At 68.4% G+C, this 54,651-nt stretch carries 53 protein-coding genes, 1 tRNA gene and 1 pseudogene (2 of these 55 cut by a window edge); 29 read left to right on the forward strand and 26 right to left on the reverse strand.

All coding sequences use genetic code 11. The features are described 5' to 3' along the window. The 5 genes from zwf to E0H75_RS11065 all read right to left on the reverse strand — a co-directional run. Nucleotides 1-384, reverse strand: the 5' end (the start) of a protein-coding gene (zwf, locus tag E0H75_RS11045) for a glucose-6-phosphate dehydrogenase (RefSeq protein ID WP_131513415.1). It extends 1,026 nt beyond the left edge of the window; the window shows 384 of its 1,410 coding nt (coding positions 1-384); its start codon is at nt 382-384; its stop codon lies beyond the left edge, outside the window. Between the two features lie 133 nt (nt 385-517). Continuing rightward, nucleotides 518-1,273, reverse strand: a complete 756-nt coding sequence (locus E0H75_RS11050; protein ID WP_131513416.1) for a GntR family transcriptional regulator — start codon at nt 1,271-1,273, stop codon at nt 518-520. A gap of 136 nt (nt 1,274-1,409) precedes the next feature. Then, the gene (locus E0H75_RS11055) at nt 1,410-1,589 is read right to left on the reverse strand and encodes a hypothetical protein (RefSeq protein ID WP_131513417.1); all 180 of its coding nucleotides are present in this window, start codon (nt 1,587-1,589) and stop codon (nt 1,410-1,412) included. Between the two features lie 106 nt (nt 1,590-1,695). After that, nucleotides 1,696-2,856: an NAD-dependent formate dehydrogenase gene (locus E0H75_RS11060; RefSeq protein WP_131513418.1), complete on the reverse strand. Its 1,161-nt coding sequence runs from the start codon at nt 2,854-2,856 to the stop codon at nt 1,696-1,698. Nucleotides 2,857-2,901: 45 nt separating this feature from the next. Next, nucleotides 2,902-3,873 (reverse strand): LysR family transcriptional regulator, encoded by a 972-nt coding sequence (locus E0H75_RS11065; RefSeq protein WP_131513419.1) that lies wholly within the window; start codon nt 3,871-3,873, stop codon nt 2,902-2,904. A gap of 199 nt (nt 3,874-4,072) precedes the next feature. Here E0H75_RS11065 and E0H75_RS11070 point away from each other — a divergent pair, with 199 nt between their 5' ends. Continuing rightward, the gene (locus E0H75_RS11070) at nt 4,073-4,840 is read left to right on the forward strand and encodes an alpha/beta fold hydrolase (protein ID WP_131513420.1); all 768 of its coding nucleotides are present in this window, start codon (nt 4,073-4,075) and stop codon (nt 4,838-4,840) included. Here the strand turns inward: E0H75_RS11070 and E0H75_RS11075 are convergent. Beyond that, complete coding sequence (locus tag E0H75_RS11075) at nt 4,822-5,901, reverse strand: acyltransferase family protein (protein ID WP_165553626.1); 1,080 nt, start codon at nt 5,899-5,901, stop codon at nt 4,822-4,824. The two genes, E0H75_RS11070 and E0H75_RS11075, sit on opposite strands and share 19 nt — an antisense overlap. Nucleotides 5,902-6,022: 121 nt before the next feature. Further along, nucleotides 6,023-7,156 carry a DNA polymerase III subunit beta gene (dnaN, locus tag E0H75_RS11080; protein WP_131513422.1) on the reverse strand — a complete coding sequence of 378 codons (1,134 nt, stop codon included), beginning with the start codon at nt 7,154-7,156 and terminating at the stop codon, nt 6,023-6,025. A 118-nt stretch (nt 7,157-7,274) separates the two neighbouring features. Between dnaN and E0H75_RS11085 the strand changes: the two genes are divergently transcribed. Further along, the gene (locus E0H75_RS11085) at nt 7,275-7,916 is read left to right on the forward strand and encodes a TetR/AcrR family transcriptional regulator C-terminal domain-containing protein (protein WP_131513423.1); all 642 of its coding nucleotides are present in this window, start codon (nt 7,275-7,277) and stop codon (nt 7,914-7,916) included. Here the strand turns inward: E0H75_RS11085 and E0H75_RS11090 are convergent. After that, the gene (locus tag E0H75_RS11090) at nt 7,903-8,469 is read right to left on the reverse strand and encodes an AAA family ATPase (protein WP_131513424.1); all 567 of its coding nucleotides are present in this window, start codon (nt 8,467-8,469) and stop codon (nt 7,903-7,905) included. The genes E0H75_RS11085 and E0H75_RS11090 overlap by 14 nt on opposite strands. Before the next feature lie 121 nt (nt 8,470-8,590). Here E0H75_RS11090 and E0H75_RS11095 point away from each other — a divergent pair, with 121 nt between their 5' ends. Continuing rightward, nucleotides 8,591-9,223, forward strand: coding sequence for a class I SAM-dependent methyltransferase family protein (locus E0H75_RS11095; protein WP_131513425.1), 633 nt, complete (start codon nt 8,591-8,593; stop codon nt 9,221-9,223). After that, nucleotides 9,220-10,098: a GNAT family N-acetyltransferase gene (locus tag E0H75_RS11100; protein ID WP_131513426.1), complete on the forward strand. Its 879-nt coding sequence runs from the start codon at nt 9,220-9,222 to the stop codon at nt 10,096-10,098. Before E0H75_RS11095 ends, E0H75_RS11100 begins: the two co-directional genes overlap by 4 nt. A gap of 57 nt (nt 10,099-10,155) precedes the next feature. Here E0H75_RS11100 and E0H75_RS11105 read toward each other — a convergent pair whose 3' ends face one another. After that, nucleotides 10,156-10,761 (reverse strand): GNAT family N-acetyltransferase, encoded by a 606-nt coding sequence (locus E0H75_RS11105; protein WP_165553628.1) that lies wholly within the window; start codon nt 10,759-10,761, stop codon nt 10,156-10,158. 111 nt (nt 10,762-10,872) lie between these two features. Here E0H75_RS11105 and E0H75_RS11110 point away from each other — a divergent pair, with 111 nt between their 5' ends. Both E0H75_RS11110 and E0H75_RS11115 read left to right on the forward strand, forming a co-directional pair. Beyond that, entirely contained in the window at nt 10,873-13,533 is a 2,661-nt protein-coding gene (locus tag E0H75_RS11110; RefSeq protein WP_165553630.1) for a helix-turn-helix transcriptional regulator, read from the forward strand. A gap of 89 nt (nt 13,534-13,622) precedes the next feature. Continuing rightward, on the forward strand, nt 13,623-14,225 hold the full coding sequence (locus tag E0H75_RS11115) for a dihydrofolate reductase family protein (protein WP_131513429.1): 603 nt from the start codon (nt 13,623-13,625) through the stop codon (nt 14,223-14,225). A gap of 60 nt (nt 14,226-14,285) precedes the next feature. Here the strand turns inward: E0H75_RS11115 and E0H75_RS11120 are convergent, their stop codons facing one another. Further along, nucleotides 14,286-14,540, reverse strand: a complete 255-nt coding sequence (locus E0H75_RS11120) for a hypothetical protein (protein ID WP_131513430.1) — start codon at nt 14,538-14,540, stop codon at nt 14,286-14,288. A gap of 162 nt (nt 14,541-14,702) precedes the next feature. Between E0H75_RS11120 and E0H75_RS11125 the strand changes: the two genes are divergently transcribed. After that, nucleotides 14,703-17,180 (forward strand): ATP-binding protein, encoded by a 2,478-nt coding sequence (locus E0H75_RS11125; protein ID WP_131513431.1) that lies wholly within the window; start codon nt 14,703-14,705, stop codon nt 17,178-17,180. Between the two features lie 144 nt (nt 17,181-17,324). On the opposite strand, the gene E0H75_RS11130 is transcribed toward E0H75_RS11125, so the two are convergent. Genes E0H75_RS11130 through E0H75_RS11140 form a run of 3 tightly spaced genes read right to left on the reverse strand, consistent with a single transcriptional unit; the run spans nt 17,325 to nt 19,979 of the window. Further along, complete coding sequence (locus E0H75_RS11130; protein WP_131513432.1) at nt 17,325-18,566, reverse strand: flavin-containing monooxygenase; 1,242 nt, start codon at nt 18,564-18,566, stop codon at nt 17,325-17,327. 60 nt (nt 18,567-18,626) lie between these two features. Further along, nucleotides 18,627-19,289 (reverse strand): winged helix-turn-helix transcriptional regulator, encoded by a 663-nt coding sequence (locus E0H75_RS11135; protein WP_131513433.1) that lies wholly within the window; start codon nt 19,287-19,289, stop codon nt 18,627-18,629. A gap of 57 nt (nt 19,290-19,346) precedes the next feature. Continuing rightward, nucleotides 19,347-19,979 carry a hypothetical protein gene (locus tag E0H75_RS11140; protein WP_131513434.1) on the reverse strand — a complete coding sequence of 211 codons (633 nt, stop codon included), beginning with the start codon at nt 19,977-19,979 and terminating at the stop codon, nt 19,347-19,349. Nucleotides 19,980-20,303: 324 nt separating this feature from the next. Here E0H75_RS11140 and E0H75_RS11145 point away from each other — a divergent pair, with 324 nt between their 5' ends. Then, nucleotides 20,304-22,061 (forward strand): ABC transporter transmembrane domain-containing protein, encoded by a 1,758-nt coding sequence (locus E0H75_RS11145; RefSeq protein ID WP_131513435.1) that lies wholly within the window; start codon nt 20,304-20,306, stop codon nt 22,059-22,061. Continuing rightward, the gene (locus tag E0H75_RS11150; RefSeq protein ID WP_131513436.1) at nt 22,054-23,820 is read left to right on the forward strand and encodes an ABC transporter ATP-binding protein; all 1,767 of its coding nucleotides are present in this window, start codon (nt 22,054-22,056) and stop codon (nt 23,818-23,820) included. Before E0H75_RS11145 ends, E0H75_RS11150 begins: the two co-directional genes overlap by 8 nt. On the opposite strand, the gene E0H75_RS11155 is transcribed toward E0H75_RS11150, so the two are convergent. Then, nucleotides 23,817-24,752: a phosphotransferase gene (locus tag E0H75_RS11155; protein WP_131513437.1), complete on the reverse strand. Its 936-nt coding sequence runs from the start codon at nt 24,750-24,752 to the stop codon at nt 23,817-23,819. The two genes, E0H75_RS11150 and E0H75_RS11155, sit on opposite strands and share 4 nt — an antisense overlap. Before the next feature lie 356 nt (nt 24,753-25,108). Between E0H75_RS11155 and E0H75_RS11160 the strand changes: the two genes are divergently transcribed. Next, nucleotides 25,109-26,167 (forward strand): putative sugar O-methyltransferase, encoded by a 1,059-nt coding sequence (locus E0H75_RS11160; protein ID WP_131513438.1) that lies wholly within the window; start codon nt 25,109-25,111, stop codon nt 26,165-26,167. A 352-nt stretch (nt 26,168-26,519) separates the two neighbouring features. Here the strand turns inward: E0H75_RS11160 and E0H75_RS11165 are convergent. Then, nucleotides 26,520-26,596: transfer RNA gene (locus E0H75_RS11165), tRNA-Arg, on the reverse strand. Nucleotides 26,597-26,755: 159 nt separating this feature from the next. Here E0H75_RS11165 and E0H75_RS11170 point away from each other — a divergent pair. The 3 genes from E0H75_RS11170 (at nt 26,756) to E0H75_RS11180 (ending at nt 33,713) form a co-directional block, all read left to right on the forward strand. Continuing rightward, on the forward strand, nt 26,756-28,369 hold the full coding sequence (locus E0H75_RS11170; protein ID WP_131513439.1) for a PrsW family intramembrane metalloprotease: 1,614 nt from the start codon (nt 26,756-26,758) through the stop codon (nt 28,367-28,369). A 173-nt stretch (nt 28,370-28,542) separates the two neighbouring features. Continuing rightward, nucleotides 28,543-32,037: an AAA family ATPase gene (locus E0H75_RS11175; protein ID WP_238162955.1), complete on the forward strand. Its 3,495-nt coding sequence runs from the start codon at nt 28,543-28,545 to the stop codon at nt 32,035-32,037. Further along, nucleotides 32,034-33,713 carry a P-loop NTPase family protein gene (locus tag E0H75_RS11180; protein WP_238162956.1) on the forward strand — a complete coding sequence of 560 codons (1,680 nt, stop codon included), beginning with the start codon at nt 32,034-32,036 and terminating at the stop codon, nt 33,711-33,713. Before E0H75_RS11175 ends, E0H75_RS11180 begins: the two co-directional genes overlap by 4 nt. A gap of 46 nt (nt 33,714-33,759) precedes the next feature. On the opposite strand, the gene E0H75_RS11185 is transcribed toward E0H75_RS11180, so the two are convergent. Both E0H75_RS11185 and E0H75_RS11190 read right to left on the reverse strand, forming a co-directional pair. Further along, nucleotides 33,760-34,377: an SRPBCC family protein gene (locus tag E0H75_RS11185; RefSeq protein WP_165553633.1), complete on the reverse strand. Its 618-nt coding sequence runs from the start codon at nt 34,375-34,377 to the stop codon at nt 33,760-33,762. Nucleotides 34,378-34,455: 78 nt separating this feature from the next. Beyond that, on the reverse strand, nt 34,456-34,983 hold the full coding sequence (locus E0H75_RS11190; RefSeq protein ID WP_131513441.1) for a single-stranded DNA-binding protein: 528 nt from the start codon (nt 34,981-34,983) through the stop codon (nt 34,456-34,458). Between the two features lie 145 nt (nt 34,984-35,128). Here E0H75_RS11190 and ettA point away from each other — a divergent pair, with 145 nt between their 5' ends. After that, complete coding sequence (ettA, locus tag E0H75_RS11195) at nt 35,129-36,811, forward strand: energy-dependent translational throttle protein EttA (protein ID WP_131513442.1); 1,683 nt, start codon at nt 35,129-35,131, stop codon at nt 36,809-36,811. Nucleotides 36,812-36,958: 147 nt separating this feature from the next. Here the strand turns inward: ettA and E0H75_RS11200 are convergent. Beyond that, nucleotides 36,959-37,897: pseudogene (locus tag E0H75_RS11200) on the reverse strand (alpha/beta hydrolase); the annotation flags it as partial. Nucleotides 37,898-38,040: 143 nt separating this feature from the next. On the opposite strand from E0H75_RS11200, the gene E0H75_RS11205 reads away from it, so the two are divergent. Genes E0H75_RS11205 through E0H75_RS11215 form a run of 3 tightly spaced genes read left to right on the forward strand, consistent with a single transcriptional unit; the run spans nt 38,041 to nt 39,475 of the window. Next, the gene (locus E0H75_RS11205; protein ID WP_131363990.1) at nt 38,041-38,379 is read left to right on the forward strand and encodes an ArsR/SmtB family transcription factor; all 339 of its coding nucleotides are present in this window, start codon (nt 38,041-38,043) and stop codon (nt 38,377-38,379) included. Continuing rightward, nucleotides 38,376-38,852 carry an SRPBCC domain-containing protein gene (locus tag E0H75_RS11210; RefSeq protein WP_131513444.1) on the forward strand — a complete coding sequence of 159 codons (477 nt, stop codon included), beginning with the start codon at nt 38,376-38,378 and terminating at the stop codon, nt 38,850-38,852. Before E0H75_RS11205 ends, E0H75_RS11210 begins: the two co-directional genes overlap by 4 nt. Continuing rightward, nucleotides 38,849-39,475 (forward strand): dihydrofolate reductase family protein, encoded by a 627-nt coding sequence (locus E0H75_RS11215; protein ID WP_131513445.1) that lies wholly within the window; start codon nt 38,849-38,851, stop codon nt 39,473-39,475. The genes E0H75_RS11210 and E0H75_RS11215 overlap by 4 nt, the downstream gene beginning before the upstream one ends. On the opposite strand, the gene E0H75_RS11220 is transcribed toward E0H75_RS11215, so the two are convergent. Both E0H75_RS11220 and E0H75_RS11225 read right to left on the reverse strand, forming a co-directional pair. Further along, nucleotides 39,472-40,338 carry an aminoglycoside phosphotransferase family protein gene (locus E0H75_RS11220; protein ID WP_131513446.1) on the reverse strand — a complete coding sequence of 289 codons (867 nt, stop codon included), beginning with the start codon at nt 40,336-40,338 and terminating at the stop codon, nt 39,472-39,474. The genes E0H75_RS11215 and E0H75_RS11220 overlap by 4 nt on opposite strands. Before the next feature lie 43 nt (nt 40,339-40,381). Beyond that, entirely contained in the window at nt 40,382-40,846 is a 465-nt protein-coding gene (locus tag E0H75_RS11225; RefSeq protein ID WP_202872958.1) for a MarR family winged helix-turn-helix transcriptional regulator, read from the reverse strand. Nucleotides 40,847-40,937: 91 nt separating this feature from the next. Here E0H75_RS11225 and E0H75_RS11230 point away from each other — a divergent pair, with 91 nt between their 5' ends. Then, nucleotides 40,938-42,305, forward strand: coding sequence for an FAD-dependent oxidoreductase (locus E0H75_RS11230; RefSeq protein WP_131513447.1), 1,368 nt, complete (start codon nt 40,938-40,940; stop codon nt 42,303-42,305). Between the two features lie 33 nt (nt 42,306-42,338). On the opposite strand, the gene E0H75_RS11235 is transcribed toward E0H75_RS11230, so the two are convergent. Continuing rightward, nucleotides 42,339-42,803 carry a MarR family winged helix-turn-helix transcriptional regulator gene (locus E0H75_RS11235; protein WP_131513448.1) on the reverse strand — a complete coding sequence of 155 codons (465 nt, stop codon included), beginning with the start codon at nt 42,801-42,803 and terminating at the stop codon, nt 42,339-42,341. A gap of 129 nt (nt 42,804-42,932) precedes the next feature. On the opposite strand from E0H75_RS11235, the gene E0H75_RS11240 reads away from it, so the two are divergent. Next, entirely contained in the window at nt 42,933-43,508 is a 576-nt protein-coding gene (locus E0H75_RS11240; protein ID WP_131513449.1) for a YceI family protein, read from the forward strand. Nucleotides 43,509-43,564: 56 nt separating this feature from the next. Here the strand turns inward: E0H75_RS11240 and E0H75_RS11245 are convergent, their stop codons facing one another. Beyond that, nucleotides 43,565-44,164 (reverse strand): TetR/AcrR family transcriptional regulator, encoded by a 600-nt coding sequence (locus tag E0H75_RS11245; protein WP_202872959.1) that lies wholly within the window; start codon nt 44,162-44,164, stop codon nt 43,565-43,567. Between the two features lie 73 nt (nt 44,165-44,237). Between E0H75_RS11245 and E0H75_RS11250 the strand changes: the two genes are divergently transcribed. Genes E0H75_RS11250 through E0H75_RS11260 form a run of 3 tightly spaced genes read left to right on the forward strand, consistent with a single transcriptional unit; the run spans nt 44,238 to nt 47,371 of the window. Continuing rightward, nucleotides 44,238-45,383 carry an acyl-CoA dehydrogenase family protein gene (locus E0H75_RS11250; protein ID WP_131513451.1) on the forward strand — a complete coding sequence of 382 codons (1,146 nt, stop codon included), beginning with the start codon at nt 44,238-44,240 and terminating at the stop codon, nt 45,381-45,383. A 12-nt stretch (nt 45,384-45,395) separates the two neighbouring features. After that, entirely contained in the window at nt 45,396-46,616 is a 1,221-nt protein-coding gene (locus E0H75_RS11255; RefSeq protein WP_131513452.1) for an acetyl-CoA C-acetyltransferase, read from the forward strand. Further along, nucleotides 46,616-47,371, forward strand: a complete 756-nt coding sequence (locus E0H75_RS11260) for an SDR family oxidoreductase (protein ID WP_131513453.1) — start codon at nt 46,616-46,618, stop codon at nt 47,369-47,371. The genes E0H75_RS11255 and E0H75_RS11260 overlap by 1 nt, the downstream gene beginning before the upstream one ends. On the opposite strand, the gene E0H75_RS11265 is transcribed toward E0H75_RS11260, so the two are convergent. Beyond that, nucleotides 47,368-47,937, reverse strand: a complete 570-nt coding sequence (locus E0H75_RS11265) for a TIGR03086 family metal-binding protein (RefSeq protein ID WP_238162957.1) — start codon at nt 47,935-47,937, stop codon at nt 47,368-47,370. The genes E0H75_RS11260 and E0H75_RS11265 overlap by 4 nt on opposite strands. Before the next feature lie 53 nt (nt 47,938-47,990). Between E0H75_RS11265 and E0H75_RS11270 the strand changes: the two genes are divergently transcribed. Beyond that, complete coding sequence (locus E0H75_RS11270; protein WP_131513454.1) at nt 47,991-48,962, forward strand: helix-turn-helix transcriptional regulator; 972 nt, start codon at nt 47,991-47,993, stop codon at nt 48,960-48,962. Here E0H75_RS11270 and E0H75_RS11275 read toward each other — a convergent pair. Next, nucleotides 48,953-49,483, reverse strand: a complete 531-nt coding sequence (locus tag E0H75_RS11275) for a hypothetical protein (protein ID WP_131513455.1) — start codon at nt 49,481-49,483, stop codon at nt 48,953-48,955. The two genes, E0H75_RS11270 and E0H75_RS11275, sit on opposite strands and share 10 nt — an antisense overlap. Before the next feature lie 251 nt (nt 49,484-49,734). Here E0H75_RS11275 and E0H75_RS11280 point away from each other — a divergent pair, with 251 nt between their 5' ends. Then, the gene (locus E0H75_RS11280) at nt 49,735-50,649 is read left to right on the forward strand and encodes a GNAT family N-acetyltransferase (RefSeq protein ID WP_238162958.1); all 915 of its coding nucleotides are present in this window, start codon (nt 49,735-49,737) and stop codon (nt 50,647-50,649) included. A 103-nt stretch (nt 50,650-50,752) separates the two neighbouring features. Beyond that, nucleotides 50,753-51,637, forward strand: coding sequence for a GNAT family N-acetyltransferase (locus tag E0H75_RS11285; protein WP_131513456.1), 885 nt, complete (start codon nt 50,753-50,755; stop codon nt 51,635-51,637). Between the two features lie 146 nt (nt 51,638-51,783). On the opposite strand, the gene E0H75_RS11290 is transcribed toward E0H75_RS11285, so the two are convergent. Both E0H75_RS11290 and E0H75_RS11295 read right to left on the reverse strand, forming a co-directional pair. Next, nucleotides 51,784-52,239 carry a MaoC family dehydratase gene (locus E0H75_RS11290; protein ID WP_131513457.1) on the reverse strand — a complete coding sequence of 152 codons (456 nt, stop codon included), beginning with the start codon at nt 52,237-52,239 and terminating at the stop codon, nt 51,784-51,786. A 25-nt stretch (nt 52,240-52,264) separates the two neighbouring features. Then, a complete protein-coding gene (locus E0H75_RS11295) occupies nt 52,265-53,020 on the reverse strand; it encodes an SDR family oxidoreductase (protein ID WP_131513458.1) in 756 nt (251 codons plus the stop codon). Between the two features lie 90 nt (nt 53,021-53,110). Between E0H75_RS11295 and E0H75_RS11300 the strand changes: the two genes are divergently transcribed. The 4 genes in view from E0H75_RS11300 to E0H75_RS11315 are tightly spaced (at most 27 nt apart) and all read left to right on the forward strand, a layout consistent with a single transcriptional unit that may run on beyond the window. Next, on the forward strand, nt 53,111-53,536 hold the full coding sequence (locus E0H75_RS11300) for an acyl-CoA thioesterase (RefSeq protein ID WP_238162959.1): 426 nt from the start codon (nt 53,111-53,113) through the stop codon (nt 53,534-53,536). Next, the gene (locus E0H75_RS11305) at nt 53,533-53,952 is read left to right on the forward strand and encodes an acyl-CoA thioesterase (protein ID WP_131513459.1); all 420 of its coding nucleotides are present in this window, start codon (nt 53,533-53,535) and stop codon (nt 53,950-53,952) included. The genes E0H75_RS11300 and E0H75_RS11305 overlap by 4 nt, the downstream gene beginning before the upstream one ends. A gap of 15 nt (nt 53,953-53,967) precedes the next feature. After that, a complete protein-coding gene (locus E0H75_RS11310; protein ID WP_131513460.1) occupies nt 53,968-54,387 on the forward strand; it encodes a globin in 420 nt (139 codons plus the stop codon). Between the two features lie 27 nt (nt 54,388-54,414). Next, on the forward strand, nt 54,415-54,651 hold the 5' portion of the coding sequence (locus tag E0H75_RS11315; protein ID WP_131513461.1) for an OsmC family peroxiredoxin. Its footprint extends 192 nt past the window's final position; only the first 237 of its 429 coding nucleotides appear in the window; its start codon is at nt 54,415-54,417; its stop codon lies beyond the right edge, outside the window.

Genomic DNA, 54,651 nt, shown 5'->3' on the forward strand with positions numbered 1-54,651 from the left:
CACCACCCGGCCGAACAGGAACGGCGGGATCTCGAGATAGAAGACCGGTGTCTGGGCATCCTTGATCGCCTGGCCGACGCGCTCGTAGACGGACGCCTCGGTGAAGTCGCCACCGACGTACGACAGCCGGTCCGCGAAGCGGTCGAAGACGGCCTTGTCGATGGTGACGCCGGTGCCCTCGATCGACGTCCTGGCCCGCTCGACCAGCTGCTCGAGGGTCCAGTCGTCGGCAGCCACTCCGACGATCGGGCAGTCGAGCAGACCGCGCGCCTCCAACTGGTACAGCGAGCGGAACGTCATCACCTTGGCCAGATCACCGGTGATCCCGAAGATCACCAGCACGTCCGCGGCCGGTGCCTGCGAACCCGTCGGCGTCACTGTCATGCCGGCCTCCCTCGATGCCGGGGATCGGCCTGACTTGGCAGCCGATCCTCGTCCGCGATCGCAGCCAATCCTCATCCGCCGCCGGGCCGAGGGCCATCACCCCCGGCGGGTGATTCAGCGTCCGGCCGTGGCGTCAGTTCGCCGCACGGCGGCGCCGGCGGGGAGCGGCCTCAGCAGGCGTTTCGCCGGGCTCGGCGCCCGCCTGGAGGTCGTGGTAGGCCTTGCGGGTGTGTTCGGTGTGCTCGCGCATGATCTGCGCGGACTTGTCCTCGTCGCCCTCGCTGATCGCCTTCACCAGCCGGGCGTGCTCGCGCCAGGAGGCGCCACCGCGGACCGGGGCGACGGGGGTGTAGTACCAGCGGACCCGGCGGTCGACCTGGCCGGCGAAGTCCACCAGGAACCTGTTGCCGGACATCTGGGTGATCAGGCTGTGCAGCTCGCCGTTGGTCCGGACCGCGCCGTCGATGTCGCCGGCCTCCTGGAGCGCCGTACCGACCTTGCACAGGTCCTTGAGCCGGGCCACGTCGTCCTTCGACGCGTGCCGGGCCGCGAGTCGCGCGGACTCCGACTCCAGGGCGGCACGGGCCGCGAGCAGCTGGTCCACCTCGTCCTCGGCGGGCACGTGCACCATCGCGCCGAAGCCCGGCCGGAGGTCCACCCAGCCCTCGTTGTTGAGCCGCTGGAGGGCCTCGCGGACCGGCTGCCGGGAAACGCCCAGCATGCCGGCCAGTTCGACCTCGACCAGGTGCCGGCCGCGCTCGAGGGTGCCGTCGATGATCATCTCGGTCAGGGCCTCGTAGACGGACTCACGCAGTGGCGTCGGCCGCTTGACGTGTCGCACACCGGCCGGTTCCGCCCCCGCCCCTGGGCCTGCGCTGATGGTGGTCATGAAGTCCTTCCCGGAACTTGCGCTGACAAAGGCATGGCACTTGGTAGACAGTCTACCAAGTGCCACGCTTGGGGCCGGGCCTTCGGCGCCGGCGTGGTCATGGGGCCTTGGCTCCTGACCTGATATGGCGACCGAGTTACGCCGCGGACTCGTCGGCGTGCGGGCGATCGTCGTGAGCGGTCCGAGCCTGGTCGCCGGTGAGCTTCGCGAGCTCGGCGTCCAGGTCGGCCGGGGTGTTCAGCTCCTGCTGCAGCTCCGGGGCATCCGGGAACTGCGGGCGAGCCGCCAGAGCGCCGAACCTACGGGTGAAGATCATTGTTGCCCTTTCCTTGAATTCTGGCTTCTGTATACATTCAACCAGCCGTCCTCACGGGTTATGCCCTCGTCTCACGTGATCCCGGTTACGTACGACGTGACGCCGCTCACACGCGGGTCGAGTACGAATGCGCTCCGGCACCGGCCAGTCGCCCACCGTCGACAATCAGGTACTCGTCGCGGATCGGCGTACCGGCGAACCACGACTCCAGGATCTCCCGGGTGCCGGCGGCGTAGCGGGTCTGGGCGGACAGGGTCGAGCCGGAGATGTGCGGGGTCATGCCGTGGTGCGGCATGGTCCGCCACGGGTGGTCGGCCGGCGCGGGCTGCGGGTACCAGACGTCGCCGGCGTACCCGGCCAGCTGACCGCTCTCCAGTGCCTTCACGATGGCGTCCCGGTCGGCGATCTTCGCGCGGGCGGTGTTGATCAGGTAGGTGCCGCGCTTCATGGTGCTGAGCAGCTTCTCGCCGAACAGGCCCTCGGTCTCCGGGTGCAGCGGCGCGTTGATCGTGACCACGTCACAGTGCGGGACCATGTCGGCCGCGCTCGGGTGGAAGGTCAGGTTGAGCTCGCGCTCGACCGACTCCGGCAGCCGGTGCCGGTCGGTGTAGTGCAGGTTCACGTCGAACGGCTTCAGCCGGCGCAGTACGGCGGTCCCGATCCGGCCGGCCGCGACAGTGCCGACGTGCATACCTTCGAGGTCGTACGAGCGGGCCACGCAGTCGGCGACGTTCCAGCCGCCGTCGAGGACCACCTGGTGCGAAGGCAGGTAATTGCGGACGAGGCCGAGGATCATCATCACCACGTGCTCGGCGACGCTGATGCTGTTGCTGTAGGTGACCTCGGCAACGGTCATGCCGTGCTTGATCGCCGCGTCCAGGTCGACGTGGTCCGAGCCGATGCCGGCGGTGATCGCGAGCTTGAGGTTCGGCGCCTCCGCGATCCGCTCGGGCGTCAGGTACGCCGGCCAGAACGGTTGCGAGATCACCACATCGGCGTCGGCCAGCTCGCGGTCGAGCACCGAGTCGGGGCCCTCCTTGTCGGAGGTGACGACCAGCGTGTGGCCCTGGCTCTCCAGGAACTCGCGCAGCCCGAGCTCACCGGACACGCTGCCGAGCAGCTCGCCCGGTGTGAAGTCGACGGCCTTCGGCGTGGGCGCGGTCTGGCCGCCCGGGTAGCCGTTGATGGTGGGGATGTCGTCACGCGCGTACGACGTCGGGTGGCCGTCGGCAGGATCGTCGTACAGGACGCAGATGATCTTGGCCATGATGTGGAATCTCCTTGTTCGGAAGGGACTTCCACAGTCGCCGCGTCACGGTCCGACGGTCAAAGACTTGCTCGCTATGTCGAGATAGCCGGAACCCATCAAATGCACGTTGAGCAGATCGTCGAGAGCGGTGTGTACGCCGGCTTGTCGCGCGACGTCGAGGAGCGCGCGGGCCAGCACGGGCTCGGGACTGCGGGCCGCGATCACCAGTCCGACCCGCGGCCCGTGCGCCGGGCTCTTCAGCGGTACGACGCGCATGCCTTCAGGCACACCGAACATGTGCAGCCAGGCGTGGGAGATCACGGTCGACCAGTGGTTGCCGTGCAGATGGCTGTAGAGACCGGAGACCGTATCGCTCTCGATCGCGGGAGAAGCGGTGACGCCGTCGTCGGTGAAGTAGCCGTTCATGATCCGGCGGTTGCGCATGTCGGGGGACAACAGGCACAGCGGCAGCGCGGCCACCTGTGCCCAGGTTGCCACCGGCAACTCACCCAGCTCGGTGTGCTGCGGGGTGAGGAGCAAGTAGCGCTCCTCGTACAACGGGGTCTTGCGGACCTGGCCGAGGGTGTCGTCGTCGAGGTACGTCATCGCGACGTCGAGATCGAACTCGGCCAGCTTCTGGGTGATGTCGCGCGACGACAACGACTCGAGCGTCACCCGGGCGCTGGTGTGCCGTTCGCAGAACGGGGTGGTGAGCAGCGAGACGACCGGCATCGCGGTCGGGATCGCGCCGAGCCGGAGTGTGCCGGTCAGGCCGCCGCGCATCACCGACAACTCGTGCCGCAGCGCGTCCTGCTCGGCCAGGATCCGCTGCGCCCACAGCAGCACCCGCTCGCCCTCGGGGGTGAGCCCCTCGAAGCGGCGGCCGCGCCGGACGATCGGTACGTCGAGCTCCTGCTCGAGCTTGCGGATCGCGGCGGACAGCGACGGCTGGGAGACGTAGCACGCGCCGGCGGCCCGGGCGAAGTGCTTCTCCCGGGCGAGGGCGACGAGATACTCCAGCTGGCGGAGCAGCATCAGGAACCCATCGTGCGGTGGACCGCATACCAGCCGTCTGTATACATAATCCAACTGTAGTGAGGTGGGTCGGCCGCGGATAGTACTCGGGCCTGTCGCTAGTGTCCTGTGATGTGGATCACATCCAATCGGGTGTCTCTCCACGCTGTCTTCGTTCGACGGATTGACAGGGGATCCCAAACTGAGAAGGGGTGTGGTGATGGAGAAGGTCACCTCGAAGGACGGCACCGAGATCGCGTACGACACCTACGGCAGCGGGCCGGTGCTGGTGCTCGTGGCCGGCGGGTTCACCGACCGCGCTCGCTACGTGCCGGACGCCGAGGCGCTGGCCTCGACGTTCACTGTGGTGAACTACGACCGGCGTGGACGTGGCGACTCCGGCGATGCACCGACGTACGCCGTCGAACGCGAGTGGGAGGACCTCGATGCGGTGCGGTCGGCGACCGGCGCGCGGTTCGCCTGCGCGTACTCGTCGGGTTCGATGGTGCTGTTCCAGGCCGGACTGCCGTTCGAGAAGCAGGCGGTGATGGAGCCGCCGTTCCGGGTCGAGGGTGCACCGCCGGCGCCGGAGCGGTACATCGAGCGGCTGCAGGAGTACGTCGCGGCCGGGAACCCCGGCGGTGCGGCCGAGTTGTTCATGGTCGAGGCGGTCGGTCAGCCGAAAGAGGTCGTCGATCAGATCCGGGCGACGCCGATGTGGGCCGGACTCGAGGCGGTCGCACACACGCTCGTGTACGACGGCCTGCAGATGGGGGACAGCGCCGTACCGACAGCGCTGTTGTCGACAATCGAACTGCCGACACTTGCGCTGTACAGCAACGACAGTCCGGCGTGGCTGCAGGACTCGGTCAAGCAGACCGCCGCAGCGCTGCCGAACGGGACGGCGGAGGGCCATGACGGGACCTTCCACACGCTTCCGCCGGAGACGCTGGCGGGGGTGCTGACGAACTACTTCGTGACCGCGTGAACCGGCTGGCGGCGGCCGCCGGGTAGGACGCGCTCGAGCAACCGCTTGAGGCGAGGCGCCAGCGGCTGCTCGACCCCGTAGTGCAGGGCGGCTGCTACGCCGACCATCGCGAGCATCGTGGCGGCGACCAGGAGCACGTGGTTCACCTGGTCGCCGAGCCGCTCGAAGATGATGAACCCGATGTGCGCGTGCACCAGGTAGAGCGGGTAGGTGAGTGCGCCGAGGACCGCGAACCACGGCCGCCTGAGCCGGTGGGTCCACTTGAGTGCGACGGTCAGCATGACGGCGAAGATCACCACGATGATCGCGATCACAGCCGGCCGGTGGATCTCCGTGTGGTAGCGGATGCCGACCCGGTCGCCGAATCCGATGCCACGGTAGATCGCGTTGCCGAGCGAGACGGCAACGATCAGCAGCGTCTGCGGCGTCGGCCCGTAGCGGTGGATCAGGCACAGCGCCATACCCGCGATGAAGTAGTGGGAGAACTGCGTGTTCAGCACCAGATCGGTTGCGTGCGGCAACAGACCGGTCTGGAAGACGAAGGTCGCGGTCAGCCAGGCCCAGAGGAAGATCGTGACCCGGCGGCGGGTGATGCCGATCCAGGTCAGGATCAGGATCATCGCGTAGAAGCGCACCTCGGCCCACAGCGTCCAGTAGACGACGTCGACGTTCTCGATGTTCGGCAGCGAGTTGAACATCGTCAGGTTGGCCAGGTACTGCGGCAGCGACACCGGGAACCGGCCCTGGCTGAGCGAGATCGACACGATCGTGGTCAGCGTGACCGCCATCCAGTACGCCGGGTAGAGCCGGACTGCCCGGGAGACGACGAAGGACCGCGGCGTCCGGTCCCAGGCGCTCAGCAGCACCACGAATCCGCTGATCGTGAAGAACAGGTCGACACCGAGATAGCCGTACCGCGCCACGATGTCGGCATGCGGGAACTGCATCGTCGACAGGCCGCCGGCGTACGCCGAGAACAGGTAGTGGTACGTCATCACCGAGACGGCCGCGAGGATCCGCAGCAGATCGATCTCATGCAGCCGGGCCTTCGGCGAGTCCACAGTCGTCCTTCCAAGCGGTGGCGCGGGGGCACCACCACTAGACCGCATCGACCGCCGCCGATCGTCAGCCCATGGCCTGATCCGGCGTCCTACTGACGGATGATTGCCGTCGGCATCCGCCTCAGGTTGGCAGTCGCATCGGCATCAGGATGTACGCCGAGTCTCCGGTCGGAGTTTGGTCAGGAGCGCGGAGACCGGTCAGGTTCGCAGGCTTCATCGGCTGGGTGAACGCGAAGTGCGCGATCGGCATCCCCAGGGAGGCGAGCGCATCGAGGAGATAGCCCGCGTTGAACCCGGTGGACACCGGATCACCGGTGACCGTCGCCTCCACCGACTCCGATGCCTGCGCCTCCTCGCCACTCCCGGCGTCGAGAGTCGCCGTGCCGTCCGCGAAGTTGATCCGCACCGGTGTCGTCCGCTCCGCCACCAGCGCGACCCGTTTCACCGCCTCGACCAGTGAGGCTGTGTCCACTTGGACGGTGCTGGTGATCGCGGACTCGGCCGGGATCAGGCTGCGCACCTTCGGGAAGTCGCCGTCGATCAGCCGGCTCGTCGCCCGCCGGCCGCCACCCTCGAACCCGATCAACCCGTCCCCTGTGCGGGTCGAACCGAGCGCGAGAGTGAGATCGTGGCCGGACATCGCCTTGGCCACGTCGTGGAGCATCCGCGCCGGCACCAGCGCGTTCGCCTCCACGGTCGGGTCGGCCGGCTCCCACTCGATGACGCGCAGCGCCAGCCGGTACCGGTCGGTGGCCAGCAACGAGATGGTCGATCCGCGGAGCTCCACCCGGATGCCGGTGAACACCGGCAGGGTGTCGTCCCGGCCGGATGCGCTCACCACCTGCGCGACAGCCCGGGCGAAGGCATCTCCCTTCACGACGCCGCTCGCCCCGGGCAACTCGGGCAGCGCCGGATACTCGTTGAGAGGCAGGGTCTGCAGCGCGAAGCGCGAACTCCCGCTGACCACCTGCACCCGAGACGCGTCGCCGCTCAGATCCACCGAGTCCCTCGGCATGCTGCGGCAGATGTCGGACAGCAGCCGACCCGACACCAGGACCCGCCCACCGTCCGCCACCTCCGCCGGCACGCTCACCTGCGCGGAGCTCTCGTAGTCGAACCCGGACAGCGTCACCTGACCGTCCGCCGCGTCGACTACCATCCCGGCCAGGATCGGCACACTCGGCCGGCTCGGTAGCCCCTTCGCCACCCATCCGACCGCCTCGGCCAGCACCTCACGACCAACCCGAACCTTCACACCCATTCCTCCCCACGTCGAAGTACGACTCAATCACCTGGCACCGACAGTTCCTGCGGCGCCCGGCTTACTCTGTACGCTTACGATGTAAGTTCATCGGCCTGGCGAGAGGATCGCAATGGCGGTACGGCGTGAGCCACTGAACCGGGAGCGGGTCCTGCGGGCCGCGATCACGCTCGCCGACAAGGAGGGCCTGGACGCGCTGACCATGCGGCGGCTCGGCCAGGAGGTCGGCGTGGAGGCGATGTCGCTCTACAACCACGTGAAGAACAAGGACGACATCCTCGACGGCATCGTCGACCTGGTGCTGACCGACATCGACGTACTTCCCGCTGGGACGGACTGGAAGAAGGCGATGCGGCGGCGGTCCATCTCGGCGCACGAGGTGCTGGTCGCCCATCCGTGGGCGGCGATGCAGATCATGTCCCGCTACAGCATCGGCCTGGGCATGACGCGCTACCTGGACGCGACCCTGGGACGGCTCCGCGAGGGCGGCTTCACGATCGAGGGTGCGCTGGATGCGTGGCACACGTTGGACAGTCACCTCTACGGGTTCACGTTGCAGCAGCTCAACCTGCCGTTCGCCGCCGACGAGGCGTCGCGGGTGTCGGCCGACGTACTCCCGGGACTGTCCGCGGAGGAGTTCCCGCATGTCGTCGAGGTGATCGGTCACGTGATGCGGTCCGGGCGGATGGAGGACTTCGAGTACGGGCTGGATCTGATCCTGGACGGTCTGGAGGCCGGCCTCAACGGAAGCTGATCGCTTCGAGCCGGTTGGCCTGGTCGCGATCGAGGACGACGGCGGAGGCCGCGCCGGGGATGACTTCGGTGGGGTCGGCGACCGCCCGGTCGAGGAGCTGCGGCCAGCGACGGCAGTGCGTGGCCATGCTGCCCTTGCGTACGACGCGTCCGCGCGCCTGCTGCCCGTCGCGGGCGATGTCATCGGGTACGTCGAGCAGGAGCAGGTGCACTGTCCTCCCGGTCTGGCGTGCCCTCCAGCCGATGAGGCGTCGTACCCACGGACGGGTGGCGCAGTCGTGGACGACCAGGGGGCCGGTGCTCATCGCGTTGAGCACGATCGCGTAGTACGTGAGGTGGAGAAGCGGCCGCCACCAGGGATAGGGGAGTACGCCGAGGACCGGCATCCAGCGATCGCGGAGGCGGCCCGAGTCGTACACGCGGTCGGAGTTTTCGGGGAAGAGGCGGTCGAGGAGTGTGCTCTTGCCGGCTCCCGGAATGCCGGCGAGTACGACCACCGAGTCGCTCGGGTACGTCAGCTCCTCGGCCGCCATCGTGTCGGCGGTACCTGTCATGCTGTCGTCCCTTCGCCTGGCGGACTTTCGTCCGTCAACGCAGCTGAGACGGGCAGCGTTCCGCGATCGGCCCCTGATTGCACTGAGAACTTGATAGGAAGTTCCTGAGAGGAGCTAGCCCATGGACTGGTCCGCCTGGCACGACGAGTACGACGACCCGGGGTCAGAGCTGTCCCAGCGGTTGAAGGTCGTGCAGACACAGCTCCGGATTGCCTTGGAGGACTGCGCTGCCGGGCCGCTCCGCATCGTCAGCCTGTGCGCCGGCCAAGGCCGCGACGTACTCGAGGTCCTGGCCGACCATCCACGCCGCGGCGACGTTCATGCCCGGTTGGTCGAGCTCGACGCAGAGATCGCCGACGGTGCCGCTTCAGCCGCCCGCGCTCTCGGGCTCGATCAGGTGGAGGTCCGCGCAGGCGACGCGGCTCTCATCGATCAGTACGTCGGGATGGTGCCCGCGGACATCGTGCTAGCCTGCGGAATCTTCGGCAACATCAGCGACGAAGACATCCAGGGCACGATCGCGGCCCTCCCGCAGCTGTGCCGCTCTGGGGCTCCGGTGATTTGGACCCGCCATCGCGACGACCCCGACCTGGTGCCTCAGATCTGCTCCTGGTTCGAGTCTCGTGACTTCGAACGCCGCTACCTCTCCGAACCCGCCGCCGGCTTCGGTGTAGGTGTCCACCGCTACACCGGAACCCCAGAGCCTCTCGTCCCCGGCACCCATCTCTTCACCTTCGGCCGGTACGAGTCATGACGAGTCGCCGGGACTACCGCGGAGCTGACGACCTGCGGGCGATGCAGCGGCTGGTTCAACGTTGCTGGAGCGTCGATGCGAACTGGCATATCGGTGATCTGGCCTGGCAACGCCGTACCGTTCCCGGCGTCGAATCAACGTGGCGGACCTCGCTGTGGGAGGACAACGGCGAGACGGTCGCTTGGGGATGGGTGGAGCTTCCTGGACATCTGGCGCTGGTGACCGACCTGTCTCGACCCGAGCTGGCCGCAGAGGTCATTGCCTGGTTCGAGGAGGTCACCTCGGCGCCCGAACTCACCTGCGCGGTGCTCGAGACCGAAGTACACCTGACCACGGCGCTGGAGTCCGCTGGTTACCGCGCTGATGCGGAGGCGCCGTTCTTCACCCATCACCACAGGTCGCTCGCGACTGTCGTGGTCCCGTCCTGTCCCGACGGGTACAGGCTTCGTCACGTGCGCCCGGACGAAGCCGAACGACGCAGTGCGGGACACCGCGCGACCTGGTCCGACTTCGGCTCGACCCTGTCGGCCGACACCTACCAATCCGTGATGAACGCTTGGCCCTACCGGCCCGAGCTCGATTGGGTGATCGAGGATCAGCACGGCAACTTCGTGTCGACGTCCCTGGCCTGGCTCGACGAGGAGAACGAGGTCGGCCTGATCGAACCGGTCGGAACCGATCCCGCCCACCGCCGCCGCGGCCTCGCCACCGCCGTCAACCTCGCCGCCCTCACAGCCCTCCAGCAAGCCGGCGCAACCCAAGCAATCGTCAACCCCCGAGGCGACCCCGCCTACCCCACCGCAGCCAAGCTCTACCAATCCCTAGGCTTCCACCCCGGCCCCCAAACAACCCCCTACAAAAAACACCGCACCTGACCGCGCGCTGCTACTGGTCAGGTAAGGCTGAACTGGTGGTGACCGCGCCGCCTGACGTTATCCGCGGGGAGGGGCGTCGACTCTTGCGGGAGGCCGCCATTCGCGGGCCAAGAGGCCGTAGATCACCAGGTCGCGGCGTTCGGTGGGGAAGACGGCGGCTTCACGGAGTACGCCTTCCTGGGTGAAGCCCATGCGTTCGGCGACGTTGCGGCTGCGGGTGTTGTCGATGGTGGTGCACAGGCGGACTCGGAGCAGGCCGAGCGGGCCGAAGGCGTGGTCGAGTACGGCGGTGACTGTGCGGCTGATCAGTCCACGGCCGACGAAGTCGGTGTCGAGCCAGTAGCCGATCTCGGCCGACCGCGCCCGACGGTCGATCTCGAGTTGGGCCCAGCCGACCAGGCGCCAGCCGTTGTCCGCCTTCACCGCGATCGACAGCGGCAGCAACGATCCGTCCAGCCAGCCCTGCCCAGCCTCCACCAGATTCGCGCGGGTCTCGTCCAGCACCGGCGGTTCCTGGTACGCGTCCCCGAACCATTGCGCCAGACGTTGATAGTTGGCCTCGACGAGAGCGAAGTGAGCCTCCGCTATCGCGACGGTCCGCGGGATCAGTACGGCGTCGTCGCCTAGCGGCCAGGTGAATTCCGCAGCGGTAACAGTGGACACGGCTGCTCCGATCGCAGGGGTTGGTGGCGTGCCTGGCAGGAGTCGAATCGGCGATCATGCTTGCACATGTCGGCCGGAGCCGTGGCCAGATGTTGGGGTTACGCTGCTGCGGTGCTGGTGGGGCGGGCGGTTGAGCGGGCTGCGGTGGAGCGGGTGCTCGCCGAGGCCGGTGCCGGCCGGTGTGGGGCGTTGGTGGTGCGGGGTGAGGCGGGGATTGGCAAGACCGCGTTGCTCGACCATGCGGCGGCTACTGCCGACGGGATGCGGGTACTGCGGGTCGTCGGCATCGAGTCCGAGGCCGAGCTTCCGTTCGCCGGTCTTCAACTGATGCTGGCTCGCTTCGCCGATCGCTTCGACGCGTTGCCCGGCCGCCAAAGTCAAGCACTGCGGACCGCGTTCGGTGCGAGCACCTTGCCAGGTGGACCGCCGGCGGTCGGAGCAGCAGTCTTGACGTTGCTCTCCGACCTGGCCGAGGAAAGACCGCTGCTGTGCCTGGTCGACGACGCGCACTGGTTCGACCGGTCGTCGATCGACGCGCTGCTGTTCGCCGTACGGCGCCTGCACACCGACCCGGTCGCGATGATCTTCGCCGCGCGGGACGGCGACCGGCCGTTCCCGGCCGCCGGGTTGGACAGCATCGCGCTCCAGCGACTGGATCCGCCGGACTCGAATCGCCTGCTGGCCAGTGTTCGGACGCTGCCTCGCGAGGCAGCCGAGCGCGTGCTCGCGGAATCCGAAGGGAACCCGCTGGCCATCCTGGAGCTGGCGGCGAGCGACCGCGCCGATCGGCCGTCCGCGCCAGTCACCCCGCTGCCGGCCAGCGGACGCTTGGAGGAGCACTTCCGCCTTCAGATTCGCGCACTGCCGGAGAACGCGCAGCGGGCGTTGTTGCTTGCCGCTGCCGACCACACCTCGGAGCTCCAAGCGTTCTCGGCCGCCGCCGCATCTCTGGGCCTGGTCGCCGCGGACCTCGCGCCGGCCGAGCAGGAGCGACTCGTCCAGGTGACCTCCGACTCGATCGAGTTCCGGCACCCGTTGATCCGGTCGGCGGTCTATCAGGACGCGCCGTTCGCCCAACGAGTGGCCGCGCACGAAGCGCTGGCGGGGTCGTTCTCGGACCCACGTGATGCCGACCGTCGCGCGTGGCATCTGGCCGCCGCGGCCGGTGGCACCGACGACCTGGCCGCGGCGGAACTCGAACGCGCCGCGCTCCGTGCGGTCGGGCGCGGTGGCCCGGCGTCCGCGGCGCGAGCGCTGGAACGGGCCGCGCAGCTCAGCAACGACCGCGCCGACCGAGCCAGGCGTCTCGTCGGTGCCGCCCGAGCGACGTACGACGCAGGCAGGCTGGATCATGCGGCCGAGTTGGCCGCGGCCGGCGGCGAGCTGACCAGACAACCCAGCGAACGGGCCGAGGCCAGCTGGATCAGGGCCCAGGTCGCGTACGAGCGCATCTCGCCCGCCGAGGCGAGTGCGCTGTCGCTCGCCGCCGCCGTACCGATCCTGTCGACCGACCCGGACCGTGCGGTCTCCATCCTTGCCGAGGCGACGTGGTGTGCGCGTGACGCGGCCGATCCCGTCCTGCTTGGTCGTTGCGTTGAGCAACTACAGTCGGTCCCCGGAGGCCTGGCCGAGGCGTTGATCGGCTTCAACGACCTGTTGCTCGGAAACGTCAAGCCCGCGGTCGCGTCGATGCGCACGCTGCTGCCCGCTGCCCTTGAGCTGGACGCCACACTCGACCGGCTGACGGCTGGGTACATGGCCGTGCTGATCGGCGCGGACACGCTGGGGCTGACCCTGCTCGAGAGCCACGTCGCCACGTTGCGCCGTGACGGTGCGCTCGGCTGGCTGCCGTATGCGCAGGAACCACTCGCGCTCGCGCAGTTGGTGACGGGTCGCTTCCAGGATGCGGAAGCGACGGTGACCGAAGCGATCGAGCTGGCCACTGACCTCGGTCTGGACCTGCAGGTCGTCGTACTGACCTCGATCTCGGCTTGGCTTGCCGCAGTTCGCGGCGACACCGCAGCCGCAGAGCAGGCAACCTTGGTGCTCGGCGACACCCGGCAGCACCGGATGTCGGCAGCCCTGGTGACCTGGGCATTGGCGCTGGTCGATCTGATGGCCGGTCAGCCCGTCGCCGCACTCGACCGTCTCGAGCGAGTCTGCGACGGACCATCCGGTCGGGACGTGGCCGTGCGGGCAATCCCCGATCACGTCGAGGCCGCCGTACGGGCAGGTGAGACGGATCGCGCTGGGCGGCACTTGCCAGCGCTGATCGAGTGGGCGACGGAATCGGGCAATCCCGCGGCACAGGCGCTCGTACTGCGGTGCGAGGCGTTGCTCAGCGAGGGACCCGAGGCGCACCAAGCCTTCGAGGCGGCGCTCCGTCTCGACGGATGCGGGCCGTACGACCGGGCGCGCACCTCTCTCGCGTACGGCGAATGGCTGCGACGCAATCGCCGTCGTACGGCGGCCAGGGCCCAACTGGTCGAGGCGCTCAGCACGTTCGAGCGGATCGCGGCGTACGGCTGGGAACGACGCGTCCGCACCGAGCTCACCGCGCTCGGCGACACCGCTCCGGAGCCGGCGATCGGTGGCAGCCAGCTCACCCCGCAGGAGCTGCAGGTCGTACGCCGGGCCGCGCAGGGCATGAGCAACCGGGAGATCGCGGCTGAGCTGTTCCTCAGCCCGCGCACCGTCGGTCATCACCTGTACAAGGCCTACCCCAAGCTGGGCGTCAGCAGGCGCTCGCAGCTCGCCGGACTGACGCCATAACCCATCCCAGCACCAGTCGTCTGACTGATTCGGAGCGGGTTGTTCTGCTTCTAATGTCAGATCACTACCTGCACACAAGGAGGGGTCTGATGGCTAGGACGGTGATGGGAGCGGTTGTCTCCCTGGATGGCTACATGGCCGACGACAGCGACGGTGTCGGTCCGCTGTTCGACTGGCTGGGCAACGGAGACGTGAGCTGGTCCTTCGAAGGCAGCGACGACACGGTCAGCACCACTCAGGCATCGGCCGACTTCACGCGCAACCACTACAAGGGCATCGCGTGCGTCATCATCGGCCGGCGCGTCTTCGACCTCACCAACGGCTGGGACGGCGTACCGGCCGCCGGCGAGCACGTCTTCGTGGTCACGCACGAACCACCGACGGACTGGGAGCACGCCGGTACGGCGCCGTTCACCTTCGTCGGCAGCGTCGAGGAAGGCATCAAGGCGGGGCGGGAGTACGCCGGTGAGGACCGCATCGTCGACGTGTCCGCCGGCCAGATCGGCGGACAGGCCTTGCGACTCGGGCTGATCGATCAGGTCGTTGTCAACCTCGTCCCCGTGGTGTTCGGCTCAGGCCGACCGTTCTGGGGGACCGGTCCGCTGTCCGAGCCGCTCATGCTCGACAACCCGGCACAGATCGTCCAAGGCGACCGCGTCACACACCTCGTGTACGACGTACTGAAAGCCTGAGCGCGGGCGGTGCCGCCAGGCTGGCGGCCGGGAGGGGCAGCCGCCAGCCTGGCGCGGCCATCAGTTCAGCTGGTCCAGGGGTGACGCGGCCGAGGTGATGAACAGCGTCTGGTGGTCGTGGGCCGTGGTCTCGCAGTGGACTCTCCACCGGCCGCAGGTGCAGTGGTCGTAGCCGACCACGCCTTCGCTGGTCCGGTGCCGGGACCTCGTCGTCCACTGGTGAGCATGGGTGAGGATGCTCATCGGTGCGGGAATCACGAACGCGGTCGGTTCTGACCGGTCATCGGGGCGAGCCAGGATGCGGGCGATTTTCATCTGTCCTCCCGGGCTGGTTGTCGTCCTGATCGACTCTCCACGGCGGCACGCACCGGTCCCAGGTCGTCGACCGGACATCTTGCGGACACTTCCGGCCGGCCCCACGGCGGTAGCGGCCGGTCCGTGACCTCCCGCGCCCTAAACTGCGACGGGGAGGCAGGTGTGACCGGAGCTGGACCGTCGACCTTCGGTGAGCTGCTGCGTGCGTGGCGGGAACGAGCGCTGCTCACCCAGGAAGAACTCGCGCAGCGATCCGGTCTCGATCCACGGACCCTGCGGCGCTGGGAGACCGGAGAGTCCGTCCGGCCGCGTGGCAGCTCCCTGCGACTGGTCGCGGAGGTTCTCGGGCTGACCGACGACGAGTCGCTCGAGCTGGCGACCGCCGCGCGCGGAGCGACGGTCACAGTGCCCGACAGGCCGCAGCAATTGCCGCCCGCCCCTTCGCATTTCGTCGGCCGGCTCGAGGAGTTGGCCGCCTTGCAAGCCGGCGTCACCGAGGGCCGGTCCGTCATCGCTGTCGAGGGAATGGCTGGGGTCGGCAAGACGGCCTTCGTGGTCCAGGCGGGCTTGTTGCTTGCGCCGGAGTTCCCCGACGGCCAGATCTTCATCGACCTGCACGGGTTCAGCGACCGCATGCACCCGCTCGAACCGGACCAGGCGCTGGCCCGGACCATGCGGGCCCTGGGTGTGCCGGGCGATCAGCTCCCGGTCGACGTCGAGGAGTGCGCGGGCCTGTTCCGCAGCCTGGTCGCCGATCGACGGCTGCTCTTCGTCTACGACAACGTGGCCGGCGCCGGTCAGGTCGCACCGCTGCTGCCGGCCACCCCGACCTGCCAGGTCCTCACCACCAGCCGCCACACCCTCGCGAGCCTCGACCGGGGCGCAACCATCCGACTCGGCACACTGCCCCGGCTGGAAGCCATCGATTTGTTCACCCGTGCTTCGGAATCCACGGACCTGAGCTCCGGTCAGCTGACCGATTTGGTCGAGCTCTGCGGCCGTCTTCCACTCGCACTGCGGATCGCGGCGGCCCGGCTGCGGTCCCGGCCCTCGTGGCAACTGGCCGACTTGGTACTGCGGTTGCAGGAGCAGCGTGCCGCCGTACTGGACCGGCTCGATGACGAAACGCTCGGAGTGTCCGCTGCCCTCGACCTGTCGTACGCCGCGCTGGACGAGCCGACCCGACGCGCCTACAGGCTGGTCGGCCTGATCCCTGGCCCGGATGTCGACCTCGGAGCGGCGGCAGCGCTGTTCGGCACCGATGACGCCGCCGCCCGCTCGGCGCTGGAGACCCTGCAGGACCTGCACTTACTCGACGAGGGTCCGGCCGGGCGCTACAGCCTGCACGACCTCACCCGCGCGCACGCGGCCCGGCACGCCCAGGCCACCGAGACTGCGCAGGACCGGTTGGCTGCGCTGATCAGACTCCTCGACCACTACTGCGCATGGGCGAGTGCGGCCATGGACCTGGCCCATCCGTACACCCGCAGTCGGCGACCGGATCCGCCGTACGTGGTGGACCCGCCGGACTGGACCGCCGATCAGGCGAACGGATGGCTCGACACCGAGCTGCCCAACGTGGTGGCCGGCGCCCGGGCCGCCCGCGAACTCGAGCTGCATCGGTACGTCGGCGACCTGGCCGGCCTGGTGCACCGGCAGCTGATCATGCGCAACCGGCTCGGCGAGGCCGACGTACTGCACCGGCTGGCGCTGGAGTCCGCTGACGATCTGGGTGACCAGGCCGCCGCAGCCAGGGCGCACGGAGACATCGGCCGGATACGTCGGCGCCAGAACAACTACCCCGCCGCCGCCCACCACCTCGCCCAGGCGCTGTCGCTGGCCGCCGCGGAGGGTCTGACTCTGGTGGAGGTGGAGGCGCACATCGGGCTGGCTGCGACAGTGCAGTACGGCGGCAGCCCTGTGGATGCCGACGAGCATCTCACCCGCGCACTGCGGCTGGCGGAGGACGCCGGCGACGACCTGGGGCAAATCGAGGCGCACTCCACGATCGCCCACGCGCGGCTGAGCAAGGGCGCGTACCGGACGGCCGTGAGTCACTTCGACCAGGCCTTGGCACTGGCCAGACGAGTCGGCTACCCGGCGCGGAAGGTCGACGCCCTGATCGGCCGTGGTCGGGCCGAGGCAGAGCTCGGGCGAACGGCCGCCGCCGTGGAGGGGTTCCGCCGTGCAGTGGCGCTGTCGCGTGAGGAGGGTCTACCCATCGGCGAGCTCGCCGGCATGTACAACCTGGGCAACGCCCGCCGCCGCAGCGGCGACCCGTCGTCCGCGCTGGACTCCTACCGCGAAGTGCTCGCGGTAGCGGTCCGCACCGGGAACCGGAACTGGCAGTACGAGGCACACCAGGGGATGGGACGCGCGTACGTCGACCTGGGTGACGGCCGGTCCGCGCTCGAGCATCACCGGCAGGCTCAGCTCCTGGCCGAGCGACGGCGACTGCGTCTCGATCTCGCGCGGGCCGAAGACGGCCTTGGCGCGGCGTTCGCCGTCCTCGGCGACCCGGCCCGGGCCAAGCAGCACTGGCAGGCGGCGCTCACCCTCCTCGCCGAGCTCGGCGTCGAGCACACCGACGACCCAGAGACCAGCCGCGAGGCAATCACCCAGAAGCTCGCCGCCAACTGACGATCACTTGGCGGCCGGGCGCTCCGGACCAGGCTGGCGATCGAGAGTCTCGTCCCACCCCGCGCCACAGAGTCCTCCTAGAACGGACGACGGCCAGTGCGCCGCCTACCGCCAAAGAGCGCGCCGCCAGGCCCGTACAGGTTGTCAGACGGGCTGGTGTTGGGACTGTTTGTGGGCGATTGATCGGGCCACGATGGCGGCGTCTTCGCCGACGCCGAAGAGCACCGCGGACTTGCGTTTGCGCAGGAAGTGGACGCCGCAGAAGTACAGGCCGGGGACCACCGTGCTTGCACCGTCGTCGGTGAGCGGGAAGCCCATGGCGTCGAACGCAGGGAACCGCATCCAGCGGGCGTAGTCGGGGCGGAACCCGGAGGTGAGGATCACCACGCCGAACCCGTTGAGGTCCAGCTCCATCGGCGGGTCGGCGCGGAAGCGCGGAGGGTCGGGCAGCTCGGGTGCCGTGATCCCCTTGGCGGGGAGTTGCTCGGTGAGCAGCTTGCGCATATCGCCGTACCGCGCATCTCCGAAGGCGACCGAGTCGGCCAGGTCAGCAGCGAAGTACGCCCGATGGTCCTCGACCCCGGCCAGGTGGCCCACGAGTTGTACGCCCATCGCCTGCAAGGTGCGGTAGTGCAGGTCATGGCCGCCTCGCTGGCCGGTCACCAGCAGGTTGGCGCCCAGTCGAGCCGCCGGTGAGGGCAGGGCGCTGAGTGGGGCGTCGAAGAAGGTGGTCTCCTTCAGCCAGCTGACGATGTCGCGGCCGCCGGTACGTCGCGGCAGCCACGGCGCCCGTCCGCAGGCCAGGAACACGTCGCGGCCCGCTTCGTTCAGCTCCTCGGAGAGCTGGCAGCCGGTCTGACCACTTCCCACGACGAGGACCTTTCCTGGCGGAAGGGCGGCGGGGTTGCGGTAGTCCTGGGCATCGACCACGGTCACGTCGTTCGGGATCCCAGCCGTGACCTCGGGGTGGTGCGGTCGCTGGAAGGCGCCCGTACACACGACAACTGACGCGGCCCGTAGCTCGCCGGTCGAGGTGTGGAGGAGGAACTCGCCGTCAGGTCCGGGTTCGAGGCTGTCCACGGCGACGCCTTCGCGAACCGGCGCACCGAAGCTCGACGCGTACCGCTCCAGGTAGCGAACGATCTCGTCGCGCGGGACGAAGCCCTCCGGGTCGTCGCCGGCATACGCAGCGCCCGGCAGGCTCATGGTCCAGTTCGGCGTGACCAGGCAGAAGCTGTCCCACAGGCTCCGCCAGGTTTGGCCGACCCGGGCCCGTTCCAGCACCACGTGATCGATCCCGAGGGCGGTCAGTTCGTAGCTCACCGCCAGGCCCGCCTGGCCCGCTCCGACCACGACCACTGGGTACCTGCTCGACACTCCGGTCATGCCTCGATGCTGCCGCCGACAGGACCGCACAAGAAGTGCAGTGTCTGAACCCAATTGGCGTCAGTCGACGCGGCGCTTCCAGGTGGGAAGTGCCCGCGCCAGCGCGCGTGGACCACGAACCTCGATCGCCCCGCGGCGCAACGCGTCGCCCCACTCGAGCTCTCCGAGATCCCAGCGAGCGAACGCGACCGGATCGCTCACCACGACCACCAGGTCTTCTTCTCCGCCGGGGTGCTTCTCGCAGATCTCAGCGTCGCCTCGCTCGATCAGCAGCCAGCCGCGGCTGCCCGGCCCCGACAGCGTGGCGTAGTCGAAGCGGACCAGGACACGGTGGTCGGGGAGACGGGTGCGATCGAGGTGACTGTTGACCCAGACCCACAGCACGACGCCTGGATGCGCGTGCTCGGGTGTCAGCTCCGCCCACTGCGATCCCCAGTGCTGCAGAGCCAGCATGACCTCCGACAGCTCCCGGCCCGCTTGGGTCGGCTCGTACGTCGAGCCCTGACCGTCGGGCTTCGGCCGGATCTCGAGTACTCCGGCGCGCCCCAGATCCCGCAACCGCTTCGACAGCAGGCCACGAGACAACCCCGGAGCGCCGTCGGCGATCTCGTTGAAGGTCCGGCAGCCGATCAGGACGATGTTGCGCAGGATGATGAACGACCAGCGCTCGGCCAGCAGTTCGGACGCCCGCGCGATCGGGCAGTACTGCCCGTAGGTCCTCACCCCACCCAGCCTGTCACTCCAGATCGACCTCTACCAGTACAGATACAGAACCTCCGGTCAGATCAGGATCGGGAAGGAGAACAGGAATCCGGCCGAGACGGCGAAGCCGAGACCTGCCATCGCGAGCAACGCCAACTGATACCGGCGTCGCCGCATCCGCGAGGACAGCGCGGTGAAGAACAGGACGGTCGCGAACGCGACGGTGAGGATCGTGTAGTTGTCGCCGCGTTGGTTGTTGCGCAGCGCCGTCGCGAACCTCTCGTCCGCGCGGGCGTCCGACTGCTGCGCCTGCGCCAGCTCAGGAATCGAGTACTCGGGCAGCTCGAACGGGGTCGGCGCCGCGTCGGGGTTCTGCAGCGGTTTGGACTGGATCCAGATCGGGAAGGTCGTCGCCAGTGGCTCGGGGAAGCGTGCCTGGAGAAAGCTCGTGAGCTCGGTGTCCTTGGCCTGGTAGGCCTGGAGCCACTGGGTGAACAGCGAAACCTGGATCGTCATCTTCCGGTTGGCGACGCCTTCGAGTCTGGACGCCTCGATCCGGGCCGAAGAGGCCTGAGAGAAGCTGATCGACATGGCCCCGCCCCACTTGCTGGCCTGAAACCCCGACCAGGCGGTCAGGATGGCCGTCACCGACAGCAGCACAACTGCCACCAGCTCACGCCAGTCGATCGTGTCCGCATCCGGCTCGGCCATCCGAACGTCCCTCCTCGAGCTGCTCGTGTCCAGCCCGCTGTCCGTCCGGGATCCAGGGCGAGCGGAACGTCCTCCTCCTCGCCTCAGCGTCAGGCCGGCCAGCAACCATCGTCATCACGACCCCGGCCGGCCACCACCATCCCGGGCGGATGATTCGGCGCCTGGCCGCCGGATCGGCCACTTAGTTGCTCAGGGCCACCGCTTCGCCGGGACCCGCGTGCCGCCGATTTTGTGAATCGAATCACAAATTCGTTTCCCCGGTTGATGCATTGCTGCGAGGATCTGCGCATGGCCAGCGGCGGTGCACGGCAGCGGAGATGGCGGATGGCTGCTGTTCGCCAGTGGCTGGACCGGATGACCGAGACGTGGACCCCGCCGACGCACGGTGATCTGACCAGCCCGTGGCGCTTCCTCTTCTGGCTTACTCGATCCCAGTCGCGGCGGGTCGCGACAGGTGCGCTGTTGGGCACGGTCTGGATGGTCGGCTTGGCGGTGCCACCGTGGGTGCTGTCCCGTGCGGTGGATGAAGGGCTTGTCGCCGGCGACACTGCCGCTCTCGTCAGCTGGGCTCTGGTCCTCCTCGTCGTCACCGTGCTGAACGCGCTCGTGGGGATCGCTCGACATCGCACGATGACCAAGATCCGGATGGACGCATCGTTTCGCTCGGTCCGGGCAACGGTGGGGCACACGTCCCGCCTGGGCGCCTCGCTGACGCGTCGCGTGAGCGCCGGAGAGGTGGTGACCGTCGGCATCGCCGACGTGTACACGGTGGCGATGGCGCTGACCGTCACAGGACCGGGCGTTGGTGCGGTCGTGGCGTACGCCGTAGTCGCCGTCGTACTGTTCACGATTTCGCCGTTGCTGGCCGCGGTGGTGCTCGCCGGCGTTCCGCTGCTCGCTGTAGCTGTGGGGCCGTTCTTGCAACGCATCGAGCGCACCGGCGGCGACTACCGCGTGCACCAGGGGCGGTTGACGACCCGTCTGGTCGATGTCCTGGCCGGGCTACGAGTGCTCAACGGCCTCGGCGGTAAAGGGGCTGTCGCCGAGCGGTACGACCATGACTCGCAGGGACTGGTGAATCGTGGCTACCGAGTCGCCGGGCCTTCGAGTTGGGTCGGCGCACTGTCCACCGGACTGCCGGCGCTGTTCCTGGCCGCGGTGGTGTGGCTCTCGGCTCGCATGGCTGCGACCGGCGACATCAGCATCGGAGACGTTGTCGCCGTCTACGGCTACGTTGCCGTGCTGGTCGTGCCGGTGTCGGCTTTCATCGAGGGCGGAGGTGATATCGCCCGTGCCCGGGTGGCGGGTCAGCGAATCATCGATCTGCTCAACCTGCCGGTGACACGCGACAACCACCGCGACGCGGCCGTCGTCCCCGCTGACGGAGGCCCGTTGGCCGATCCACAATCGGGGGTCGTGATTTATCCCGGACGATTCACAGCACTGGTCGCGGGCCGCCCGGCGGAGGCCGTCGCGGTGGTCGAGCGGCTTGGGCAACTGAGCACCGATCCCGAGGTCGGTGCGACCTGGGCCGACGTACGGATCGACGATGTTGCCCGCGACGAGTTCAGACGCCGGCTGGTTGTCGCCGACAACCACGCCGAGGTGTTCGCCGGCACAGTCCGCGACGTCGTTGCGGGACGCCTTGAACCCGACGACGAGCGAATCCGTGCGGCGCTGCACGCGGCCGTGGCCGAGGACGTCGTACAGGCGTTGCCCGGCGGTCTGGATGCGTCGATCGAGGCCGGCGGGAGTGACCTTTCTGGTGGCCAACGGCAACGGATCCAACTTGCCCGGGCCATCTATGCCGCGCCCGAGGTCCTGCTCGCCGTCGAACCCACCTCCGCGGTAGACGCCAACACCGAAGCAGCCATGATCGACCGGCTCCGCGAAGCCAGGCGCGACTCGACTACGGTGATCACCACGACGTCACCGCTCGTCCTGGACCGTGCCGACGAGGTCATCGTCCTGGTCGACGGTCAGACGTCGTCAGTCGGGACCCACGCCGACCTCCTGCGCAGCGATCGCGGCTATCGGGACCTGGTATCCCGTGCCCAGGGCGAGCAGGAGAACCATGAGTAGGCAACTGCCGATCGCAGGCACTCCCGAGGTCCGTGCCGCAGCGCTCCGCGACTTGCGCGCAGACAGGGGCGCCGTGGTCGGGATCGTCTGTGTCAACGGGCTTGCCGCTGCAGCGGGGCTGGTCGGGCCGTGGCTACTCGGCCGAATCATCGACACGATCCAGGCCGGCGGCAGTGATGTGCTCAGCCGGGTGGACCGTCTCGCGTTCGGCGCATTGGTGTTCACGATCGTGCAGACAACCCTGACCTGGTGGGCGCTGAAGATCGGCTACCGGTTCGGCGAACGCACAGCGGCACGGGTTCGAGAACGCTTCCTGAAACGCACCCTGGCACTGCCACCACGGGTCGCGGACCATCTGCCCACCGGCGACCTGATCGCCCGCGGCAGCACCGACGCATCCGTGGTGGCCATGACCTTGCGGTACGCCGTACCCGAGGTTCTCGTTGCCCTCGTCCACGCCCTGTTCCTCGTCGTCGCCGTAGTCATCCTGGATCCCTTGCTCGGACTGTGCGGGCTCGCCTGCCTGATCGGCGTCGCGGCGGCCGTTCGCTGGTACGTACGACGGGCCAGGCCAGCCTATTTGGCGGTCGCAGCGACCGGAGCAGAACTGGCAGACGTCGTCGCCAGCACCGCCAAAGGCGCCCGAACGATCGAACTGCTCGGGCTGGAACAACGCCGAGCACAGGCCACAGAGTCAGCCGTCACTCAAGCCCGATCCGCACGTCTGGGGGCACTGTGGCTGCGAACGGTGCTGTTTCCGTGGGCAGACGTGTCGCTGGCACTGCCAGTGGTCGGAGTCCTCCTGGTCGGCGGCGCGCTGCAGGCCAATGGTGTGGTCAGCCTCGGCGTAGTCGTGACAGCGACGGTGTACCTGCGCCAGCTCGTCGGCCCACTCGACACCCTGATGGTCTGGATCGAACAACTACAAGGCGCCGGAGCCTCCTACGCCCGCGTCGAAGGACTGGCTGATATCCCCTCCGAGGAACCGCAGCCCACCACCCACGCCGGCGCCGGCGACCGTATCCAGGTAAGCAACGCTCACTACAGCTACACCGACGATCGGGATGTTCTGCACGGAATCGACCTGTCCGTGCAGCCCGGAGAACGACTGGCCATCGTCGGCACCTCCGGAGCAGGGAAATCGACGCTCGCACGGCTCCTCGCCGGCCTCGACCGTCCGCACACCGGGTCCGTGACCATCGGCGGCACACCCGTTGCCGACCTGCCGCCCGACGAACTGCGCGAACACGTCGTACTCATCACCCAGGACCATCACGTCTTCCACGACACGGTGCGAGACAACTTGCGGATCGCACGACCGAACGCGACCGACGAGGAGTTGTACGCCGCCTTGGACGCCGTCGGAGCCGCGTGGTTGAACGACCTACCCGACGGGCTGGACACCCAGATCGGCGACGACACCAGCCTGGACGGCGCCAGTGCGCAGCAACTCTCGCTCGCACGAGTCGTCCTCGCCGATCCGCACACCCTGATCCTGGACGAGGCGACCGCGCAGCTCGACCCCAGAACAGCGCGGCGTACAGAACAATCGCTCGCCGCCGTACTCCGGGGTCGCACCGTGATCGCGATCGCCCATCGCCTCCAGACAGCCCACGACGCCGACCGGATCGCCGTCATGGAAGCCGGTGAACTCGTCGAGCTCGGCACCCACGACGAACTCGTCAGCGCAGGACGCGTCTACGGCAAACTCTGGAAGTCCTGGCACGCACAACCCGACGAGAACCAGCTTGGTCCTTAGGTGGCGGTTCGCGTCCAGTCGGGCCGGTTCAGTTCCTCGGTGAGGTCCTCGAAGGCGACTCGGTCACTGTCGGTCCCGGTGTGGGGCCGGGCGAACCAGTCCGCGTACTGCGCGAGCTCCGCCAGCCGCCACTCCAGGTCGAACAGCTCGATCATGTCCCAGTTCGGAGCGAGCAGTTTGGCGTACCCGGAGCCGACCAGAGTGCCCGGGTCACGCTCTCGCGGTGCTCGCGCCAGCGATTCCCAGTCGACGAAGACCGTCACCTGGTCGGTGACGAGTTGGTTGGCGGTGTGCGGCTCACCGTGCGTCGGCACCCACGGATGCTCTGCAGCCCGGCGAGCCAGCTCGTGGTAGCTGTCCGTCCAGCGTCGGATCGCGTCGATCCGCCGAGCCAGAGCGCTCTGGGCACGCTCGCCGTACGGACCGGTCTGCCATGGGCTGCGGAGTGTGTCGGCCAAGGTGTCGCCGAAGTCCTCTCGGACCCGGGGTTGCCAACTCGGGATGCCCGCGGGTGGGGTGGTGGCGTGCAGGCGTGCGAGCGCTTCGGCGTTCTGCTGAGCCAGGCGGTCGCTGTCGATGCCGCCTGAACCGACCGGTTCGCCGTCCAGCCATGGCACACAGCTCAGACTGCCGCCGGCCAGTGGAGCCGTGTACTGACCCTGGCGGTTTCGCATGGATCCCACGACGAACTCGAGCCCGCCTGCGGCTAGCTCGCCCGCCGCGGTGTAAGCAGCCTCGAGTGACTCCGCCGAATGGCGTCGGCCGAGGCTGTCGAGCGTGACGAACAGGCGCGGTACCCCGGCGTACGAGACCCGCCAGTGATGCACGCCGAAACCGACCGGCAGATGTTCGACCGCGTCGACGTCGATCGCCCAACCCGATCGGACGGCATCTAGGACCGCCTCAGCTGAGACATCCGGCGGCTCACGCATGAGAAGAACACCTGCCCTTGGAGGACCGGCGGCTGACCTGGTCTGGTTGGCGCGCCCGGCAGGATTCGAACCTGCGACGCACAGATTAGAAGGGGCCATAATGCGTTGGCAACCAGCTTCTCCAGGCGTCAGAGCTGACCTCGAGAGTCCCGATGCCGAACGTTGGTGATCGCCGTTTGACGGCTTCGGGCCTGTCCCGGTGGGCGGGCAGGCGCGGCAGGCCGGCGTGCTCTGGGCGGGTGGCCGGCTGATGACTGGCGTGCCTCCCGATGCAATGGTGTGGCTCAAGGGCATCGGGAGCGGGTTAGGGGTTCTGGATGGCCGACTGGTGGGTGCGGATCGGATAGCGTCTGGCCATGACGGATGGTCGCAAGACGGTGCAGTCGAAGGATTGGTCCGCGCTGACCGAGCGGACGCTGGCGGAGGTCAAGACCTGCGCGTCGATCTACCGGCCGACCAATTTCTGGGATGTCGGAGTCGGCAAGATCCTGCAGGACATGGACACGCTGGGCCTGGACAGGTTCAAGTCGTGGCCGACGTCTGGGGCGTGGTTCTATCCGCGTTATGGCAATGGCTTCAGCAATGCCTCGATCGGCGTGGCCTACGAGGCGGCGGTGCAGGCCAACCCGGCGGCGAACAGGAACTGGGTCACCTCGGCGCTGAACGGCGCGTTCGAGGCCCGCCGCGACTTCGACGTCGCCGGCGTCTGCTGGAACCAGGACCGCTGGCCGGCGAACCTCGACGACTTCGGCGAGAGCCCGGTCGGCACTCCGCCGCAGGCGTACGGGCTGAGCCTGACCGAAGGCGTGCGGTTCGGGCGGCCGTACCTCAACTACCTGATCGTGATGGCGGCGCTGTCGAACCATGTCGATGCGCCGCCGAAGAGCTTCCTGGAGATCGGCGGCGGGTTCGGCGTCCTCGGCGAGATCGTGATGTCGCGCGATGCCGGGGCCAGGTACGTCGACATCGACATCCCGCCCCTGGTCACCGTCGCGTCGTTCTACCTGACCGAACTGTTCGGCCGCGACCGGGTGCAGGTGTACGACGGCGCGATCGCCGACAGCGGGGTGATCGAGGTGAAGGGGTCCGCGGTGATCCCGAGCTGGCGGCTCGAGGACGTCCAGGGCGACTTCGACGTGTTCGTCAACTCGTTCTCGTTCCAGGAGATGGAACCCGAGGTGGCCGACAACTACATCGACCAGGTGTGCGCCAAGGGCGTCAAGTACGCCGTGTCGCTGAACTCCGAGCTAGGCACCGTCAAAGCTCAGAAAGCCGGCGAGTGGGGCTCGCTCCAGCCGGTCACGTCGGCCGACATCCTCAACGGTTTCGAGAAGCGCGGCTACACCGTGATCGGGCAGTACGGCGACCCGCTCGTCCACGGCGGCCGCCAACTCAACGTCCTGAAGAGAAAGTGACCCAAGCAGCTCTCGGAGTGCAGGTCGGCCGCGGCCAGCCATCCCACTGCTCGAACACACAACCTGCGGGTTAAAGGCCGCCCGATGGCGTGAACTCTGCTCTCACGCTACGGACGCCCTCGCCACCGAGCAGAAGACGGGAATACCGCACACGTCGAATGCATGCCCCGGTTCGGGTCGCCGATCGTGAAGCCGATCGACAGGGTGGGGATCAATCGCGTCCCCCCGGGGCAAGGATTCACGGCTCGCGTTGGCGCGGTTGGCCAGGAGTTTGCACCACGGGTAGCCACACTCGGACCCTGGGCGCCAGGTCCATTCCGAAGCCGTCTCGTGCGTGACCAGCGGTTTTGTGTGGCGCGCCCGGCAGGATTCGAACCTGCGACCCACAGATTAGAAGTCTGTCGCTCTATCCAGCTGAGCTACGGGCGCGTGGCAGGGACGAGTCTCTCAGATCGGTGGGCGATCGCGCCTCTGGGTTCCCCGGTTCCGGGGTTCGGGGGTGGGCGAAGTACACGCTTGTCGTTCCATCCGGGTAACGCTGCGTGGGCTGTCCTGCCGTGTGAAGGGCTCTCCAACTAGGCTGCGGGCATGAGTTACCCCTCACCAGGCCCGGCCGGCTCGCCGCAACCCGCGGCGGGGTCGGCGTACTCGCCCGGCGGACCCTACCCGCAGCCGAATGTGCTGGGGAACCATCCGGTCCCCGGCCAGCGGCGCAACCAGGGCATCCTGATCGGCATCGTGATCGCGGTCGTCTTCGCGATCGCGGGCCTGGTGATCTTCGGCATCGTGGTCAAGTCGACCGGCGCGGGCGGCTTCACCTGGGGACTGGTCTTCGCGTTCGTGCCCGTCATCCCGGTGATCGCGCTGTATCTGTGGCTGGATCGTTACGAGCCGGAGCCGACCAAGTACATCCTGTTCGCGCTCTGCTGGGGTGCGTTCATCGCCACCCTGGCCGCGATCTTCATCAACACCGAGGTCTCGAACCTGCTCGAGGAGACCGGCAGCGGCGGCAACCGCTCGGCCGTCTTCGTCGCGCCGCCGGTGGAGGAGTTCGCCAAGGGCTCGGTCATCCTGCTGCTGGCGCTGGTCCGCCGCAAGGAGTTCGACGGCATCATCGACGGCCTCGTGTACGCCGGAATGGTGGGCGTCGGCTTCGCCTTCACCGAGAACATCCTGTACTACGGCCGCATCTTCAACCAGCTGTCCGAGGAGGCCGGCAGCGACGCCGGCCTGCGCGGCGCGTTCGTGCTGTTCGTGATCCGCGGCCTGATCTCGCCGTTCGCCCATCCACTCTTCACGTCGTTCACAGCAATCGGCATCGGGGTCGCGATCAGGCATCGAAGTACCGCTGTCCGGTACCTCGCCCCGATCGTGGGGTACCTGGCGGCAGTGCTTGCCCACGGACTCTGGAACGGCGGCGCCAGCTGGGCCGGCGGCGGCGGCTTCATCACCGTCTACCTCTTCCTGATGGTGCCGATCTTCATCGGCATGGTCGTGTTCGCGCTGGTGATGCGGTCCCGCGAGGGACAGATGATCGCGTCCCGGCTGTACGACTACGTACGCTTCGGCTGGCTGGTCCCACAGGACGTACCACTCATCGCGACGCTGCGCGGGCGCAAGGCGCTACGGCAGAACGCGAAGCGGTACGGCGCTCAGGCGGAAACGGCAGCCAAGGCGTTCCAGCACAACGCGACCGAGCTGGCGTACCTGCGGGACAAGATCGTCCGCCAGGTGATCGGGCCGGACGCGCTGGAGACCGAGAAGAAGCTGCTGGACGAGCTGCGGGAGCGGCGGCCGAGCGTGCCGTTCCCGCCGATGCCGGCGTTCGCTCAGGCCGCGCCGCAGTTCCAGCCGGTGCCGGGGCCGGGGATGCCTGGGGCGCCCGGTGGTCCTCTGCCGGGTGGTCCTGTGCCTGGGCCCGGTGGGCCGATGCAGGGGGCGCCGGTGCCTGGGGGTGCTGGGCCTGGTCAGCAGGGAGCCGGTCAGCCGGGAGCGGGTGCGCCCGGTGGGCCCGGAGGTTCGCCGTACCCGGGTCAGGGAACAGGTGGATATCAGCGTCCGCAGGAGGGTTATCCGCCGCCTCAGCCGGGGTATCCGTCGGGGCAACCCGGTTACTCAGGGGGCCCGCCTGGTTACCCGCCGGGACCCCCTGGTCAGCAAGGACCGCCGGGAGGATACGGTCCGTATCCACCATCGCAGTGATGCCACCCGTCCACGCCGCCAAACGGGGATGACGATGACTTTGCTTCTGCGCTGTCCGACCGGGCACCCTGTGTCCGTGGGCGGACGTCGTGGCTGACACCAGGTCAGCAGCTGGTGAAGGTTCGGAGCCGCAGGCTCCGCGCCGGGATCAGCCTGCCCAGGAGCTGGCGAACTTGATCTCCAACTCGGATGCCAAGGGCAAGGGCTTCTGGCGTCGCCGCCGGCGGAAGTCCCAGCCGGAGCCTGCCGCGCCGGCTACCCCGGAGCCCGCCGCGCCGCCTGCGTCTGAGCCCGCCGGGCCGCCTGCCCCGGAGCCCGCCGTGCCGGCTGCCGCGGAGCCTGAGAAGGCCCAGCCGGACGCCGAGGCTGCCGGTCAGCGCGAGGATGCTGCGACGGGTGCTGCTCAGGCCGAGACGTCGTCCGCTGAGACGACCGCAGGCACTGAGACGCAGCCTGAGGCGGCTGGTGGCGCGGGCGGGTCCGAGTCGGATGGCGCCGCTGATGCCTCCTCAGACGACGAAGAGAAGGTGTCGGAGGCTGAGACCACGGAGGCGGCCGCCGAGGGTGGGGACGCCGACGAGGCGGCGGCTGAGGTAGCGGAGGAGCCTGAGGCTGAGGTCGCTGACGCGGCTGACGGGTCTGCTGAGGGTGGCGACGTACCGGCTGAGGAGCGGTCGCGGCCGTCGGTCGGGATCGTTTACGAGCCTGATGAGTCTCCGGATGGGTTCCCGCTCGAGTACGGCAACATCATCGTCGGCCTGCCCAAAAAGGCAGGCGCCGACTCAGACGAGGCCCCCGAAGCCGGCACCTCCGGCGAGCCCCCGGCCGACGCAGAGGCCGCAGAGGCGGCCGAGCACGAGCCTGACGATGCCGAGAAGCACGAGCCCGACGCGGACGACGATGCCGAGGAGCCAGAGGCCTCGGAGAGCGCTCCGGCAGTTGAGGCTGCCCCGGCGGAAGCCGCAGACGCGGAGGCCGTTGAGTCTGCTCTGGAGGCTGGGGACGCGAGTTCGGCTGACGAGGCTGCTGCGGTGCCCGGCGACGACGCTGCGGCTGAGGACTCGCGAGACGGTGATGAGTCCGGCGTGAGCCCCCAGGCTCAGAAGCCCGAGGACGACGCTGACGCCGCTAAGGCGCAGGAGGCCGGCGGGGAGCAGGAGCCTGAGCACCACGCCGCTGATGGGTCGTCCGAGAGTGGTCTTGCTGCTGAGGCTCGCGAGACTGGTGCGGAGGAGTCCTCCGAGAGTGCTCCGACTGCTGAGGCTGGTGCGGAGGAGTCGTCCGAGGGTGGTCCGGCGGCTGGGGCTGATGCTGAAGCGGTCGGGGACGACGTACCGGCTGAGGACTCGCACTACGGCGAAGAGGCTGAGGACTCGACTACAGAAGCTGGACAGTCCGAGGACGGGACTGAGGGGTCCGACGCGAGCGACGCGGTTGAGGGATCTGCGGACGATGCCTCGGAGGAGGCTGCTGCAGGCGACGGTCTGAGCGAGACGCCGGCTGAGGCCGTCGTGGGCGAGGACCGGGAAACGAGCCAGGACCAGGACACCAGCCAGGAGCAGGAAGCTGGCGAGGAGCAGACAACCGGCGAGGAGCAGACAACCGGCGAGGAGCACGCGACCGGCGAAGAGCAGGGGTCGGACGAGGCTCCGGCTGCTGTGGCTGAGAAGGCTGGCGGGGACGAGTCCGAGGGTGGCGCCGTTGCCGCCGACGCGGAGGCGTCGGACGAGAGTGGACCGGAGGCGGGCGCCGATGCTGCGGAGCAGGACGCGGGCGCGCCCGCTGGGGAGCTGGACGGCGCCGCGGCGGGGGAGCGCGACGAGGCTGAAGGCGAGCAGGATGACGCGGCTGCGGGGGAGCAGGACGCGGCTGCCGGGGAGCACGACGGCGAGGCTGCGGCGGGGGAAGAGGTTGTTGAGGAGCTGACTGCGGATCAGTTGGCTGAGCGGTTGGCGGCTGAGCAGGCTGCTATGGCGTTGATTACGTCGTTGATGAAGTTGCGGGGGGCGTTGGCGAACAGCCAGTTGCCGATTGATGTGGTGGGGGCTGACGAGGCGCGGCAGCAGCAGAAGGCGATGCTGGATCAGCTGGACGACTACATCCTGCCTCGGCTGGTGCAGTTGGAGGCGCCGGTTCTTGCGGTGGTCGGTGGCTCGACCGGCGCGGGCAAGTCGACCCTGGTGAACACGATCATCGGCAAGGTCGTCAGCGAGCCAGGCGTACTGCGTCCGACGACCCGCTCGCCGGTGCTGATCCATCACCCGGCCGACGGGGAGTGGTTCGTCGGCGACCGGGTGCTGCCGGGGATGGCGCGTACGACGGCCGACAGCCCGGGCGGGATGGAGGAGGCGGGACAGCTCCGGTTGGTTGCCGCCGACACCGTTCCGCGCGGCCTGGCAATCCTGGACGCGCCCGACATCGACTCGGTCGTCGAGGCGAACCGTGATCTCGCCACGCAGTTGCTCGCAGCCGCGGACCTCTGGCTGTTCGTGACCACGGCCGCCCGGTACTCCGACGCCGTCCCGTGGGACTTCCTGCAGAGCGCGTCGGACCGCAGTACGGCGGTCGCCGTCGTACTGGACCGGGCTCCGGCCGAGACGATCGACGACATCACCGGCCACCTGGCCCAGATGCTGCTCGAGCGCGGGCTCGGTGACTCGCCGCTGTTCTCGATCAAGGAGATCGTTGTCGACAGCAACGGCATGTTGCCGGGAGAGACTGTTGCCTCGATCAAGGATTGGCTGGTCGACCTGGCCGCCGACGCGGAGGCCCGGTCGGCGGTCGTCCGGCGGACCCTGCATGGCGCCGTCACCGCGATGGTGAAGACCACCCCGCCGTTCGCGGCCGCGGTGCGCGCGCAGGCCGACACCGTGATCGAGCTGCGCTCGACCGTCGAGTCGGCGTACGACCAAGCGGTGAAGGACATCGCCAAGGCGACCCAGGACGGCACCCTGCTGCGCGGCGAGGTACTGGCCCGCTGGCAGGAGTTCGTCGGCACCGGCGAACTGCTGAAGGGCCTGCAGTCCAACGTCGGCCGGTTCCGCGACAAGGTGAAGGCGACGCTCGGCACCAAGTCCGCGCCGCCGACCCGGGATCTCAACGACGCGGTCGAGTCCGGCCTGGAGTCGTTGCTGGTCGAGCATGCCGCGGCTGCCGCCGAACGCGCCGAGAAGGCCTGGCAGTCGACCGCAGCCGGCCGGCAGTTGCTCGCCGCCGGCGGACCCGAGCTCGGTGCGATGTCCGAGGACTTCCCGGCGGCAGCCGGGCGTACCGTCCGCGAGTGGCAGGCCTTCGTGCTCGACCTGATCCGCAAGGAGGGCGCGGAGAAGCGCGGGACCGCCCGACTGCTGGAGTACGGCGTGAACGGGCTGGCACTCTCGCTCGTCGTGGCGCTTTTCGCCAGCGACGCAGACATCCCGACCGGGGCCGATGCGAGTTCAGGAGTCGGGAGCGCGGTCGTCGGACAGAGGTTGCTGGAGGCCGTCTTCGGCGACGAGTCGGTTCGCGGCATGGTGGCGAAGGCACGGGAAGAACTTGACGGTAAGGTTCATGCCCTGATGGATGCCGAATTCGCCCGCTATCTGACTGTCCTCGACCAGCATCCGGTCGACGCTGAGGCAGCAAGACAACTGACCGAGGCCGCGCGCGCGGTGGAGGACTGCACGTGACGGGAACAGTGGATACGGTCGAGGCCCCGGTACGGGCCGCGACCGATGTCCTGATGAAGATCGACGCGCTGGAAGCAGCCGCGAAGGCAGGTCAGGGCCGGTTGGACCAAGTGGTCCTCACCGAGGCCACGCAGATCGTGGACCGGGCTGGTCAACGGCTCAGGATGTCCGGCGAGCTGACCGTGGTCGCGCTGGCCGGTGCGACCGGGTCCGGGAAGTCGTCGCTGTTCAACGCGATGACCGGACTCGACCTGGCCGCGATCGGTACGCGCCGGCCGACCAGCTCGATGCCGCTCGCCTGTGTCTGGGGTGAGGAGCCGGCCGGTGAGGTGTTGAGCTGGCTCGGGATCCCGCGGCGCCACCAGGTGCAGCACCGCAGCTCGCTCGAGGAACAGCAGTCGGAGGATCTCGACGGTCTGGTCCTGCTGGACCTGCCCGACCACGACTCGACCGAGGTCGAGCACCGGCTGATCGTCGACCGGCTGGTCGAGTTGGTGGACATGCTGGTGTGGGTGGTGGACCCGCAGAAGTACGCCGACGCCGCGCTGCACAACCGCTACATCAAGCCGTACGCGTCGCACTCCGGTGTGATGGCGTTCGCGCTGAACCACATCGACAAGCTCAGCCCGGACCAGCGGAAGAGCTGCCTGAACGACCTGGAACGGTTGCTGAAGGCGGACGGTCTGAAGTCTCCGACGGTCGTTGCCACGTCCGCGGTCAGCGGCGACGGGCTGGACGAGGTGCGTGGCCTGCTGGTCAAGCGGGTCAGCAACAAGCGGTCCGCGCGCGAGCGGCTGGCGGCCGATGTCGATCGCGTCTCCGACCGGATGGCAAGCCAGTGTGGCGATGCCAAGACTCCGGAGATCGCCGAGGCCGACATCACCGAACTGGTCGAGGCGTTGTCCGACGCGAGCGGTCTGCCGGTCGTGGTTGACGCCGTACGGCGTTCCTACCTGCAGCGAGCGAGTGCCGCGGCGGGATGGCCGCTCACCAAGTGGTTGGGACGGTTCCAGCCGGATCCGCTGCGGCGGCTGCAGTTGGATCAGGTGTCGAGGCAACAGGGCAAGGAACTGCGCCGGTCCGCGTCCAACGAGGTCGCGACCGCGCGGGCTTCGTTGCCTGCGGCAACACCTGTGCAGCGTGCCCGGATGGACACCGCGGTGCGGACGATCACGAACAAGGCCGCCGAAGGGTTGTCCCGGCCGTGGGCCGACTCGGTACGGTCCGCGATCCGGCGCCGTGAGGAGTCGCTCGGTGACGAGCTCGACCAGGCGGTCGCGCGGACGGACCTTGGTATCGCCAACAATCCCGGTTGGTGGGGCGCGGCACGGTTTGTGCAGTGGTTGTTGTTCGCGGTGACGCTGGCTGGTGGTGTGTGGCTGGCCGCGCTGCTCGTGGCGCGGATCGCTGGGCTGGATGACCCGCCGCTGCCGAAGGCGGGTGGGATCCCGTACGCGTGGATCATGCTGGTCGGCGGTGCGGTCCTCGGGATAGCGCTGGCTTTCGTCTGCCGGTTGTTCGCGACCAGTGGCGCCGCCCGCCGGGCTCGTGCGGCCGAGAAGGCCCTCCGGGCCGAGCTCGAGAAGGTCGCCGACAGCCATGTGGTCGCGCCGGCCCGCGAAGAGCTCGAGGCCTACACCACCTGCCGCGACAGCCTCGCCACCGCTCGAGGCTGACCCCGCCCAACCCACGTGCCGTCGCGGGTTGGGCGGGACCGCGGGACTAGAGCTCTCGGCCGGGGGCGAATTGGTTCATGGAGAGCTCGGCTGCTTCGTAGAGGTCCTTTTCGGTGGTTGTGCCTGAGTCGCGGACCGCGACCATCCAGGCGCGGACGGACTGTTCGTTGAAGTCCACCATCACCGGGTCGTCCGCGACCTCCACCGGAGTGCGGTCCGTGGGGAACGTGCCGTCGACGTACATGGCCAGGGCGAGGAAGCCGCCCTCCCAGCCGGGGCCGACGTAGAGGGCGCCGGCGCCGCCGGGTGCCGGGAGTTCGCTGACCGTGTGCTCCAGCTCCAGCTCGGTGGAGGCGTTGGCGCCCGGGATGAGCCGGAGCTCGAGGAGGCTGGTCGGGCCGCCGAACGTCACCTTGAACCGCTTCGGCGGCTCGCACTCGAGGATCTCGCCGCCCGCGTTGTCCTGGAGCTGGAAGCTGCCGCCGACCTTGAAGTCGCCGGTGACCGGCCAGAACCAGCGCTTCATCCGCTCCGGGTCCGTGAGTGCGTCCCACAGCTCCTCCGGATCGGCCTGGTACGAGCGACGCATCAGCACGGTGGCCGTCTCCCCGGTCCGGCTGACCTCCCGATGAACCGCGTTGATGTGCTCGAGGATGTCGATCACGGGTGTTCCCTCTCCTGATGGGGCTGATGTGGAGCCCAGAATGCCGTTCGGTACTTATATAAGTCAAGACTGAGATAATTAGGCTGCCTCGGCGTTCCGGGCACCGGCGGTCAGGGGCAGGGGAGTGGCCGAGTACTCGTCGCCTGGATAGGGCGAGGCGGTTGTCTCGGTCGGATCCGACGCCGCCACCGGCGTCGGGACGGAGACGAGTGCACTCGAGGGTGAGACGTCCGAGCGCGGTGGATTCTTGCTGAAGGTCGTCGTACCCCGGTTGAGGTCGTGGCCCACGGAGAAGGCCTCGAGGATGACCCGGCTGTGTGGTTCGCCGGCGTCGTCGGTCCACTCGTGGGTTCGCAGCCGGCCGGTGACGATGATCGGCTGACCGACCTGCACCGACTCGAAAGCGTTCTGGGCCAGGCCTCTCCAGCACTCGACGGTGAACCAGGTCGTTGGTTTGTCGACGTACGTGTCGTGGATGCGGTCGTACTGCCGTGGTGTCGAGCCGACGCGGAACGACACCCGTGCGGTCTGCCCGCCCACCTCCTTGAACTGCAGCTCGCTGCCGACCCAGCCCAGCACGGTCACATAGGTCTCGCCGAAACTCATGATCGCCACCTCTCGTCCGATCCGGATGCGCTGTCACCGGAGAAGATGCACGCATTGCGACCCCGATCGGCACCCGATCCGGCGATCTGTGGACAACTCAGGGCTGATTGGGATCCGGCTGGCCCGAGCACATAGGCTCTGGGGTATGGCGGAATTCATCTACACGCTTCGCAACGTCCGGAAGGCGCACGGCGACAAGGTCGTTCTCGACAACGTCACGCTGAACTTCCTCACCGGCGCGAAGATCGGCGTGGTCGGGCCGAACGGCACCGGTAAGTCCTCGCTGTTCAAGATCATGGCGGGGCTCGACCAGCCCTCCAACGGTGAGGCGCGGCTGGCCGAGGACTCGACGGTCGGGATCCTGCTGCAGGAGCCGCCGCTGACCGAAGGCAAGACGGTGCTCGAGAACGTCCAGGAGGGCGTCGGCGACACCAAGCAGAAGCTGGACCGCTTCAACGAGATCTCCGCCGAGCTGGCCGACCCGGACGCGGACTACGACACGCTGCTGGCCGAGATGGGTGACCTGCAGACCGAGCTGGACCACCGCAACGCCTGGGACGTCGACGCTCAGCTCGAGCAGGCGATGGACGCGCTGCGCTGCCCGCCCGCCGACGCGCTCGTGGACAAGCTGTCCGGTGGTGAGCGCCGCCGGGTCGCGCTCTGCAAGCTGCTGCTCCAGCAGCCCGACCTGCTGCTGCTCGACGAGCCCACCAACCACCTGGACGCGGAGTCCGTGCTGTGGCTCGAGCAGCACCTGCAGAAGTATCCAGGCGCGGTCCTGGCGATCACCCACGACCGGTACTTCCTGGACAACGTCGCCGAGTGGATCCTCGAGCTCGACCGTGGCCGCACCTACGGCTACGAGGGCAACTACTCGAGGTACCTGGAGACCAAGCAGGAGCGCCTCGTCGTCGAGGGCCGCAAGGACGCCAAGCGGCAGAAGATCCTGGAGCGCGAGCTCGAGTGGGTCCGGTCGAACGCGAGGGCCCGCCAGACCAAGAGCAAGTCCCGCCTCGCGCGGTACGAGGAGCTCGCGGCGGAGGCCGAGCGCGCCCGCAAACTGGACATCGACGAGATCAACATCCCGCCGGGTCCGCGGCTGGGCAGCACAGTGCTCGAGGTTTCGAAGCTGGAGAAGGGCTTCGGCGACCGCAAGCTGATCGACGGCCTGAGTTTCTCGCTTCCGCGCGCCGGCATCGTCGGCATCGTCGGCCCGAACGGTGTCGGCAAGTCGACGCTGTTCCGGATGATCGTCGGCGAGGAGACGCCGGACGCGGGCGCGCTGAGGCTTGGTGACACGGTCAAGGTCTCGTACGTCGACCAGTCCCGCGGCGGCTTGGACCCGAAGAAGACGGTCTGGCAGCAGGTCTCCGACGAGCTCGACTACATCAAGGTGGCGAACTTCGAGATGCCGAGCCGGGCGTACGTCGCCTCGTTCGGTTTCAAGGGTCCGGACCAGCAGAAGCCCACCGGCGTACTGTCCGGCGGCGAGCGGAACCGGCTGAACCTGGCGCTGACGCTGAAGATGGGCGGCAACCTGCTGCTGCTCGACGAGCCGACCAACGACCTGGATGTGGAGACCCTGCAGTCGCTGGAGGACGCGTTGCTGGAGTTCCCGGGCTGCGCCGTGGTCGTCTCCCACGACCGGTGGTTCCTGGATCGGGTGGCGACGCACATCCTGGCCTGGGAGGGCACCGACCAGGACCCGGCGCAGTGGTTCTGGTTCGAGGGCAACTTCGCGTCGTACGAGGCCAACAAGGTGGAGCGCCTCGGTCCGGAGGCCGCACGCCCGCACCGGGTCACATACCGCAAGCTCACGCGCGACTGAAGTGCTGAATCCAGTGCCCCACCTCGTCCGCGAGGTGGGGCACTGGTCTGTGTGGGATCAGTGGACGTGCAGGGCGGACAGCAGCATGGGCAAGGAGGCGTGGAGTTCGCGTTGCCAGTACGCCCAGCCGTGAGTGCCCGGGCCGTAGAAGTTGGTCGTCAGGTGTTTCGCGCCGACGCGGTCGAGCTGTGCGGCGAGAGCGTGATTCTGACGGTTGAAGTCGGCCTCCAGTGCGTCCGTCTTGCCGGGTGGGTCGAACGGACCCGCGGTGCCGTCGCCGCAGGACAGGTAGACCGGTAGCGACTTGAGCCGTTGCGCGAGGTAGTAGGGGTCGTGAGCCGCCCAGATGCTTCGTTGTGCCACCGGATCGCCCCAGACGCGCAGCGGGTCGTTGCCCTGGCCGGCGAAGAATCCCATGATCCGGTTGACGGACTCGTCGTTCAGCAGCGGGTGCGCGGAGCCGGAGTACGCCGCCACCGCGCGGAACATCCCCGGGTGCCGAGCGGCGTACAGCAGTGCGCCCTGACCGCCCATGGACAGCCCGGCCACAACGCGGTTGGCTCCGGCGCCCCAGTCGCGTTCCAGCAGGTGCCGCAGCTCGACGGTGTGGAAGGTCTCCCACGCCGGGTCGCCGCCCGCGCCGTAGTTCCACCAGTTGCTGTACCAACCGTTCCAGCCGGCCTCCGGCATCACCACGAGAACCTTCCGCAGGCTGTCGATCGTGGCGATGTCGGTCCCAGTCCACGAGGTGTAGTCACCACAGCAGCCGTGCAGCAGCCAGAACGTCGGCCAGTGGCGGCCGCGGTCGGCGGGATTCCATCCGTCCGGTGTCATCAGCCGGACGTTCACGGTCCGGCCGCCGAGGGCCTGGGACCGCACCGACAGGTCGACCAGTCGATCGGCGACCTGCGTGACGGCGACTACCTCCGCGCCGCGGGGTGCGGCGCGTGTCGTCTCGACGGAAGGAGCCGCCGTTGTGGCGGTCGCGGGTGCGAGCGGCCAGAGAGCGAGGATCGCTGCCAGGACGAGGAGCACTCGCCGGCGCATCGACCTCGGATACCGAGTCGAGCCTGGACGTGTTGTCATGACAGACCTCCGGGGCGGTGCGGATTTCTGCTCAGGTGTCGCCAATGCACTCGCGGCACTACGGCAAGCCTTTGCCCGCGCAGTGCAGTATTCAAACACTTAGCCGTTGACCTTAGCGTTGGAAGCAGTTAATACTTAGCCTCATGGCACAGTATTCGGCGGAGGTGGACGGCGTGTTCGTCGCGCTCGCCGATCCGACCCGACGCAGCGTCATCCGGCGCCTCGGCCGCGGGCCGACGAGTGTGGGCGAGCTCGCCGCCGAGTTCCCGATGACCCTGCCGTCGTTCATGAAGCACGTCCGGACGCTGGAGAGCAACGGCCTGATCCGCACGGTGAAGGTCGGCCGGGTGCGCACCTGCGTGCTCGATCGCGACCGGCTCGCGCTGGTCGACGACTGGCTCGCGGAACAGCGCCGGATCTGGGCCGGCCGTACCGACCGGCTCGAACAGTTCGTCACCGATCCGATGGAGGAGCAGTCATGAACCCCGATCTCGACCTGACGGTGGACCGCGTCATCCGCGCGCCGCGTGCGGTGGTCTGGCGTGCGTGGACCGATCCGTCCCGCTTCGAGAAGTGGTGGGTTCCGGCGCCGGCCGTGTGCCGGGTGGAACGCCTGGAGCCGCGTCCCGGCGGTGCGCTGGTGACGCAGCTGAGCGGTGACGGCACGGAGTTCGGGCCGCATCTCGACGCGTGCTTCGTTGTCGTCGACGAAATGGAGCGAATCGTGTTCACCACCGCGCTCGACAGCTCCTGGCGCCCCGCACAACCTGCGCCCGTCCTGATGACGGCCGAGATCACGTTGGCGGAACACCAGGACGGCACCGACTACCGGGTCCTCGTCCGCCACGGCGACCCGGCTGCCCGTGCCCGACATCAGGAGCTCGGCTTCGCCGAAGGCTGGGGCACGGTCACCAAGCAACTCGCCACCATCGCCGAGCACGAGGCCGCCCGATGAAGCTCGTACTCACGGAGTTCGTCACCCTCGACGGGGTCAGCCAAGGCCCTGGCTCGTCGACCGAGGACACCAGCGACGGCTTCACCCGTGGCGGCTGGCTCGTGCCCTACCTGGATGAGGCCTTCGTACGGCGTACGTCGGACTGGCTCGATCTCGCCGACGGACTGCTGCTCGGCCGCCGGACGTACGAGGCGTTCGCCCACGACTGGCCGCAGATCACCGACCCGGACGACCCGTTCACCGTGCGGATGAACGCGCTTCCGAAGTACGTCGTCACCAACACCATCGCCGAAGGCACCTGGAACCCGACGACCGTGCTCCGTGGCGATCCCGTCCAGACCGTCGGTGAACTCAAAGCCCAGCCAGGACGGGAGCTCCAGATCCACGGGAGCGCTCGCCTCGGCAACGCACTCCTGGCAGCCTGTCTCGTCGACACGCTCCGGCTCGTCGTCGCCCCGACCGTGATCGGTTCCGGGCGACGACTACTCGACCACCCGATTGCGCCGATCGGCCTCCAAATCACGGAGCACGAGGTGACGCCGAACGGCCTGGTGATCCTCCAGTACGACGCCATCGGCGCCGCTCCACTCGCGGAGTACGAAGGTGTGACCGCGTTCGTCTAGCCGGCCTGATAGTCGGCCAGGACGCGCTCGACGACTGGAAGGTCCGTCGTGATGAGGGCCTTCCAGAGCGCCCAGCCACGGGCGCGCGCCCAAGTCCCGGCGTCCTGCCCGACGGCCTCCCGGAACGCGGCGCGGGACTCGCCGGAGAAGAACGTGTACGCGATCACCAGATCGCACGCCGGGTCGCCAACGCCTGAGGTGCCGAAGTCGATGACGGCGGACAACCGGCCGTCCTGCACCAGCAGGTTCCCGCTCGCGATGTCTCCGTGGAACCACACCGGCGGCCGGTCCCATGATGTCGCCAGCGCCGCATCCCAGACCTCGCGCGCCAGGTCGGTGTCGATCCGTCCCTTCAGTACGCCGAGCGCCTCGACGGTCTCGTCGTGGTAGTACTCCGGCGGCGCACCGCGGTAGAAGCTGTGGGCGCCCGCTGTCGGTCCGCCCGTCGCGTCCGCGCTCTGCAGCGCGAGGATGAACCCAGCGATCGACCGCGCGAATTCGTTCAGATCGGCAACGGTCTCGTACGACGCGGTGACGCCGTCGAGCCAGCGCCGGACGGCCCAGTGGTACGGGTACCCCTCGCCCGGTGCGCCCTTCGCGACCGCCTCGGGGATCGGCACGGGCAGCACCGGAGCGAGCTTCGGCAGCCACTCGTGCTCTTTGTGAACGGCCGCCGTGTAGCTCTCGTGCGTCGGCAGGCGCGCGGTCAGATCCTCGCCGAGCCGGTACGTCCGATTGTCCCACCCGTCGATCTTGACCGGTGTCACCGGTAGGTCGGCCCACTGCGGGAACTGGGCCGCGAGCAGTCGCCGTACCAGCGCCGCGTCGATGCCGGCCCGGCCGTCTTCGTGAATGTCCGTCACGCGACGAGATTCTCCGGGGTGCGGTGCAGTGGCATCAAAGGCTTTAGCTATCGGCTAAAACATCCTTGACCGGCTGCGAGTTGCCGACCGCGTCCGCGAGGAAGGCGGAGATCGTCCGCAGTTCCTCGTCGCTGCGCACCGCCAGCACCGCGTGCATGCGCTCGGCCTGCTCGGCGTACAGCGGAACGAGCTTCTCCTGGATCGCCTCCATCGACGGCGTCACCACGACCTTGCGGCGATCACCGGGATCCGGCCGCCGGGTGACGAAGCCGTGTGCCTCCAGCCGGTCGATGACACCTGTGACCGTGCCCGAGGTGAGTCCGGTGTGCTCGGCGAGCTCGCGTGGCGTCAGCGGTCCGTAGGTCTGCAGCAGCGTCATGAACTGGGAGTCGCTGGCGCCCAGGCCGACCTTCGCGGAGACCGCGTGGTTGAACAGCACGACGCTCGCGATCAGGTGGACCATCCGCTGCTGGATCTCGCCGGCGAGCTCTTCTCTGGCACTGGTCATGGCCACCTCAGCATAGGGGTTGTGTTTCTCTCAGATATCCAAGATACTCGGAGTGCCAAGATACTTGAAGAACCGAGATAAGGAGAGAGCGATGAAGGTGCTGGTGATCGGTGGCGGGACCGGCGGGCTGGCGCTGGCGCACGGGCTGAAGCGGGCCGGCGTCGGCGTGACCGTGTTCGAGCGGGACGCGCTCCGGACCGACGGGCTGCACGGCTACCGCGTCGGGATCGACCCGGACGGCAGCCGGGCGCTGCACGCGTTGCTGCCGGCCGACCTGTACGACACGTTCGTGGCGACCAAGGCGCGTGACCCGAAGTACTTCAACATGCTCACCGAGGACCTGAAGGAGGTCCTGTCGTTCGATCTGCCGGAGTCGACCGACCCGGTCGAGAGCGAGAAGTCGATCAGCCGGATGACGCTGCGGCAGGTGCTGCTGACCGGTCTGGACGACGTGGTCGAGTTCGGCAAGGAGTTCACCCGCTTCGAGCAGCACGGTGACCAGGTGACGGCGTACTTCGCCGATGGCACGCAGGCGACCGGTGATCTGCTGATTGCCGCCGACGGTTCGGGCTCCCGGGTACGCCGCCAGTACCTGCCGCAGGCCAAGACCGAGGAGACCGGGATCATCGCGATCGCAGGGAAGCTGCCGATCACCGCGGAGAGCGCGAAGCTGGTGCCGCCGAAGGCGTTCGAGGGCATCTCGATGGTCAACGCGCCGCACGGGCTGGCCTGCATCCTGCACGTAATGGAGTTCCAGTGGGACCGCGATGGCAATGTGAAGAGCGGGATCGGCGGCAACACCGAGGAACTGATCCGGCGCTGGCCCGGGCTGCAGTTCGACAACACCCGCGACTACATCAACTGGGGCCTGTCGGCGACCAAGGACACCATGCCCGGGAACATCATGGAGTTGCGAGGGCAGGAGCTGATCGACGTCGCCCTCCGGCTCACTCCGGACTGGCATCCGAACCTGCGGCGGCTGTTCGCGCTGGCCGATCCCGGCACCTGCTTCCCGGTGAACATCTGGACCTCGGTCCCGCTCGAGCCGTGGCAGACGACGAACGTGACGCTGCTCGGCGATGCGATTCACACGATGACCCCGGGTCGCGGTGTCGGCGCGAACACTGCACTGCGCGACGCGGTGAACCTGTGCCGCCGGCTGATCGAGGTCCGTGACGGTCGCCAGGAGCTGATCCCGGCGGTACGGACGTACGAGGCGAAGATGATCGAGTACGGCTTCGACGCCGTACTGAAGTCACGGGCGCAGATGACGTCCGACGACCCGGTGTACAAGCCGGTCATCGGGCGGCTGGCGCTCGCGGGGATGCGCACCGCGATGCGGACGGTCAACCACCTGCCGCCGGTGAAGCGGCGGATGCATAACTCGATGCTCGCCTACCGCGGGGCCGATCGTGACAACCTGGCCCTGGAGATCAGCCCGGCCCCGACAGGGCGGTGAACTGGCCCGGGGCGACCCCCGGGCCGGCGGAAGTCAGCGCTGGCCGATGTGCTCCGACACCGCGTCGAAGACGCGGCCGATCGCCGCGAAGTCCTCGGGGGTGGCCAGGTCGACCAGGTTCTCCCGGACGCCCTCCACGTGGTACGGCGCGGCCTGCTCGAGCAGCTGGAGTCCGGCCTCGGTCAGCTCGGCCCACACGCCGCGCTTGTCGCTGGTGCAGGACGTCCGGCGGACCAGGTCGGCGGTCTCCAGCCGGCCCACGGTGTGGGTCAGGCGGGAGCGGCTCTGGTGCAGCCGGTCGGCCAGGTCAGCCATCCGCAGCCGCCGGTCGGGCGCCTCGGAGAGCCGGACCAGGATCTCGTAGTCGTTGATACCCAGGCCGAACTGACGCAGGTCGTCGTCCAGTTTGGCCATCAGGCGTGCGGTCCCCAGCAGGTACGCACGCCACGCAACCTGCTGCTCGGCGTCGAGCCACCGGGTCTCAGTCGTCGTCGTCACGGGATCAGTGTACCGGGAATGTAGTTGACTTTTAAACCGTTGATCCCTACTGTCGTAGCCAAGAGGTTGAAATTTGAACCTTCACGCTGCGTCGCCCCCGACCAGTACGCCCCCTTTCGAGAGGAACCCATGAGCGAGACCATCAATGCCGGCACGACCCCGACCAGCAGCATCCCCGGCCTGGTCGCCGGCAACTACGCCCTCGACACCGCCCACACCGAGATCGGCTTCACCGTCCGGCACCTGATGACCAAGGTCCGCGGCACCTTCCGGGAGTTCGCCGGCGAGATCGTCGTCAAGGACTCGCTGGAGGAGTCGACCGCCAACGTGACGGTCGACCTGGGGTCGGTGCACACCCGCAGCGAGCAGCGTGACGGGCACCTGCGCTCCGGCGACTTCTTCGACGCCGAGAACAGCCCGAAGATGACCTTCACGAGCACTGCCCTGAAGCCGGAGGGTGACGACTACATCCTGGCCGGCGAGCTGACCATCAAGAACGTGACCAAGCCGATCGAGCTCGCGGTCGAGTTCCTCGGCGTGGACCAGAACGCCTACGGCCAGACCATCATCGGCTTCGAGGCCTCCACCTCGATCAGCCGCAAGGAGTGGGGCATCGACTTCAACGTGCCGCTCGAGGGTGGCAAGCTGCTGATCGGTGACAAGGTCGACATCCACCTGGACGTCCAGGCGGCACTGCAGGCCTGACACCTCGGCTGACGTAGCGTCAGAAAGACCCCGCACCAGGTGGGTGCGGGGTCTTCCTATGTCTGGACCATGCGGTGTGCGAGGTCGGCGTACAGCTTGCCCAACGACTCGGGGTCGCCGCGGTGTGGCGTGTACCACCGGGCCACGTCGATGGACAGCGAGAGTACGGCGAGTGTCGTCCCCGGCAGGTCGGCTACCGCGAACGAGCCGTCGTGTACGCCGTCTGCCAGGACCTGCTCGATCTGCGTGGAGATAGCCCGGCGGATGGTCGCAACCTCGGCGAGGTGCTCGGGCGACAGAGCGGCCAGCTCGTACTGCACGACGCGGGCGATGGTGTGATGCTGCGCGTGCCACGCCGTGAAGGCGGAGACGAGTGAGCGGAGGCGGTCCGCGGGGGTGGGGCCGGTGTCGGCGGAACGCAGTATCTCCAACGCGGCGTTGTGGCCGTAGAGGCTGATCTCGAAGAGCAGGCGCTCCTTGGACGGGTAGTGCACGTAGAGCGCGGCCGGGCTCATCCCGGCGCGGGAGGCGATGTCGCGCGTCGTGGTCGCCTGGAACCCGCGCTCGGCGAAGGCGTCGACGGCGCCGGTCAGCAGCCGGCGTGCGGCGGCCGGCTGGACATGCTCCCAGACCAGGGGACTCGTGACTGCGGACACGTTGACACCATGCACCGGACGGGCGAAGCTAAGCAAGCGCTTAGCCACCAATCTCACACCTCGGGGAGGCCAGATGGAGCGCGTCATCTTCAACGAGGATCACCACGCTTTCCGGGCCAGTGCGAAGGAGTACTGCGACCGCTCGCTGGTGCCGCGGATGGAGCAGTTCCTCGAGGAGAAGACGGTCGACCGGGCTGCCTGGCTGGAGGCCGGCAAGCAGGGCTTCCTCGGCCTCGACGTGCCGGAGGAGTACGGCGGTTCGAGCGTCGGCGACTACCGGTTCAACGCGGTGTTCGCCGAAGAGGTGTCCAAGGTCTCCGCGTCGCTGTCCAGTTGCTTCGGCATCCACTTCGACTGCTGCGCGCCGTACATCGTGGATCTGGGCACCGAGGAGCAGAAGCAGCGGTGGTTACCGAAGTTCTGCTCCGGTGAGTACGTTGCCGCGATCGCGATGACCGAGCCGTCCGGAGGATCCGACCTGGCCGCGCTGAAGACGAGCGCGAAGAAGGCCGACGGCGGCTGGGTGGTGAACGGGTCGAAGACCTTCATCACCAACGGCGACATGGCCGATCTGGTCATCGTGGCCGCTCGGACCGACCCGGCCAAGGGCGCGAAGGGCATCACGCTGTTCGTGATCGAGGAGGGTATGGAGGGCTTCGCCCGCGGCCGCAAGCTGGACAAGGTCGGCCAGGCCGAGTCCGGTACGTCGGAACTGTTCTTCGAGGATGTCTTCGTCGGTGCCGACAACGTGCTCGGCGAGGTCGACCGCGGCTTCATCCACATGATGGAGCGGCTGGCCCAGGAGCGGGTCGGCGCCGCGGTGTCGAACATCGCCCAGGCGACCCAGATCCTGGCCGAGACGATCGACTACGTGAAGCAGCGCAAGGCGTTCGGCCAGCCGGTCGGCTCGTTCCAGTACAACAAGTTCCTGGTCGCCGAACTCGTCACCAAGGCCGAGGTCACCCAGGCGTACGTCGACAACGCGATCGTCGCGCACGACGAGGACCGGCTGTCCGCGGTGGACGCGGCCAAGGTCAAGTGGTGGAGTGCGCACGTGCAGAACGAGATCCTGGACGCCTGTGTCCAACTGCACGGCGGCTACGGCTACATGAACGAGTACCGCGTCGCCCGTGCCTGGCGCGACGCCCGGGTGACGAAGATCTGGGCCGGCTCGAACGAGATCATGAAGGAACTCATCGGCCGCGACCTCGGCCTGTAGAAGGGAAACGTTGTGCCTGAAGCAGTGATTGTCTCGACCGCGCGGTCTCCGATCGGGCGGGCCTTCAAGGGGTCGATGACGAGCATCCGGCCCGACGATCTCGCCGTACAGATGATCAAGGCGGCGACCGAGAAGATCGGGCTGACCGGGGATCAGATCGAGGACCTCGCGCTCGGGTGTGCGGAGCCGCACGACGAGCACGGTGGCAACATGGCCCGCCGGGTCGCGATCCAGCTCGGCTGGGACAACACGCCGGCGACCACGGTCAACCGGTTCTGCGCGTCGTCGACACAGACCGCGCGGATGGCCTTCCACGCGATCAGGTCCGGCGAGGGCGACATCTTCGTCAGCGCCGGCGTCGAGTGCGTATCGCGGTACAAGAACTTCGGCTCGGCCGGGGTCGGTGACCCGAGTTCGTTCAACCCGGTCTTCACCGACGCGGTGCAGCGGACCGAGAAGTACGCCGAGACCAACGACACCTGGCACGACCCGCGCGAGGACGGGCAGATCCCGGACGTCTACATCGCGATGGGCCAGACCGCGGAGAACGTGGCGACGCTCCGGGGCATCACCCGCGCCGAGCAGGACGCGTTCGGCGTCCGCTCGCAGAACCTGGCCGAGAAGGCGATCGGCAACGGATTCTTCGAGCGCGAGATCACGCCGGTGACGCTGCCGGACGGGACTGTGGTGAGCAAGGACGACGGGCCGCGGGCGGGGACGACGCTCGAAGGGGTCAGTGGCCTCAAGCCGGTGTTCCGGCCGAACGGTACGGTCACGGCCGGCAACTGCTGCCCACTGAACGACGGCGCCGCCGCGGTCGTGATCATGAGCGACACCAAGGCCCGTGAGCTCGGCCTGACCCCGCTGGCGCGGATCGTGTCGACCGGCGTGAGCGGTCTGTCACCGGAGATCATGGGGCTCGGTCCGGTGGAGGCGTCGAAGCAGGCGCTGGCGCGGGCCGGCATGAGCATCAACGACATCGACCTGGTCGAGATCAACGAGGCCTTCGCGGTCCAGGTGATCGGCTCGGCCCGTGAGCTGGGCATCGACGAGGACAAGCTGAACGTGCACGGCGGCGCGATCGCGCTCGGGCACCCGTTCGGCTCGACCGGTGCGCGGATCATGACCACGCTGGTGAACGGGCTGCAGTTCGAGGACAAGCAGTTCGGCCTGGAGACCATGTGCGTCGGCGGCGGCCAGGGCATGGCGGTCGTCCTCGAACGCCTCAGCTGATGAGTCTGGAGAACCGTACGGCGATCATCACCGGGGCGTCCCGGGGGATCGGGCTGGCAGTCGCGCGTCGTCTGGTGGCCGACGGTGCGCGCGTGGTGATCACAGGTCGCACCCAGGAGACGCTCGACCAGGCGGTCGAGTCTCTGGGCGGCCGGGAGCATGCGCTCGCGGTCGCCGGGAAGGCTGCGGATCCCGAGCACCGGGCCACTGTGGTGGCCGCGGCGGTGGCGACGTACGGGTCGGTGGATCTGCTGGTGAACAACACCGGCATCAACCCGATCTACGGCAAGCTGCTCGACGTCGACCAGGCGGTCGCGGCGAAGATGGTCGACACCAACGTGCTGGCCACGATCGCCTGGGTGAAGGCGTGCCGGGACGCCTGGATGCGTGCGCACGGCGGCGCCGTCGTCAACCTGTCCTCGGTGGCCGGTCTGGCGCCGTCACCGGGCATCGGCTGGTACGGCGCCACCAAGGCGATGGTGTCGCGCGTGACCGCCGAGCTGGCGGTCGAGCTCGCGCCGGAGATCCGGGTCAACGCGGTGGCTCCGGCGGTGGTCAAGACCAAGTTCGCCGGAGCCCTCTACGAAGGCCGTGAGGACAAGGTCGCCTCGACGTACCCGTTGCGTCGGCTGGGCACGCCGGAGGACGTCGCCTCGCTGGTGTGGTTCCTGCTGTCGGACGAGTCGTCTTGGATCACCGGTCAGACGATCACGATCGACGGCGGCCTCACCCTCAACGGCGGAATCGTCGGCTAGGGCTGCCGGCCCTGCCAGCCGGCGAGCTGGTCGTACGGCGACGCGTCGTTGGCTACCGGTACGACGGGGCCGAACGGGACCGGGCCGCCGCGCTGGTCGGCCGGGACGAACTGCCGGACCAGCGGCAGGCAGTACGTCGCCAACCTTTCGTCGAGCTGTTCGAGACGATCGGTCGTCTTCGCCAGGTCCCACGAGTGCATGGTGAGCTCGGTGGTGTAGGCAGCGATGGCGGCCGCGCCCGGAAGCGTTGCCCACGGCAACTTGCACAGGCGGACGAGTACGCCGTCGGCCGCCAGCGTCTCGTCGAGCGCGGTACGGCGCTGCTTCCACTCGGCCGGAACGTCGTCGACGCCCGTGGTGATGTGCGGTACGTCGAGTGCGTTGCCACCGTTCAGCGCCAGGTCGATCCGGCCGACGATGGTGAGCAGGTGGCCGAGCAGAGTGTTGACGTCGTACTCCGGGCAGGGCGTCGGCCGGTCGAGGTCGTCGGAACCGGTGGTGTCGATCAGGTGCTGCGTCTGGTCAAGAGCACGGATGAGCATCGGACGGGGATCGTTGGTGTTCATGACGACAGCCTCGCGGGGTATATGCGACATCTTCTGTCGCATATTCTGAATTCGTGCGAGCCGACCGGTTGTTGCAGATCATCCTGTTGCTGCAGCGCCATGCGCGGTTGAGTGCGCGGGAGTTGGCCGAGCGACTCGAGGTGTCGACGCGGACGGTGATGCGCGACATGGAGGCCTTGTCGGCGGCCGGCGTGCCCGTCTACACCGAGCGTGGGCGTCATGGTGGATGCGTGCTGCTGCCGGGGTATCGGGCGGATGTCAGCGGGCTGACGCCGCGGGAAGCGCAGGCGTTGTTCGCGTGGTCGGGGCGGTCGGCGCTGTCCGACGAGCTCGGTCTGCGGGATGCGTTGCAGTCCGCGATGGGCAAGCTGTCGGCCACGCTGCCGCTTGAGTTGCAGGACGACGCCGACGCGTTGTCCGATGCGATCGTGGTGGATCGGCGTCGCTGGTTCGCCGAGGCCGAGGACACTGGGGCTCTGCCGGTACTGCGGCAGGCGGTGGTGACGCGGAGACGGGTGCGACTGCAGTACGCGTCCGCGAGTGAAGGGCATCAGCGCCGTACCGTTGATCCGTGGGGACTGGTCGAGCAGGCCGGGCGGTGGTATCTCGTCGCGGCGCATCGTGGTGCGGCGCGGATGTATCGCGTGTCCCGGGTCGAGGAGGCCGACATCCTCGAGGAGGCCGCTGAGCGACCGGATGGACTGGATGTGCGGGCGGAGTGGGAGCGGCTGCGATCCGGGCTCGAGCAGCACGCTCCCGTCGGTGTCGAGGTGGAGGTGCGGGTCCATCCGGAGCGCGTCGAGCTGATCCGCCGGATCGCGACGCCGATGGTGGCCAAGGGGACAAGGATCCGCGACGTACCCGCGGAGGACGAGTGGCCGCACCTGGCTCTGCATTTCCGTGTTCGGGAGGCCGCGTCCGGTCTACTGCTCGCGTTCGGGAGCGATGTCGAAGTCGTCGAGCCTGCCGAGCTGCGCACCAGGCTGCTGGAGCTGGCGACCGCAGCGGTTGCGACCTACGGCTGACGTCTGGCCGCGAAGGTCTGCCGGAGGATGAAGTTGCCGTCGGCACCTTCGTCCTCGTTGCGCCAGTGGAAGCCGGTCTCGGTGATGCCGGTGAAGGCCCAGCGGGTCTTGGCGGTCTGGGACTCGAGTGTGATGGTGTCCTCGGTCGCGTGCGCGACGAAGGGCATCACGAACGCGGCCTTCGGACCCATCCAGGTGGAGCGGAACGCGTTCAACTCGGGGTCGTGGATGCGGACCGACAAGCCCCACTCGCCGTCGCCGTCCACGGCGCGGGCGGCCCGGCTCGGCGTGATCCAGATGTCGGCGACCGCGCGGCCGTCGAGAGCCCAGGCGAAGTGCCACTCGCCCTTGGTCGTCCGGGTGACCGCACCGGTCTCGTCGTACCAGGCGACGTCGAGGTCCCAGCTTCCGATCAGTGGGGCGAACGGGGCGAAGGCCTGGGCGTACTCCGGCCGGGGTCCGTCGGACACCATCAGCCCGGCCAGGACCCGGGCTGCGGCAGCGCCATCGGTAATTTCCATAGCTGCTATTTACTCCTGACGCACCCGTGAGGTGTCAAGAGGATTCAGACCCCCCGCCGCCGGTGACCCCGTCGTGTCCCAGCACGATGGCACTTCCGGCGGTCGGGGCGATCAGTCCGACAGCACCGGGCAACTCTAATGCCCCGGCGTTCCACCACCGAATCGTTCCCAGCGCGCACCTGTTGCGATCACGTTGCTGTTCGCCCCGTTATTCCGTGGCGAGGGGGAGGACGGCTGGTTATCGTCCGGGCATGACGACACCGGTGGTGATCCGGCCGGCTGTCGGCGACGACGCCGACGCCGTGGCTCAGGTACAGCGTGCGGTCTACTCGTACAAAGCAATGTCGCCGGCCGTGATCCGGCACATGATCACTGCGAAGGCGCCGGGCGAGCGGTTCCTGGCGCTGGTCGGCGAGTCCGGCGGTGAGCTGGTCGCCTGGGGGTCAGCCGGTTTGAACGTGTGGACCAGCAGTCCCGGCCAGAGTCACGTGTCGATCTATGTGCACCCGGACCATCGCAGGCAGGGCATCGGCAGTGCGCTGGCCGAGCGGCTGCACCAGCACGTGAGTGAGGTAGGCGCCGTGCGGGTGCGGACTTTCGTCCAACCTGACAGCCTGGAGTTCGCCCGCGACCTCGGGTACGACGGGACGCGCCAGATGCACTACGCCGGTGTCGACCCGCGAAAGCTGCCGCCACAGCCGCCGACCCCGGACGGCATCGAGCTGGTGACGTTCGACCAGGTCGATCCGCACCAGGCCTACACGGCCGACACGGTCGCGTCGCTGGACGAGCCGGGTGACTCGCCGATCGATGCCGTCGGTTACGACGAGTGGCTCGACGAGATCTGGAACGGTCCGGGGCTGGACAAGTCGCTCAGCGTGGCCGCGATGGCGGGTGACGAGATGGCGGCGTTCACCGTGATCGAGACAGCCGGTGATCGTGCCTGGTCGGGCATGACCGGGACGATCCCGGCGTACCGGGGTCGCGGCCTGGCCAAGCTGGTCAAGTCGGTCGCGCTCCGTCGCGCCGCCGACGCCGGCATCACCGCCGCCTACACCTCGAACGACGACGAGAACGGCCCGATGCTGGCGATCAACAACTGGCTCGGCTACCAACGCGTCCAGACCGAGCACGGCCTCCTGCGCACACTCTCCGAGTCACTGTGACTGGCGCGGGCGAAACGGCTGAGACAGAGCTGTAATCGGGTCTGCATCCGGTCTGCACCTGATTGCGGGTTATGTTCCGGAGAACTTCGCTGAAGGAGTTCGCATGGAGATCAGGGCTGCCGAAACGGGGGATGTCGAAGGGGCGATCGCGTTGCACGATGCCCTCGCACCGTACTTGGTGGTCACGCGGACCGCGCTGACCCGCAGACTGCAGGCTCCGCCCGAACTGGGACTGGGAACCTTCGCCGCGGTGGACGCGGGCGAGGTGGTGGGCTGGGCGTCGACCGCGCTGATCGCGGGGTCGGATCCGCTCGACGGACAACTGCGGGTGCTGGTCCGGCCGGACCACCGCGGCCGCGGGATCGGTGCGAAGTTGCTGGAGGCAACCCACGCGGACCTGAGGGCGGCCGGGGCGACCAGCGCGCGGGTGTTCGCGGACCCGGCAACCGTGGAATGGGCGGCCCGGTGGGGCTACCGGCAGACCCGGCAGGTGCACTACGCGGGCATCTACCCACCCAAGGCACCCGACGTCCCCGGCGCCCCGACCGGGGTGGAGGTGATCGGTCTGGACCAGGTCGACCCGCGCAAGCTCTACGAGGCCGACGAAGTTGCCCAGCGCACCAAACCGGGCGACGCCAAGATCACCACCCGGCCGTACGACGAGTGGCTCGAGGGCATCTGGAACTCGCCGTCGATGGTGCTCGACCTGAGTACGGCGGCCCTGTACGACGGCGAGATCGTCGCGTTCACCCTCGGCAACGGCGATCACACCAAGATCTGGTCCCAGATGACCTCGACGATGCCGGAGTACCGCGGCCGCGGCCTGGCCAAGCTGGTCAAGTGCGCCGCGCTCCATCGCGCCGCTGAGGCGGGCGTCCGGGGCGCCTACACCGCCAACTACGACGGCAACGCCGCGATGATCGCGGTCAACGAGTGGCTCGGCTACGACCGCGTCGCCACCCACGCCGTACTCATCTGCCCGCTCTGACCCCGCACCTCCGCCGCCGTTCGCCCTCTGGTTGGTTGACCCACCAGACGGTGGGTTCGCACCTCGGAATCCGGCGGGCAAACCCACCACCTGGTGGGCCAACCCATGAGATGCCGGGCGGGGGCTGGTGGGGAGGGTGGGGTGAGTTAGGGGACGAGGAGTACGACGGTTTCTGCGACGCAGGCGGGTTTGGTGGAGTTCTCCAACTCGATGACCCAGTTGAGAGAGACCTGGACGCCGGCCGCGGTCTCGACGGCGTTGGAGATCGAGGCGCTGGCGCGGACGCGGGTGCCGACCGGGACCGGGGCCGGGAAGCGGACCTTGTTGACGCCGTAGTTGAGCTTCGCGGTGACGCCGCTGACCGAGAACAGTTCGTCACCGAACCGCGCGATCAGGCTCAGCGTGAGGTAACCGTGCGCGATCGTCCCGCCGTACGGACCCTGCTTGGCGCGCTCGACGTCGACGTGGATCCACTGGTGGTCTCCGGTCGCGTCGGCGAACGTGTTCACCTGCTCCTGGCTGATCTCCAGCCACTGGCTCTCGCCCAGTTGGGTGCCAACCGCGTGCACGACCTCGTCGACACCGGTGAACGACTGCGCCATCTGCAACTCCCTCAGTCCTGTGTGCTCAGTTTCGGGGTCCGCCGGCGACGTACAGGACCTGGCCGGAGACGAAGCCGGCCTCCTCGCTGCAGAAGAACGACGCCGCCGCGGCGATGTCCTCCGGCTTGCCGGTCCGGTTCACCGGGATCGCGGCCGCGTTCGCCTTCTTGAACTCCTCGAAGTCCACCCCGACCCGGGCCGCGGTGGCCGCGGTCATGTCGGTCTCGATGAACCCGGGCGCGATCGCGTTCGCGGTGATGCCGAACTTGCCCAGCTCGATCGCCAGCGTCTTCGCCAGCCCCTGCAGACCGGCCTTCGCGGACGCGTAGTTCGCCTGGCCGCGGTTGCCCAGCGCCGACGTGGAGGAGAGAAACACCATCCGGCCGTAGCCGGCCTCGACCATGTGCGCCTGGCAGGCGCGGGACATCAGGAAGCTGCCGCGCAGATGCACCGACATCACCGTGTCCCAGTCGTCCTCGGACATCTTGAACAGCAGGTTGTCGCGCAGTACGCCGGCGTTGTTCACCAGCACCGTCGGCGCGCCCAGCTCGGCGACCACCCGCTCGACGGCGGCGGTCACCTGGTCCGACTTGCTCACGTCGCAGCCGATCGCGATCGCCTTGCCGCCCGCCCCGGTGATCGCCTTGACGGTGCCCGCGCAGGCGCCCTCGTCGAGGTCGAGGACCGCTACCGCGTTCCCGTCCTTCGCGAGCCGCAGCGCGACGGCCGCGCCGATTCCCCGGGCCGACCCGGTCACGATCGCTACCCGCTGATCAGTCATCCGCGCTGCTCCTTCGCTCCGTGCTGCTGCCGGGGATGACATTACCCACGCTCCGTCACGCCGGGAGTACTTGGATGCGATGATCGCCGTGTGGATCATCACAACCGCCATGTCTACTACTGCCCGCTGCGGTGGGGTGACATGGACGCCCTCGGGCATGTGAACAACGGACGGTACGTCGACTACCTGCAGGACGCCCGCGTCGACTTCCTGTTCCGGACCGCCAAGGAGCTCGGCGCGGACGACCTGGAGACCGGCCTGCTGGTGGCCCGCCACGAGGTCGTGTACCGCGCTCCGCTGTACTTCCGGCCCGAGCCGGTGCGGATCGAGCTGTGGATCAGCGAGATCAAGGCCGCCTCGTTCACCGTGGACTACGAGATCCTCGACGCCGAGCCCGAGCGCCGGACGTACCTCGAGGCGCGCACCCGGCTGGTGCCGTTCGACTTCGCCGCCAACCGCCTGCGCCGGATCAGCCCGGTCGAGCGCGAGGCCCTGTCGAAGCTGGTGGGCGCATGACGTACACCCATCCCGTTCTGGTCCGGTGGTCGGACATCGACTCGTACGACCACGTCAACAACGTCCGGTACTTCGACTACCTGCAGGAGGCCCGGATCGCGTTCCTCGGCGAGGTCCTCGGCGTGACCGGAGACGTGTTCGCCGAGCACTCGGTCGTCCTGGTCAGCCAGACCGTGGACTACCTGCGCCCGATCCTGCTGCGGCACCCGCCGTACGACGTCGACGTCTGGGTCGACGCGGTCGGTACGACGTCGTACACGCTCGGCTCGTGGATCGTCGACCGCAGCGGCGAGAGCGAGGACGTGTACGCCAAGGCGGTATCCGTGCTCGTCGCCACGGACCCCGAGACCCACGCCAAACGCGCCCTGTCGGCCTCCGAACGGGCAGCCCTGCTCAAGCACGTTGAGAAGGCTTGAGACACTGGAACAGACATGAGTGACCAGCAGAGCTTTTACGACGCTGTCGGTGGGGCGGAGACCTTCCACCGTCTGGTGGCCGCGTTCTACCGCGGTGTCGCCGCCGACCCCGAACTCCGCGCGCTGTATCCGGAGGAGGATCTCGGTCCGGCCGAGGTGCGCTTCCGGATGTTCCTGGAGCAGTACTGGGGTGGTCCACGCACGTACTCCGAGCAGCGCGGGCACCCGCGGCTGCGGATGCGGCACTCCCCGTTCGCCGTCACGCCGAGCGCCCGGGACCTCTGGCTCGGCCACATGCGCGCGGCACTGGACGAGATCGCCCTGACGCCGGAGCAGGACGACCAGATCTGGACGTACATGGTGATGGCCGCGCAGAGCATGGTGAACACCGACGAACCGCAGTACCCGGGCGCGATCGACGTGTCCGGCCGCTGACCCCCTCTTCGAAGGAGAAACACGCGCATGGCTACCACTCGTACGGCCAAGGCCCACTGGGAAGGCTCGCTGATGGAGGGCGCCGGCAAGGTCGCCCTGGAGTCGTCCGGGATCGGCACCTACGACGTGTCCTGGGCCTCCCGGGCGAACGAGGCGAACGGCAAGACCAGCCCGGAAGAGCTGATCGCGGCCGCGCACTCGACCTGCTTCTCGATGGCGCTGGCGCACGCGCTCGCCGGTGCGGGCAACGCGCCGGAGTCGCTG

It is taken from the genome of Kribbella capetownensis (assembly GCF_004331485.1).
Classification (GTDB): Bacteria; Actinomycetota; Actinomycetes; order Propionibacteriales; family Kribbellaceae; genus Kribbella; species Kribbella capetownensis.

Excerpts from the sequence above, each read along its gene's own strand:
- E0H75_RS11145 (WP_131513435.1), top strand. The coding sequence starts at position 20,304 with ATGGCTGCTGTTCGCCAGTGGCTGGACCGGATGACCGAGACGTGGACC.
- E0H75_RS11310 (WP_131513460.1), top strand. The coding sequence starts at position 53,968 with ATGAGTGACCAGCAGAGCTTTTACGACGCTGTCGGTGGGGCGGAGACC.
- E0H75_RS11260 (WP_131513453.1), top strand. The coding sequence starts at position 46,616 with ATGAGTCTGGAGAACCGTACGGCGATCATCACCGGGGCGTCCCGGGGG.
- E0H75_RS11100 (WP_131513426.1), top strand. The coding sequence starts at position 9,220 with ATGACGAGTCGCCGGGACTACCGCGGAGCTGACGACCTGCGGGCGATG.
- E0H75_RS11140 (WP_131513434.1), bottom strand. The coding sequence starts at position 19,979 with ATGGCCGAGCCGGATGCGGACACGATCGACTGGCGTGAGCTGGTGGCA.
- E0H75_RS11155 (WP_131513437.1), bottom strand. The coding sequence starts at position 24,752 with ATGCGTGAGCCGCCGGATGTCTCAGCTGAGGCGGTCCTAGATGCCGTC.
- E0H75_RS11050 (WP_131513416.1), bottom strand. The coding sequence starts at position 1,273 with ATGACCACCATCAGCGCAGGCCCAGGGGCGGGGGCGGAACCGGCCGGT.
- E0H75_RS11250 (WP_131513451.1), top strand. The coding sequence starts at position 44,238 with ATGGAGCGCGTCATCTTCAACGAGGATCACCACGCTTTCCGGGCCAGT.
- E0H75_RS11215 (WP_131513445.1), top strand. The coding sequence starts at position 38,849 with ATGAAGCTCGTACTCACGGAGTTCGTCACCCTCGACGGGGTCAGCCAA.
- E0H75_RS11150 (WP_131513436.1), top strand. The coding sequence starts at position 22,054 with ATGAGTAGGCAACTGCCGATCGCAGGCACTCCCGAGGTCCGTGCCGCA.
- E0H75_RS11070 (WP_131513420.1), top strand. The coding sequence starts at position 4,073 with ATGGAGAAGGTCACCTCGAAGGACGGCACCGAGATCGCGTACGACACC.
- E0H75_RS11055 (WP_131513417.1), bottom strand. The coding sequence starts at position 1,589 with ATGATCTTCACCCGTAGGTTCGGCGCTCTGGCGGCTCGCCCGCAGTTC.
- E0H75_RS11305 (WP_131513459.1), top strand. The coding sequence starts at position 53,533 with ATGACGTACACCCATCCCGTTCTGGTCCGGTGGTCGGACATCGACTCG.
- E0H75_RS11060 (WP_131513418.1), bottom strand. The coding sequence starts at position 2,856 with ATGGCCAAGATCATCTGCGTCCTGTACGACGATCCTGCCGACGGCCAC.
- E0H75_RS11275 (WP_131513455.1), bottom strand. The coding sequence starts at position 49,483 with ATGGAAATTACCGATGGCGCTGCCGCAGCCCGGGTCCTGGCCGGGCTG.
- ettA (WP_131513442.1), top strand. The coding sequence starts at position 35,129 with ATGGCGGAATTCATCTACACGCTTCGCAACGTCCGGAAGGCGCACGGC.
- E0H75_RS11085 (WP_131513423.1), top strand. The coding sequence starts at position 7,275 with ATGGCGGTACGGCGTGAGCCACTGAACCGGGAGCGGGTCCTGCGGGCC.
- E0H75_RS11115 (WP_131513429.1), top strand. The coding sequence starts at position 13,623 with ATGGCTAGGACGGTGATGGGAGCGGTTGTCTCCCTGGATGGCTACATG.
- E0H75_RS11240 (WP_131513449.1), top strand. The coding sequence starts at position 42,933 with ATGAGCGAGACCATCAATGCCGGCACGACCCCGACCAGCAGCATCCCC.
- E0H75_RS11190 (WP_131513441.1), bottom strand. The coding sequence starts at position 34,983 with ATGAGTTTCGGCGAGACCTATGTGACCGTGCTGGGCTGGGTCGGCAGC.
- E0H75_RS11285 (WP_131513456.1), top strand. The coding sequence starts at position 50,753 with ATGGAGATCAGGGCTGCCGAAACGGGGGATGTCGAAGGGGCGATCGCG.
- E0H75_RS11295 (WP_131513458.1), bottom strand. The coding sequence starts at position 53,020 with ATGACTGATCAGCGGGTAGCGATCGTGACCGGGTCGGCCCGGGGAATC.
- E0H75_RS11280 (WP_238162958.1), top strand. The coding sequence starts at position 49,735 with ATGACGACACCGGTGGTGATCCGGCCGGCTGTCGGCGACGACGCCGAC.
- E0H75_RS11065 (WP_131513419.1), bottom strand. The coding sequence starts at position 3,873 with ATGCTGCTCCGCCAGCTGGAGTATCTCGTCGCCCTCGCCCGGGAGAAG.
- E0H75_RS11210 (WP_131513444.1), top strand. The coding sequence starts at position 38,376 with ATGAACCCCGATCTCGACCTGACGGTGGACCGCGTCATCCGCGCGCCG.
- E0H75_RS11130 (WP_131513432.1), bottom strand. The coding sequence starts at position 18,566 with ATGACCGGAGTGTCGAGCAGGTACCCAGTGGTCGTGGTCGGAGCGGGC.
- E0H75_RS11265 (WP_238162957.1), bottom strand. The coding sequence starts at position 47,937 with ATGAACACCAACGATCCCCGTCCGATGCTCATCCGTGCTCTTGACCAG.
- E0H75_RS11225 (WP_202872958.1), bottom strand. The coding sequence starts at position 40,846 with ATGACCAGTGCCAGAGAAGAGCTCGCCGGCGAGATCCAGCAGCGGATG.
- E0H75_RS11160 (WP_131513438.1), top strand. The coding sequence starts at position 25,109 with ATGACGGATGGTCGCAAGACGGTGCAGTCGAAGGATTGGTCCGCGCTG.
- E0H75_RS11290 (WP_131513457.1), bottom strand. The coding sequence starts at position 52,239 with ATGGCGCAGTCGTTCACCGGTGTCGACGAGGTCGTGCACGCGGTTGGC.
- E0H75_RS11170 (WP_131513439.1), top strand. The coding sequence starts at position 26,756 with ATGAGTTACCCCTCACCAGGCCCGGCCGGCTCGCCGCAACCCGCGGCG.
- E0H75_RS11205 (WP_131363990.1), top strand. The coding sequence starts at position 38,041 with ATGGCACAGTATTCGGCGGAGGTGGACGGCGTGTTCGTCGCGCTCGCC.
- E0H75_RS11120 (WP_131513430.1), bottom strand. The coding sequence starts at position 14,540 with ATGAAAATCGCCCGCATCCTGGCTCGCCCCGATGACCGGTCAGAACCG.
- E0H75_RS11090 (WP_131513424.1), bottom strand. The coding sequence starts at position 8,469 with ATGACAGGTACCGCCGACACGATGGCGGCCGAGGAGCTGACGTACCCG.
- E0H75_RS11230 (WP_131513447.1), top strand. The coding sequence starts at position 40,938 with ATGAAGGTGCTGGTGATCGGTGGCGGGACCGGCGGGCTGGCGCTGGCG.
- E0H75_RS11095 (WP_131513425.1), top strand. The coding sequence starts at position 8,591 with ATGGACTGGTCCGCCTGGCACGACGAGTACGACGACCCGGGGTCAGAG.